This is a genomic window from Microbacterium sp. BH-3-3-3, from assembly GCF_001792815.1.
In the GTDB taxonomy this organism is placed as follows: Bacteria; Actinomycetota; Actinomycetes; order Actinomycetales; family Microbacteriaceae; genus Microbacterium.
This window is the reverse complement of sequence record NZ_CP017674.1, coordinates 1,141,911-1,199,363: the sequence shown is the minus strand read 5'-3', so window position 1 is coordinate 1,199,363 and position 57,453 is coordinate 1,141,911. Positions and strand designations below refer to the sequence as shown.

Here is a 57,453-nt window from a genome sequence, read left to right as displayed (position 1 = left end):
GGTGATGTCGCGACCGAGCAGGAGGGCTTGGACGCTCTCGGTGCCCTCGTACGTGTGGATCGCCTCGATGTCGGCCAGGTGCTGCATGACGCCGTTCTCGAGCAGGATGCCGTTGCCGCCGAGCAGATCGCGGGCGACCGAGGCGACCCGACGGGCGGCGCGGGTGTTGTGGTACTTCGCCAGCGACGCCTGCGTGGGGCGCAGGCCACCGGTGGTCTCGAGGTCGGCCAGGCGGCGGCAGTAGAGCTGCATGGCGGTGACCTCGTCGAGCATCTGCGCCAGGCGTTCCTGCACCATCTGGAACTTCGCGAGGGGCTTGCCGAACTGCATGCGCTCCGTGGCATACGTCCGTGCGATCTCGTAACAGGCGGTGGCGTGACCCAGCGCCGACCAGGCGACGCCCGAGCGGGTCGCGAAGAGCACGATCGATGCGTCCTTGAACGTGTGCGTGCCCGGGAGCACGGCATCCTCGGGCAGGCGGACGTCTTCGAGCGCGATGTGGGCCTGATGGATGCCGCGGAGCGACACCTTTCCGGTGATGACCGTGCCGGTGTATCCCGGGGTGTCCTGCTCGACGAGGAAGCAGCGCACCGCTCCGTGGTCGTCGCCGCCCTCGTTCTCGACCCGCGCCCACACGAACGTGATGCCGCCCGATGCGCCGTTGCCGATCCACTTCTTCGTGCCGCGGAGCGACCACCCCTCGGCCGTGCGGGTGGCGGTGGTCTCGAGCGAGACGGAGTCGGACCCGTGGTCGGGCTCCGTCAGCGCGAAGGCGCCCAGCACAGATCCGTCGGCGAGGGGCTGCAGCCAGCGCTGCTGCTGTTCGGGGGAGCCGAAGAGCGCCAGGGTGCGCAGCGCGAGCCCGCCCTGCACGGCGAGGGCGGTGGCCAGCGACCCGTCGTGCCGCGAGATCTCCATGTTGACCAGGCCCGCGGCCAGGGGAGAGGTCGCGGGGAGGTCGGGGTGCTCGATGCCGTCGGTGAAGAGTTCGAGTTCGCCCATGCGACGGACGAGCTCGACGGGGTAGGTCGCGGCATCCCATTCGCCCTGCATGCGCGTGCCGACCTCGTCGGCGAACTGCTTCGCGCGCTCCCAAGCAGCGCGGTCGGCCTCGGGGATGTCGGCGAAGACGGCGTAGTAATCGGTGTCGCGGCGCCCGAGCAGGTCGTAGTGGGCGATCCGCTCACCGGGGAGCGTGGGGGTCTCGGCATCGGCGTCGATGGTCATGGTTCCCAGTATCGCCCATCTTGGGACCGGGTGTCATGGTTTGCGACCACCTCGTTGAGTGTCCCCGACACGCCGCACACCCCGTGCGGGAGCGGCGTGTTCGGGACACTCGACGAGGTGGTTGCGACGCCCGCGCTCAGTCCTCGAGCGACGCGCGCAGGCGGCGCGACATCTCGGCGGTGGGCATGCGCCGGGGGAACGCGGCGACGATCACGTCGTCGCCGGCCGGGTCCTCCCCGTCGGGATGCACACCGTACCGACGCAGCACGCCGTCGAGCGCGCGGCGCAGAGTGGATGCCGGAACCCGGGCGCCGCGCATGAGTCGACGCAGCACGTGGTTGTGCACGGCGGTGACGAGGGCGGCGAAGCCGACGGCATCCAGGGGATCGAGGCCGGGGAGGGCGTCGCGCAGGTACTCGTCGAAGAGGCGCTCGTACCGGAAGACGGTGACGATCTCGCGGTCGCGCAGTCCCGGGATCTCACGCACGATCGCGTAACGCCGGCGGGCCAGCTCGGGATCGGCGGCGAAGTGGCGGAACACGCGCATCGAGGCGTCGCACACGGCCGCCCACGGGTCGGCGTGCGGCTGCGCGAGGTACGCGCGGGTCTCGCCGATCAGCACCTCGTGGTCGGCGAAGACGACGTCTTCTTTGCCGCCGAACTGGCGGAAGAACGTCGAACGCGAGACCCCGGCGGCCTGGGCGATCTGCTCCACCGACGTCTGGTCGTACCCGTGCGCGGCGAACAGGTCGATCGCGGCCGCCACGACCGCCGTGCGGCTCGAGGGGGCAGGGGTGTCGCTCACACGGGAAGCCTAACCGGGGCGCCGCTCACCGCCGCCGCGCGCGTGCCCGCACCACCAGCAGGATCACGCCGCCGATCACGACCACCCCCGCGGCGATCGCCAGGGGTACGAGGGCGGTGGCATCCATTCCCGTCGACGCGAGGCGACCCCCGTCGGGAGCGGCGGCCGGGGCCGGAGACGCGCTGGGCGAGGCGATCGGGCCCGCTGTCGCCGTCGGCGAAGGCGTCGGCGTGGGTTCCGGCGTCGGCGTCGGGTCGGGCGTCGGTGTCGGTTCGGGCGTGGGGCCGGGGCGGGGAGGCAGGGCGGCCAAGGCCGCTTCGGCGTCGATCAGGCCGGCGCCCACGATGTTCTCGGCGGGGACCGAATCCCAGGGCGAGGGAGCGCGGGTCGCCGTCGAGGTGAGCAGGGCGCGGATCTGCTCCTGGTCGGTGTCGGGGGCCAGGGAGCGGATCAGCGCGGCGACGGCGGCGGCGTTGGGGGCGGCCGCCGACGTGCCCGAGAAGATCTTGACGCCGGGTTCGTCGGTGTCGGCGCCGAGCACCGAGGTGCGAACGCCGTCGACCGAGAGCAGATCGGGCTTCGACACCACCGGACGAGGGTCGAGCACCGCCGACGGATCGGCCGCGAAGCGCGAGCCGAACGCCCAGGTGACCGGTCCGATGCTGCTGAAGTCCTCGACCTGCAGCGGGGTGGCGGCGGGAGCGGCGGCGACCGAGATGGCCGCCGGGTCGCCGTTGTGGCCCATGATCGTGCGGCCCACGGTGTCGTCGCCGCTCGAGCGCCAGTACTCGGCGGATCCGACCTGCACGCCCTGGTCGAACGAGACGAAGACCGGCGGCAGGGGCAGCGAGGTCGCGGCATCCGGGATCGCGAGGCGCGCCACGGTGATGTCGATCTCGAACGGCTTGTCGCGGGCGGGCAGGGCGACGGTGAAGCCGGGGGTGGCGTCCTGCAACGGTGTGGGGGCGGTCGTCAGGGGCTCTCCGTCGATCATGACGACGGGCACGAAGAGGCCGCTCACCCGGTCGGCCGGCTCACCCCACTGGAAGATCACCTCGCCGTCGTCCTTCACCCCGATCACGTAGTTCAGGGTCGTGTCGGTGCCCTCTGCGGGGTCGACGTCGAGGCAGTCGAGGGGAGCGGTGCGTCCCTGCGCGAGAACCGCCGCGGTCACCCCGTCGGGGCAGGCGGTCGGACGGTACGCGGTCGTCTCCCAGCCGTTGACCGGCCCCTTCGTCTGACCCGGCCGGGGGGCGACGGAGATCTTGTTGCCGTTGCCCGCGGCCGTGAAGTACGCGACGCCGGCCGCGGTCGCGCGCACGATCGCCTCGCCCGAGAGGGAGCGCTGGAAGATCGAGTCGTCTTCCATGCCGATGTCGTCGACGATGACGTCAGCGCCCGCGGCGACCAACAGGTCGATGGATTCGCGCAAGGAGGCCGCGCGATCGGCATCCACTCCCGCGAACATCAGCGTCGCGCCCGGGGCGATCCCGTGCACGAGCTGCAGCATCGCGCGTCCCTCGTCCTTGCCCCCGGTCGTCTCGTGGACGACGTCGACGGGGGTGGTGCGCCCGCAGGGGTTGCCGGGGCCCGGCAGCAGACCGTGGGCGATGTCGTCGGCCACGGTGGCGCCCTCGGCGGAGGTCAGGCCGTACGAATCCGAGAGCACGCCGACCGTGACGCCGGTGCCGTCGACGCCGAAGCGCTCCCGCGCGAGGTCGGCCTTGAGCGGCGCGTCGGCGTCGACCGGGATCGACCGGCAGGAATCCGCTGCGTCGGTGGGGACCGCCCACGCGGACGGGGCGATACCGGCGGTGACGAGGATGAAAGCGAGGGCGAAGCCCACTGAGGTCCGCACGCGAACGACTCCCAGGGTCGGTGACGCCGTCGACTGGTCAGCTCGGCGGTGGCTCAGGGAGCCGACGAGCTTCATCCTAGGGGCCGCACTCAGCGCGATCACAGCCTTCGTGGACCCTCCCACGTAGACGACGGGACCGGCGTCGGCAACCCGCTGCGCGGAGGCCGTCACCGAGAGTTCGATGGGACCATGACCTCCCCGCTGTGGACCCGAGACCGCACGCCCGCCGACACGACCTCGATCGAGCCCGGGACGCACCACGACGTGATCGTCGTCGGCGCCGGGATCACGGGCCTCTCCACCGCCGTGCTGCTCGCGGAAGCCGGCGTCGACGTCGCCGTGGTGGACTCCGGCGACGTGGGCGGGGGCGCGACCGGGGCGTCGGTCGGAATGGCGTCGCTGCTGCAGGGCACGACGCTTGCGACCCTGCGCCAGCACCACCCCGCGAGCCTCGTGCGCGCCTACGTCGAGTCGAACCGCGCCGGACAGGAGTGGCTCGCCGAGCGCGTGGGCGCCGCAGCCGACCGGCGCACGGCGTTCACCTTCGGCCGCGGTCTCGCCACCGACACCGCGCTCGACGCCGTCCGCGACGCCGCGCGCGAGGCGGGCCTCGACGTGCGCGAGGACGCCCCCGACGAGCTCGGCGGGCGCACCCCCGTGCGCGCCCTCGCCCTCGACGACCAGCTCGCCCTCGACCCCGTGCAGCTCGTCGATTCGCTGGCCCGCGCGGCCGTCGACGCCGGGGCGACTCTGCACACCGGGTCGCGCGTCACCGACGTGCACGCGCTCCCCGCCGGACGCGTCGACACCGCCCAGGGCCCGCTCCTCGGCGACACCGTCGTGCTCGCCACCGGCACCCCCATCACCCGCCGCGGGTTGTACGACCTCAAGACGCGGGCGCTGCGCTCGTGGGCGATCGCCTTCGAGCTGGAGGGGGATGCCGCGGCCCCCGGCGGCATGTGGAGCGAGGTCGGCGTCGACGGGCGCAGCGTCGTGGCGGCACCGTCGTCGCTCGGGCGTTCCGCGCTCATCGTCACCGGGGCCCGGCATCCGGTCGGCTCGGCGAGGTCGGAGGTCGCGCTCGCCGAGGAGCTGGCCGCCTGGGCTCGGCGCACCCTGCCGGTCGGGGTCGAGATCGCCCGCTGGTCGGGCCAGGATTACCAGTCGCACAACCTCGTGCCGTTCGTCGGGGGGATGCCGCGCGGCCTCGGCCGCCTGCGTTTCGCCACCGGCTACGCGGGATGGGGCCTCACGAACGCCCCCGCCGCGGCGATGCGGTTGAGCGACGAGATCCGCGGTGTCTCGCGCGGCGATCGGCCGCACTGGATGCGCACGATCGGCACGCGCATGACGGTGCCCGCCGACCTCGGTCGGGGAATCGGCGAGGCGAGCCGGCGGGTCGGCGTGGTGGCGGGGGCGCTGACCTCGGCCGTCCCCGCCCCGGCGAAGCGCCCCGCCGAAGGGGCCGGTGTCGTGGCGCGCCGGGGCCTTCGCACGGCGTCGGTGTCGACCGTCGAGGGGCGCACCCGCGCGGTCGTCGCCCCGGCTCCGTTCACCTGGAACGACGCCGAACGGTCGTGGGACAGCCCCGTCGACGGCTCGCGCTTCGCGCCGGACGGCACGCGGCTCGAGGGTGCGGCGTCGGCGGATCTCGACGTGCGGGGTGCGGTGGGCTGAGGTCGCGCGCGCCGCGCACACCGGCGCTGCACGCGAGACACCGCGGCCTCGCCGGTGCCCACGCAGGAGGAGTGCGGCGCCTCAGCTCTTCGCGCCGGTGAAGGCGAGGGCGCCGCCCAGGCCGATCATCATGACGCCACCCGTCGCCGAGAGCGTCGAGATGCGTTGCGGTGAGCGGGCGAACCATGCGCGGGCGGTGCCGGCGGCCAGGGCCCAGGCGCTGTCGCACGTGAGCGCGAGCACCTGGAAGACCAGGCCGAGCAGCAGCAGCTGCAGCCACACGGCACCGGCCTGCGGGGCGACGAACTGCGGCAGCACGGCGACGAAGAAGGCGATGGTCTTGGGGTTCGTGATCCCCACGACGAAGCCCTGGCGCAGCAGCATCCACGACGAGGCGGGGGCGCGGGACGCCCCGGCGACGTGGTCGCGGCGGTGACGGATGGCCTGGATGCCGAGCCACACGAGATAGATCGCCCCGACGACCTTGAGCACCGTGAAGGCGACCACCGACGACGCCACGATCGCGCCGACCCCGAACGACACCGCGAGCACCGCGGGCACCGTGCCGAGGGCGTTGCCGACGACGCTCAGCACGCCCGCCCGGCGACCCAGGGCGATGGAGCGGCCGATGACGAACAACACGCTCGGGCCGGGGATGACGATGATGACGACCGACGCGGCGACGAAGGCCACGAGGTTCTCGAGCGGAGGCATGAGTGAAGGGTAGTGCGGCTGCGTTACGCGCAGACGTCGCGGGCGCTCCGGGCGATCTCTTCGTGCGCGAGAGGGCGTGGAGTGGCGGGATGCCGGGGCGGCGGGCGCACTACGCCGGCACCGCCTCGCGCGCGATCAGCTCGGTGATTCGACCGACGCAGCCGCCGCAGCCGGTGCCGGCGCGGGTCGAGGCCTTCACGCACGCCACCGTCGGCTCCCCGGCCGAAACGGCGTCGCGGATGGCTCCCGCGCTCACTCCGTTGCACCAGCAGACGGTCGCGTCGGCTGCGAAGGGGTCGGCGACGACGGCCATGCCGACGTCGGGTGCATCCAGCCGCAGCAGGGAGGAGCGGTCGGCGGGCAGCTCCGAGCCCCGCTCGAACAGCAACGTGAGCTCGGCACCGGTGCGCGGCATCCCGACCGCGACGAACCCGGTGAGCACGCCTTCGACGGTGACGAGCTTCACGTAGGCCCCGCGCGCGGGGTCGGCCCAGAGGGTGACCTGGGGGCCATGGCATCCGGACGCGTGCACGGGCACGAAGGGGTCGGCGTCGACCTCGCCGCCGGCGACGACGTCGATGCCCTCGGCCTTGAGCATGACGACTCCCGGACGCTCGGCGACCGCGGGCGACGAGACGCCCGACGACAGCAGCGCTGCGAGGCGGTCGGCCTGGCGCCAGCCCGGGCCGATGAGTCCGGTCGGCCCGCCCGGCACCCGCCCGTCGGTGTCGGCGGCGGCCGGATCGGCGACGTGCGCGCAGTCGCCGATCGCGTACACGGCCGGGTCGGTCCACGAACGCGACGAGCCGTCGACGAGCACGCCCGCCGAGGTGGCGAGGCCGCTGAGCGATGCCAACTCGGTCCGCGCACCGACCCCGCACGACAGCACGAGCAGATCGCCGGCGAGCACCTTGCCGTCGGCGCAGGCCAGGCCGTCGAACCAGGCGTGGCCGTGGTCGTCGTAGCGCTGCACGATGCTCTCGGCACGGGCGTGGTGCACCATCTCGACGCCCGCCGCGTGCGCGGCGGCGGCCAGCACGCGCCCGCCGTTCTCGTCGAGCGTGCGGTTCATGGGGGCGGCCGAGTGGTACGCGACGATGACCTCGGCGCCCGCTTCGGCGGCGGCCAGGGCGAGTTCCATCCCCAGCACGCCGGCGCCCAGCACGACGATCCGCTGCCCGGCCGAGACGGCCGCGCGCACGAGTTCGGCGTCGGCGAGATCGCGCAGCGCGACGACGCCGCGGGGGAGCGGCGCCCCGCCCCGGTCGAGGTCGTCGGGCGCCCCGGGTCGGGCCGACCGGTCGCGCCGAGCCCGCTCCAGGCCGGCCAGTGTCGGGACGTTGGCGCGGGCACCGGTGGCGAGCACGAGTCGGTCGTAGTCGATCCGGATGCCATCGTGCAGGCGCACCACCCGCCGATCACGGTCAATGCCGACCACCGTCGCGCCGAGCGCGAAGCGCACGCCCGCGTCTTCGGCGACGCGGCGGTCGTCCATGTCGAGGCCCGCGCGGTCGGCGCGGCCCACGGCGTACTCGGCGAGCAGCACGCGGTTGTACACGTCGTGGGTCTCGGCCCCGACGACGGTGAGGTCGATGCGCCCCGCGCGCACGGCGGGGAGCAGCCCGTCGATCAGTCGCGCCCCCACGGGACCATAGCCCACCAGCACCACGCGCTCAGACATGCATCTCCTCCTGGGGGCGGTGATCGGAGTGGCCCGCCACCAGAACGCCGGGGCGCTCGATGACGTGGGGCGAAACGGCCCGGGCGTCGGTCGTCAGGGCACCGGTCGTGGTGGGGGCGCCGGGGGCGGCGGCATCCGGAGCCACCCGCACCCGCGTGCGTTTGAACTCGGGCATGGCCGAGGTCGGGTCGACGATGGCCTCGGTGAGGCGGTTGGCGCACTCGTCTCCCGCGTAGTGGAACGGCAGGAAGACCGTGTCGTGGCGGATGTCGGTGGTGACCGTCGCCCGCGCCCGCACGGTGCCGCGCTCGTTCGACACGGCGACGAGCGCATTCTCGCGGATGCCGAGGCGGGAAGCCGTCGCCGGATGGATTTCGAGCCGCGCCTCGGGGCGGGCGCCGTTCAGCTCGGCGACGCGTCGGGTCTGCGTGCCCGACTGGTATTGCTGCAGGTAGCGGCCGGTGACGAGGGTCAGCTCGCCTCCGCGGTCGGTGGGCGCCGGGGGAGTAGCGGACACCGGCACGAGGCGCGCGCGGCCGTCGGCGTGGGCGAAGCGTTCGGTGAAGGGTCGCGGGGTGCTCTCGGAGCGGTACGGCCAGTACGCCTCGACGCCGGTGTCGAGCAGCGCGTGCGAGAGGCCCGAGTAGTCGGCGATACCGCCCTCCGAGGCGCGGGCGAGTTCGTCGAACACCTCGGCCGGATCGGTCGACCAAGTGGATGCCGCGCCCAGGCGCCGCGCGATCTCGGACATGATCCACAGCTCGCTGCGGGCGCCGTCGGGCCCGGGCAGCGCCTGGCGACGGCGGATGACCCGGCCCTCGAGAGAGGTCATCGTGCCCTCCTCCTCGGCCCACTGCAGCACGGGCAGCACGATGTCGGCGAGCTCCGCGGTCTCGGAGAGGAAGAAGTCGCAGACGATCAGGGTGTCGAGGGCGGTGAGGTTCGCGCGAACGGCCTCGACGTCGGGGGCCGAGACGACGACGTTGGAGCCCGCGACCAGCAGCGTCTTCACCGGACCGCCGAGCTCTGCGAGCAGCGCGGTGGCAGGGATTCCGGCATCCGGAAGCGTGTCGGGATCGACGCCCCAGACCCCGGCGACGTGCCGGCGGGCTTCGGGGTCGCGGATGGAGCGGTAGCCGGGCAGTTGGTCGGCCTTCTGGCCGTGCTCGCGTCCGCCCTGGCCGTTGCCCTGGCCGGTGAGGGTGCCGTAGCCCGAGCCCTCGCGGCCGACGAGGCCGAGCACGAGGGCGAGGTTGATCGCGGCGGTCGCGGTGGCGGTGCCGTCGACGTGCTGTTCGACGCCGCGTCCGGTGAGGATGTACGCGCGTCCCGCGGCGAGGCGGCGGGCGGTCGCTCTCAGGTCGGCGACCGGGACGCCGGTCGTCGCAGAAGTCCGCTCCGGCCACCACTGCGCGACGCTGCGTCGGACCGTGTCGAACCCCGACGTGCGCTCCTCTATATAGGCCCGGTCGGCGAGCCCCTCGGCGAGGGCGATGTGGGTGAGGCCGAGGAGGAGCGGAAGGTCGGTACCGGGGGCGGCCTGCAGGTGGGTGCCGGCGCCGTCTTCGGTGAGGCGCGCCGTGGCTGAGCGGCGCGGGTCGACGACGATGAGGCCGCCGGCGGCGCGGGCTCCGGCGAGGTGCGCGAGGAACGGCGGCATGGTCGCGGCGACGTTGGAGCCGAGCAGCAGGATCGTCTCGGCGTCGTCGAGGTCGGTCACCGGGAACGGAAGGCCGCGGTCCATGCCGAACGCTCGATTGGCGGCGGCGGCCGCCGACGACATGCAGAAGCGGCCGTTGTAGTCGATGCGCGAGGTGCCGAGGGCGACGCGGGCGAACTTGCCCAGCTGGTACGCCTTCTCGTTGGTGAGTCCGCCGCCGCCGAAGATGGCGTTGGCGTCGGCGCCGTGGTTCGCTTTCGTCTCTCGGAACGCCGCCGCGACGGCATCCAGAGCCTCGTCCCAGGTGGTCTCGGCGAGGGTGCCGTCGGAGCGCCGGGTCAGTGGCATCCGGAGTCTGTGCGGGGATGCCAGGAGCTCCGCCGACGTCCAGCCCTTGGCGCAGAGTCCTCCCCGGTTGGTGGGGAAGTCGCGGCCGGTGACCGTGGTGGTGCCGTCGTGGCGCACGGTCATCGCGCATTGCAGCGCGCAGTAGGGGCAGTGGGTGTCGGCGGAGCTCATGGGCTGTCAGATCCGCACGCCGGAGCGCTTCGACATGCGCAGGTAGACGCCGGCGGTGAGGGCGAGGAAGACCACGTAGGCGCCGACGAACCAGCCGAGGGCCGGGGTGTACGAGCCGAACGTCGTCTTCGAGAAGCCGAGCAGCTGCGGGATGAAGAAGCCGCCGTACGCGCCGATCGCCGAGATGAGGCCGAGGGCCGCCGCGGCCTTGCGCTGAGCGCCGATGCCGTTGTTCGAGCGCAGGGCGAAGATCGTCGGGATCATGCGGTACGTCGAGCCGTTGCCCATGCCGGCGGCGGCGAACAGCACCAGGAAGCAGAGCAGGAACACGGCGAAGTTCTGCATCGGCAGGGTGAGGATCACACTCAGGATGCCGAGACCCATCACCGTGAAGGCGCCGATCGTGATGACGGTTCCGCCGAAGCGGTCGGCCAGCTTGCCGCCGTAGGGGCGGGCGAGGGAGCCGACCAGGGCACCGAGGAAGGCGAGGGTGACGGTGGCCGTGCCGATCGCGATGCCCTTGAAGTCGGGGAAGGTGTCGGCGAGGAGCTTCGGGAAGACACCCGTGAAGCCGATGAACGAGCCGAAGGTGCCGATGTAGAGGGTCGCGAGGATCCAGAGGTGCGGCTCTTTCAGGGCGGCGAGCGATGCCGCGACGTCGGCCTTCGCGGCGCTGAGGTTGTCCATGCGGAAGTACGCACCGACCATCGCCACGACGATGAGCGGCACCCAGATGAGGCCCGCGAGGGGGAGATTGAGGGTGGCCGCGGCGCCGATGGTGATGACGATCGGCACGACGAACTGCGCGACCGAGGCGCCGAGGTTGCCGCCCGCGGCGTTGAGTCCGAGAGCGTACCCCTTCTGCGCGGCCGGGTAGAAGAACGTGATGTTCGACATCGAGCTGGCAAAGTTGCCGCCGCCGAAGCCGGCGAGGGCGGCGATGAGCAGAAGCACGCCGAACGGAGTTGCGGGGTTCGACACCGCGATGGCCAGGCCGATGCTGGGGATGAGCAGCAGGGCGGCCGAGACGATCGTCCAATTGCGACCGCCGAAGCGCGGAACCATGAACGTGTAGGGGATGCGCAGCGTCGCGCCCACCAGGCTCGGCATCGAGATGAGCCAGAAGATCTCACCCGTCGACAGCTGGAAGCCCGCCGCCGGGAGAGAGACGACCACGACCGACCACAGCTGCCAGACCACGAAGCCCAGGAACTCGGCGAAGATCGACCACCGCAGGTTGCGGGCGGCGATGGCCTTGCCGACGCTGTTCCACTGCTCGGGGTTCTCGGGGTTCCAGTTGTCGATCCAGCGGCCGGGGCGGTGCGTGAGTTCTTGTGCTGCTGCCTCGGGCGTTGCGGGCGGCGCGGTGGCCGCTTCGGGGCGCGGGTCGGTGACGGTCACGGGGTCCTCCGGTGGACGATGCGGGGAGGTGCAGCGCCCCGCATGGGTGGGGCGTGCCGTCAGCGTAGGGAGGAGGGGTTTCCCGGGACCGCGCCGCTGGGGGCGGGGAGGTAACGGTTGGCTCACCCGGGCGGAGAGGGTGGGAGAGGGGGAGTTTACGTGGGCGTTACATGGGGTCAGTCAGAGCGACGTGGTGGAGCTCATGGCACACGTCTGACATATGATCGGTCGTCGGCGGCGGGGGCTTGATGTGCGGGGGTCTCGGCTGAGCTCGCAACTTGGCCCAGCGAAGCGCAACACACCTGATGGAGCTGAACCGCGGGCGCGGCAAGGAGGTTTCGACTCCTTCGAAAGGCGCAGCGATCAGCGGCCTCCTCGGCCACGCTGGTGGGCGTCATCACGCCTGGTCCGGCCGGCAATTCACCGATACTCGTGCTGCTGCTGGAACAGTTACGCGAGACGCTGCCGAGCGGGCGACTTCGCACCCGACCGGATGCGATCCGAGGTGACAAGGCCTACTCGTCTCTCGCGATCCGGGCGCATTTGCGTGGTCGCGGGATCAAGGCCGTCGTCCCGGAACCACGAGACCAGCAAGGCCACCGCAAACGCCGCGGCTCACGAGGCGGCCGACCCGTCGAACTCGACACCGACGACGACCGGAACCGGAACGTAATCGAGTGACGGTTCTGCTACAGCAAGCGATGGCGAGGACTCGCGACCCGATACGACAAGCACGCCATCGTTTACCGCGCCGCAATCCTCGTTCACGCGACCCTCGCCTTGGACGAAAACATGTCAGACACTCCCTAGTGCCGGAACCGGGATGCTCAGACGTGCGCGCGATCCGCGCGCGACGTTGTCCAGCCGCTACGGTCGTTCGAGGAGGATCCCATGTCTGAGCATCTCATCCAGGATGAGAACGGTCGCACGCTGTTCACCATCGAAGTGACACGCCCGGCCGAGTCACCCCTGCGGGGCGTCAGTGAGTTCGCCTCCACAACGGCTCATCACGTCCGGGAGGTCGGTGAGACCGTCGCCAAACTGTGCAATGACGTCATGATGGCCATGCGGGACGGTGTCACCGCGGCATCCCCCGATGAGCTCGAGCTCACCTTCGGCATCTCCCTTGGTGGCGAGACGAGCATCCCGCTGGTGACGAAAGCGACAAGCGAGGCTACGTTCACCGTCCGCGCCCTGTGGAATAAGCAGGATCAGATCGACTCCTGAGAAGCGACACGACGTGGTAAATCCGGGCACCGAGTTCCCGCCATTTACCACTCGCATCACTTCGGCCTGTAGCCGTGGATGCCACAGGGTGGTAAATTTTGGATGTGTCAGACAAGGCCCTGGGTCAACTCGAGCAAGCGCTCCTCGACGTTACGCGCGTTGCGCTCTCCGGTGATCTCGAAGGCGTGCGTCTGCTCGGTCGACGTGTGGTCAGGCGGGTGCCCGATGACGCACGCCACCCCCAGGCTCTGAAGCAGGCGCTCCTGGATCTTCTGGACCGTTCCCCCGCGCCGGCGGACAGCCCGCTGCGATCGGCGCCCGCCATCGAGGCGCCGGATTCCAGTTGGGTGCGTCAGCCCTCGGGCGTTCCCGCCCCTGTCCTGTCGGAGAGGCTCGCGCACACCATTCGCCTCCTCATCGCGGAGCACACCGACCCAGAGCCTCTCGCCCGCTACGGCCTGATGCCTTCCCGCGCCGTCCTCTTTACCGGTCCCCCAGGTGTGGGCAAGACCATTACCGCGGACTATGTCGCCTCCGAGTTGCGGTTGCCGCTCATCACAGTGAACCTCGCATCCCTCATCTCCAGCCTCATGGGTCGAACCGGCCAGAACTTGCAGGAAGTGCTCAACCTCGCCGCCTCACAGCCGTGTGTGGTGTTCTTCGACGAGTTCGACGCTCTCGCGAAAAGCCGCAGCGACAGTTCCGATGTGGGCGAGGTCCGCCGGCTCGTCAACGTAATCCTGCAGCAATTGGACCGTTGGCCTCCGGGCGGCTTGCTCATCGCCGCAACCAACCACGTCCAGCTGCTCGACCTTGCCGTGACCCGTCGGTTCGATACGACCGTCCAGTTCGAGCTGCCCACCGAGGTCGAGCGGCTGCAGCTCCTACGCGCGAGCGCCCCGCTGGCGAACACCCCCGCGTGGGCCGCTCAGAGCGAACTGCTGGCACTCGTGACCGATGGCTGGTCTCACGCGGACCTCCAGAACTGGGTCGCACGCTCACTGCGGCGTGCGGTGCTCGACGGCGGAGGCGGGGAGATCAACGTTCCCGGGGAGCTTCTCGACGGCGCTCGCGACGCGGCGCGCGCTTACATCACAGGCTCGGTGCCCCACCGCACCGCGCTGGCCGCATTCGCATCGAAGCACGCGAAGTGGTCCAACCGCCGCATCGCGGAATGGCTTGGTGTCTCGCATCCGACCATCAGCAGCGACCTCAGACGCGCGAAATCCGACAACTAATCGATATACCAGGGGGAAATAATGGCTGATGCCACAGGGGGCGGCAGGATCTTCGTCAACGGCGAGGACCTTGGGCAGACTATCGACAGGGTGAGCCGTGGGGGCGAAAAGTACCACCCGCAATCGCTCGAGCAGGCACGAGACCTGCTTGAGCCTCAGCTCGGTGAGCTGCAGCGGCGGATCGCGCAGATCCCGCCCGAGCTGCGCGCGAACCGGGTCGTCATCGAAGCGGAAGTGTGGGCGAACTACCTCGCGATCTCCTACTTCCCTGCCAGCCTCGTCAGCAGGCTAAAATTCAAGCCGCTCGGGTCCCGGATCGTGCAGGACGGTGTGCACCGGAGCCAGACAAAGGGCGACACTGAGTCGGTCACGAAGTCGTACTTGTTCTCCGTTGACGCTGGCGGTATCGACGAGATGGTCGAACTGCTCGACGGGACGACGACGGGTGCGCGCAGCAACAAGGCGCTCGAAGAGGTGCGGCAGTTCACCCGCATCACCGTCGCAGCCCCGTACGTGGGCGAGCCGGACGACGACGGCCTGAAAGAGCTGCTCCCGTTCGAGGCGGTGCTGCACCCGGACCCGGACACGTCCACGCTGATGGAGCGTTCGGGAGCGTCGCCGACGACGCTCGAGAAGTTCGTAAAGCTGGTAGAAGCGAACGGTGGGCGCGTCCACGCCGATTTCAACGACGTGGTCGACGGCCTGACATTCGTGGCGCTCGATCTCCCGGCGTCCGCCGTCGATGACGTGACCGCCTTTAACCCTCTCCGTTCTCTTTCTCCGACGCCTCGCATCGAGCTTGCGACCGCACCTGGGGCCGACATCGCCGACGCAGTGCTGGACCCGGCCGCGGCCCCCGTGCCTGGGCTTCCCGAGGTAGTGGTCTTCGATGGTGGGGTGCAGACAGATTCCGGGGTGTTCCACGACCATGTGGTTTACGTCGACCTCACCGGTCTGGGCTTCACACCTGGCCCCCTCGCCCACGGTTCCGCGGTAACAGCGTGTGTCCTGTTCGGGCAGCTCACTCCCGGCGAGCCCCTCCCACCGGCGGCGGCGAGCGTAAAGCACTACCAGGTGGTTGAGGGGCCCGACACCGACTCGTCCGAGTACCCGTGGCTGTTGCGCCAGATCCGCACCGTCGTGGAACGCGACAAACCCGCGCTGGTCAACCTTAGCCTCGGCCCGCGCGTGCCCATCGACGACCGCGAACCGCACCGGTGGACCGCAGTGCTCGACAAGCTGGCCCGGGAGACGGGCACCCTGTTCATTACCGCGGCCGGTAACGACGGTCACCGTGACCGCGCTGCGAACCTTCACAGGGTGCAGGTCCCCGGTGACATGGTGAACGGCCTCTGCGTCGGAGCTTTCGTCCCCACCGACGCCGGGTGGGACGCGACCGACTACTCGGGCCGCGGCCCCGGGCGCCCGGGTTCTCGGGTGCAACCGGCTGTCGTCGCGTTCGGCGGTGACGTCATCAGCCCCCGGTTCCCACGCTTGCGGGCCGACGGGCAGCTCCTCCTCGACGGGCACGGCACGAGCTATGCAGCGCCACTCGTGACGCACCTGGCCGCGGAACTCACCCGCGAGCTCGGCCCCCGAGCTGACGCGCCCACGCTGCGGGCACTGATTGTGCACTCCGCAACCAGACTGCCCGGTCACGACGTCCTGGCCGTGGGGTACGGGCGAATCGTGACCGACGTGAACAAGATCCTCCAGTGCGGCCCCGGGCAGGTGACCGCCATCTACCAGGGCAGCATCGCTCGCGACGAGGTGCGCAGCTTCGCTCTTCCGCATCCGACGGGATTGACTACCGGCAACTTCGACGTGCGGTGGACCTTGGCGTTCACCACGGGCACAGACAGCGCGGAGGCAGGCGATTACACGAACGCCGGTCTGGAGACGACCTTCCGCCCCCACGCGTTGAAGCACACGTTCGCAAACGGAAGGACCACGAAAACCCGCAATATCGAAACGCAAGCGGAGGAGATCGCAGCCTTGCTCGCCGAAGGCTACAGGCCTTCCCGGTATCCCGAGAGCTTCTCTGCCCCGTCGGATTTCGCCCCCGAGACAGCGCTTCGTGACCACGGCAAGTGGGAATCGATCTCCCGTTGGCAGTTCACGAAGCAGGGCCGAAGCCTTCACAAGCCGACCATCGACATCAGCCATGTCACCCGCGAAAACGGACGGTTGACGACAGGCACCGACGAAATCGAGTTCAGCCTCATCGTAACGATCAGCGCTCACGCGGACGTTCCGCTGTACGCCCTCGCAGAAGTGCAGTACCCCGTCCTGACCGCTCTGCCCATCCAAGTGGAGACCTCGGTCGACGTCGACGTCGACGTCGACGTCGAAATCGAGGTCTAGGTCTAGGTCCGCTGATCCCCCGTCAACGCGTTTGGCGGGGGAGGATCCGAGGTGGGTGCGTTAGTTCGCGGTTCCACCCGCGCGTCCAAGCGCAACGCTCGGGGCGCAATCAAGTTAAGCGCGACGGTGCGAGCCTCGTCGCGCGGGGCGCGCAGTTCGAAGGCCTCGGGGTCAGTGTCAGGCAGCGCCCGAGCAAATCTGCTGTGCGTCTGGATGGCGGCTTTCGCCTTCTCGATGACCGCAGCGAAGTCGGCACGGTCTGTGTGATGAAGAGGCTGACATTCGCGCCTCTGAACCTCATTGCGCCGCTCAGAGGCCCCAGCGCGTTGCGAGCGTCCGCATGTGCAAGAAGAAGTGAGGGGTTCCCCCGTTCGCGGGATGGCGAATCGCCACGGCCCTGTCCGACGCGCGGACATCGGCTGCAGCAGGGGTGGGTACCCCCAGGAGCTCACGGACGCTCTCTGCGGCCTTCTTTCCCACGCAGACGACGCGTCGGTTGTCGACGGCCAGCGCGAGTGCGTCACGCCCGGAGCGGAGCTCTGCCGGGGTGGGTGTGCGGTTCGTGCCGGGGCGCCGCACCTCGTGCGGGTGCAGCGGAAACGCATTCCACAGCAGCGCGCTGTCTTTAAGTCCCAGTTCGGCCAGGGCGCGGTGCACGGTGGTTGCCGTGGGCTCTCGTGTGCCGGGCAGGCCGACGGTCACGGCGGACGTGAATGCGACCCCCGACTGGCGTGCGCCGCGCCACCCGGCAGCTTCGCCCACAAGGACGATCCCGCCACCGCGCACCCGGTTCAGATGCGTGTCGAGTTGTGCGCGGCGCTCGGATGCGGTGGTGGGGAAGTCACCGCTGAGGTCGCTGTCATCGAGCCAGAAGTTCGTCGCGGTGTGCGTAGATGGCAGAGCCATGACCGCGTCCTGCAATGGGTTGGTCATCGCTTCGGGGAACCGAGAACCGTGCTCAGCGAGTGCACCAGGGTTTCTTCCCCGTCGGGGTCCAGGACATCCAGGTCGGCGGGCACCCGCGTGAGGGGTGAGCGGTCCCACTTGTCTGCGAACGCCTCGAACGCCTCGTGGATGGAGGAGAGGCGCCCGTGGTCGGCAGACTCCCCGTCCCGACCACGCGTCAGGACGCGTTCGACCAGCTGCTCATCGGTCATCTCGCGGTAAACGAGCAAATCTGGGATCAGGTACTGCTTCTCGATTTCGCGGGCCAGCTTCGTCAGCAGCTCGTACTCACGCTCTGAGAGGTGCCCGAGCCGGTATGCGGAGAGCACGTAGGCGCCATGGTGTTCGAAGGGCGTGCGGTCCTCGACGACGAAGTCGGTCTCCGTGGTCTCCAGCAGCGCGCGCAGTCGCGCATGCCGCTCAACGGAGGCGGCCAGGAAGTGCGCCTGACTGCTGAACGCCCATCGTTCGGGGTCGGTCTGCGCGTCCTTGAAGAACGGGTTGTTGGTCTCGATCTGGTCTTCCAGCAGAGGATCCGCGTCCCACCGACGCAGGATCACGTTCGATACGGTCGTCGCACCGGCCCCCACAGCACCCGTGACGACGACATACCGGGCGCTCAAGCGACGACCTTCCGGTGTGGCTCGATGCTTTCCGGGCGCCCAAACCACGCCGCTGGCATCCTCAGCCAGTTACGGACGGCCTCGCGGAGCTCCTGCTCGTCCGCGAAGGTGCGGACCTGGCCACCGCCATCGGCGATGAGCCCCTCGGCGAACCGGGAGCCCTTCTCGCCGGGACGCTTGATGCCGAGGACGCGTCGGCCTGAGGCGGTCGCCAGGGCCAACTCGGCGCCGACACCCGTCGAGGGCAGCCCCACGTGCGCGATGATGGCGTCGGCAGAGTTCAAAGCGGCGAGGTCTGTCGCGAAGACGACCTGTGCTGGGAGGCCTGCCGCGGCCACCGGATCGGTGGAGTGATGAGGCACGTAGGCCTCATGGCCGGCGTCGCGGATCAGCAACGCGAGTGCGTCGTAGAACCGGCGGGCCGTAGCGAGGTCGGTGGAGCCTTGCAGTGGCCCGGAAATGTAGATGCGCATGTTCCCCCTACGCGTGTGGCTCGGCGGTTCGGTAGAAGACGAAAACCCGGTCGTTCTGGCGCTCCCCGCTTCCGTGCTCGACATCCACGAGTTCGTGGCGTCCGCGGGGGAGGTGCCAGGCGACGACGTTGTCCATTCTCGCAACCCCGGGCAGGTCCGCAAGAACCTTGTCTGCATTCGCTTCACCTTCTCGGGCGGCCTCCGCCACGACGTCAGGCTGCAGTCGGGAGGAGGACAGCCCGGAGGGCAGGAACGCTCGGCCTTCGCGTGGTTGCTGGTTGGCTGTGCGCCACGCGACACCTCGGGGGTGGGTGGCGGAGAGCGACCAGAACATGACGGACCATTCTGGTTTCACTTCAGTGATGCGCCGGGCAGCCGCCTCCAGGGAGACGTGAAAGCGGGTGGCGAGCGCATCGAGAGCGCTTCGGTTCAGGGGAGCGAACTCGTCAAACGCCGCGGTGTAGGAATTCGTCGGCATCAGCACGTGAGCTGCCCCGATGTTGCATAGACGCTCGACGCGGCCGAAAAGCTGTTCGCTGCGAAGCTCACGGAGCAGGGCGGGGTACTCCGCAACCGCGGTGAACAGCAAAATGTGCCCGATCTCGTGAGCCACGGAGAACCGGCGGCGTTCGGGGCTGATCTCTTTGGGGACACGGATGTGCCAGCGTCCGTCGCGCACGGACAGCTTGCCATGGTCGGCAAGCGCACCGCCGACACCTCGGGTCCCGGGCATGACTGCAACGGTTGCGCCGAAGCGGTTGGCGACGGCGCCCGGGTCTATCGGAAGAAACCGTGCGAAGTCACCCGTCGCGTGCGCCGCTGCAGCAACCATCGCAGCCTCTGGTGTGGACGTCCCCCATCGCTGTGCGAACGCGTCCAGTGCGCCGCCGGTCACGACCCGCTGTTGTTGCGGACCTCGTCGAGGGCAGCAGCAACGTCTTGCGGGGTGAGTTCGGCCGGCGCGTCGGCGTCTCGGGAGGCGAGCTCGACGTCACGTCGGCGCAGTACTGCCTGGATCTGGCTCATTTCCTCGACGGTAATCGGCTCCTCCGACGTCGACAGTTCCCGTAAGGCTGGCCGCTTTAGCGATCGTGAGTCCTGAAGTATCGGTGGCGACAGCTCCTTGGGGGTTGATGCTGTGGGCAGGGCCTGCCGGGTTTTCTATCGGGGCCGCGCTCGGCCTGATCGCATGGGGGACGACCCGCTCTCTTATGACCCTGTCGTTTGTTCAGCACCCCGTGGCGCGTTTGGCGGTTGCCATGGTGCCCGCCGCGATTGGTGCTGCGGCGGGATACGCGAGCTTCGCGAGTGCGCGCCCCGTCGTTGCCGCTGCAACGATGATCGGAGGCGCGCTCGGCTTGCTATGCGGCGTAATGGAGGCCTCGGCCGCGGCGCGGCGCAAACCCGACTCGCCACAATAAGCGGGTCATAGATGGCCGGCCCGGGCGTCGACATCGACGCGGTGAGAGAGTGGCCGCGTCGCCGCGGAATGCCCGCGAGGGTGTTCGGCGCTCGTGGGTCTGAGACGGCGTCTCGCTATCGTGATTTGTGCTCTGAGTGGCGCACTCTGGCCTCACCGCCGACGACCGCAGCAGCCACGCGTGCTCAAGGTTGATCACGGAGAGGCGGCCCCCAGCCGCACGTATGCGGCGAACGCGGTGCATGGGGCGGGCGTCGTGATGCCCGCCCCATGCACGACTTACAGGCCGACGGCCGCGAGGCCGAAGTTCGCCTGCTCGGGGGTGAATCCCTCTCCGTATTCGCTGGTCAGCTGTTCGTACAGACCATCGCGAGAGAACCCCTGGAAGTCCAGGTACGACTTGGCTGCCTCTGCGGCCTCCTGGTTCCAATCGACGGCGCCGGTGGCCTCCAATTGCGCGATGGCGAACTCGGCGTCCTCGGGGGCGAACCCCTCTCCGTACTCGCTCGTCAGCTGCTCGCTGAGTCCGGCACGCGAGAAGCCCTTGAAGGACAGGTAGGACTTCGCTGAGCGGACCGCGCTGGATTGCGCCGTCGTCAATGCGGGCTTCTCGGGCTCAGCGGCCGCGGGTGGGGCTGACGGGGCGGCGACCTCAGGCACGGTCGAGGGCGCAGCGGCAGCCGTCTTCTCGACGTTGATCACGACGGTGTCGCCGGTCTTGGCGGCTGCCCCGGAAGCGGGCGTCGTGCTCAGGACGGTCCAGTTGTCTCGATCGATGACGAACCCCTTGTCGGCGGAGAATTCCGCTTGAAGTCCCGCGTTCTCGATCAGCGCGGCCGCTTCCTTAGCGGTCAGACCCGTTGTCTCGGGAACGGTGATCGCGGCATCCGTGTCCTCTTCGACGACCGGAGCCGCCGCCACTGCCTTCGTGTCGGCTGTTGTGGTGGCACCCTTTCCTCCACCCATTGCGCTGCCGATGCTTCCGATGACGATGAGTCCGGCCAGGACGCTGACGGGGATGACGATTGCCTTTCGCTTGTACCAGGGTGCCTTGGCGGCAGGTTCTGCGAGGGGACTGGCCCCGATCGGCACGGGGCGGGTTTCGTTCGTCCAGGCGGTGCCGTCGTAGTAGCGCTCGGTTCCGAGTGCGTTGGTGTCGGCGTACCAGCCTGCGGGGTAGGCCGGAGTGTTATCGGTCATGGAGATTCCTCGGTTCTTCGGGCATAGAACACGAGCGCACGCGCGCTCGGCTCTCTCTGTGCAGACGCGTTGCACGCGGCGTTCAGGTGCGCGACCGAGGAGCGACCACGGACACCGGTTCGGCGGCATCATCGTGAACGCGCCCCAGCGTTCGCTACGCCGCCCGCTCCCCACAGGAGAATTGGTCGAACACTAGTCCGGAGCAGAGGCGCGTCGGTCGACTCGTCAGGTTCCGAGACGCTCAGGAGGATCTATTCATCCAAATGGATGAGGGGCAGGTGATTTTGAGAGCGGAGTATCCCTGCGCCACCACGCCTAGAACCCTCGTGATGGGTTATCAGCGGCGTCACGGTTCGGTGGCCGTGTGTGGTCCTCCGCCATCCCTGGGAGCCGCCCCGCGTCCTAAACGACCCGACGGAATCTAGGCCCCGCGTACCCGTCTCGCTCGACGCTCTCGGTGAACATCTCTACCGGGCGCACCCAGAAGGAGTAGTCGTCGTACAGCTTGCGGTAATAGACGAAGAGATCCTCGGTCTCGGTGTGTCTCGCCGTGCCGAATACTTCATAGCGCTGGCCTTTGAAATGTTCGTAGATGCCCGGTTCGATTGCCACGGGAACGCCCTTCTGTGCACGAGGTGAGGATCTTGAATGGCCCCGGATCGACTCGGGCGCCGAGCGCGACCGTGAGCTGAGCGCTGCTGGCCACGAGATCGCTGACGCTATCAGCCGAGCATCTCTTTGAGCGCGAGAAGGTGAACGCGCGTCAGCGCGCCGGCGGCGGCCGTGTCCCGTGAGGCGATCGCCTCAAAGATGCGCTCGTGGATGTCGTGGTCGGCATCGTCGCCGTGATGTCCGCGAAGGCGGAGCATGTCGGCCATGGCCTGACGGCTGCGGGGTGCGAAGTTGTCGAAGAGGTCCAGAAGGATCGGGCTGTGCGCTGCCACGGTGACGAGCCGGTGGAACGCAGTATCGGTCGCGACGTGTTGGTCGATATCAGCGCGGTGCGTTTCTCGGTCGTTCAACGCCTCCCGCAGGGATTCCCGTTCGGCGGCCGTGTGACGCTCGGCGGCCAGTGCCGCCGCTTCGACTTCGATCGCGGTCCGAGCTTCGATGACCGCCGCGATGTCGGCATGCCGGAGGGCCTCCATGCTGACGGGGACGTCGGTCGCCGTTACGAAGACCCCGGATCCCTGGCGGGTGGCAAGAATCCCGCGGCCGGCGAGGATGCGAATAGCCTCCCTGGCGGTGGATCTGCCGATGCCGAGCTGCGGAGCAAGCGTCGTCTCGCCGGGCAGCTTTCCGCCGATCTCCCATTCGCCGTCGCGGATGCGGCCGAGCAGGAGTCCGGCGGCCTGCTCGGCCAGGGACTCACGGCGAACGGTTGTCATACCGTCATCCTCCCATCCCTCAGCTTGTCTACTTGTCTGAGCAGTTGTGGTAGCGTCGGCGCGTGCTTATTTCTCGGTTCCTTCTTCTTCGCTGCCACGGCGGGGCGTAGCCAGACCGGCTCCCCGACGTGGAGTCGTGACGCGCGCCGGTTGCCCCTTCTGACGATCCGGACAGGAACTGGACCATGAACAGCAGCCCCTTCACGACCCTCGCCACTCCGGCAGGCCCGATCCCGGCAGGAGCGCCGGTGTGGAACCGGCAGCGGCATTCGCAGATGCCTTCGCAGCGCTACCGGGACGTGTACTCCCGCGTGCCGGTGCCGCTCACCGCGCGTCAGTGGCCGGCCAACCGGTTGATCCAGGCTCCGTTGTGGGTGCCGGTCGACCTGCGTGACGGGAACCAGGCCCTCGCGGAGCCGATGGACCCGGAGCGAAAGCGGCGCTTCTTCGAGCTGATGGTCGCGATGGGCTACAAGGAGATCGAGGTCGGCTACCCCTCTGCTTCACAGACCGACTACGACTTCGTGCGTCTGATTGCGGAGACCGACATCGCGCCCGAGGACGTCACGGTTGTGGTTTTCACCCCCGCCCGGCGGGAACTGATCCAGCGCACAGTGAAGTCCATTCGAGGCATCCGCAACCCCGTGGTCATCCACATGTACACAGCGACCGCCCCCACGTGGCGCGAGGTCGTCCTCGGCGAGGGCCGAGAGGGTCTGAAGAGGCTGATCGTCGCCGGGGGCAGCGACGTGCTCGAGTTCGCCGGACATCTGCCGAACGTGCGGTTCGAGTTCTCGCCCGAGGTGTTCAACCTCACCGAACCCGACTACGTCCTCGACATCTGCGACACGATGACCGAGCTGTGGGATGCCACGCCCGAGCGTCCCGTGATCCTGAACCTCCCGGCGACCGTCGAGATCGCGACTCCCAACGTGTATGCAGACCAGATCGAGTACATGCATAAGAATCTCGGCCGCCGCGATGCGGTGATCCTTTCCGTGCACCCCCACAACGACCGTGGCACGGGCGTGGCGTGCGCCGAGCTTGCCGTGCTCGCCGGCGCCCAGCGCGTCGAGGGATGCATCTTCGGCAACGGAGAGCGCACCGGGAACGTCGACCTCGCGACACTCGCGCTGAACCTTCACGCGCAGGGAATCGATCCGATGATCGACTTCTCGGACATCGACGAAATCCGCCGCACCATCGAGTACTGCAACCGCATCGAGCTCCATCCCCGCCACCCCTACGTCGGAGACCTCGTCCACACGGCCTTCTCTGGAACGCACCAGGACGCGATCAAGAAGGGCTTCGCCGAACACCGGGGCCGGGCGACCGCAGAAGGCCGACCCGAGCGGGAGATCGAGTGGCGTGTGCCGTACCTGCCCATCGACCCGGCTGACATCGGACGAAGCTACGACGCCGTCATCCGCGTGAACTCCCAATCCGGCAAGGGGGGCATCGCCTACTTGCTGCAAACCGAGTACGGCATCGAACTGCCTCGCCGCCTTCAGATCGACTTTGCTCGACACGTCCAGAAGCACACAGACGAGATGGGGAGCGAAGTCACTGCTGCACAGCTCTGGGACATCTTCCGCATCGCCTACCTCACCACCCCATCCGAGGCGCCGGTAGAGCTCGTCGGCTTCGACACGACCAGTCAGAACACCACCATCACCCTTCGCGCGGGCGGCGCCGAGAACACCACTCGTCACGACGCGATTGGTCCTGTCGAGGCACTCACCGCCGCGCTCGCGCACCTCGGGTTCACCACCGACATCCTCGGTCTCCATCAGACCAGCACCAGCGCCGGAAGCGATAGCGAAGCACTCACGCTCATCGAATACCGCCACGGCCCGCGGACCGGTTGGGTCGGCGCAAAACACCGTTCGGTCCTCACCGCCTCCCTGCTCGCGGTCATCAATGCGGCGGTGATCGAGGTCGCCTCGGGACCGGCTGGGTGACCCGTCGATCCAGAGCGGCAGGCGCCCCGCGAGCGGGAGCTTCATTCCACCGGCAGCAACCCCCGCTCCGCGAAGACCTTCTTCGCGGTGAACGTGGCGTTGAGGGCGCGCGGGAAACCGCAGTACACCGCGGCGTGCAGCATGGCCTCGACGATCTGCTGCGGCGTGAGCCCGACGTTGAGCGAGGCGTTCACGTGCACCTCGAGCTGCGGCTCGGGCGGATCAGCCCCGCCCGCTCGTAGTAGCGCAGGGTGTGGGCGGTCACCCCGGTGGCCTCGGCCATCTGGGCGACGCTCAGGCCGTCTTCGTCCTTCATCACACGAGCAGGCTAGGAGTTCGAGCGCGCTCGAAGTCAAACGGGGGGGCGATCTCGACGGGCACGCCGGGGGAGTGGCGTCCAGCCCTGCCGCTCGCCCGCCCCTGGCACCCGCGCGAAAGCCGCGACCCGAGGGGAGCAACCCCGGCCCGCGGCCCCCGCACTCTCGACGGTCAGGGTCGCCCGCCACCCATGCCCCCACCTCCCATCCCGCCGGCCGCCGCGACGCCGGCTGTGACCAAGGTCGCGACCCCGTCGACGGTCACCGTGTACGACTGCCCGTCGGTGATCGCCGACGACGTGAACACGACCGATCCGAAGGTCTTCTCGGCGGTGTACTGCGCGATGACCGTGCCACTGGCATCCGTGATCTGAACCGTCGACCCCACGGAACCCGAGGCCGTCGCGGCGAGCCACCCCTGCGCCGACGATTCGTCGGGCGATTCGGCCATTCCGGTGCTGCCGAGGGCGGCGAGCGTGCCGCCCGAGACGTCGATGCCGCCGTTCGAGTCGAGCGCGCCGTTGCCCTGTTGGGTGGGGCCGTGAACGGTGACGTCTCCGCCGGTCATGGTGATGCTGCCGTTGGAGTCGAGGCCATCGCCTTGGGCGTCGACCACCAGGGTGCCGCCCGAGATGGTGAGGGTCTCGCCGGTGTCCTGCATGCCGCCGCCCATTCCGCCGCTCGAGCTCGTCGTGGTGCCGCCCGAGGCGTTCACCCCGTCATCCGACGAGATGACCGAGGTGATTCCGCCGGCAATGCGTATGTCGCCCGACTCGATGCCCTCGTACGACTGGCTGATGGTGACGTCTCCGCCCGAGATCGCCAGAGTGATTTCGGAATGGATGCCATCGTCCTCGGCCGCGATCGACACGGTGCCGCCGGTGATCAGCGCGTCCGTCCACGCGTCGATGCCGTCATCTGTCGCGGTGGCGTCGATCGTGCCGCCGGCGATCCAGACGTAGCCCTGGGTGGCGTCGTCCGTCTGGTCGCTCTTGAGGGCATCGCCCCCGGCGGTGAGGGTGAGCGTGCCGTCTTTCACGACGAGCGAGTCCTTGCCGCGCAGGGCATCGTCGGCGGCGGTCACCGTGATCGTGCCGCCGATGACCGCGAGGTCGTCGGTGGACGAGATGCCGTCGTTGCCCGTGTCGGTGACGGTGAGGGCCCCCGAGCCCGAGACGGTGAGGTCGCTGTCGGCGTAGATGGCGGCGCTCGCGTCGGCGTCGGCCGAGCTCACAGCGGTGACCGTGTTGGTGGAGCCCGCCGCGAGGTTGATCGCCACATCGTCGGCGGTCACGACCTGGATGGCCGCGCCCGAGGTGCTCTCGATGGTCGCGTCGTCGAGCACGAGGACCACCTGCGCGTCGTCGGGGGCGGCGACGACCACGTTCCCATCGAGCGTGCCGGTCAACGTGTAGACGCCGGCGGCGGTGATGGTGACGGTCGAGCCGTCGATGCGGACTCCCGCCGAGTCGCTCGACGCGGTGGAGCCCGCGAGCGTGATGGTCTCGGCATCCGCGATGCTCCACTCGTCGTCTTTCACGACGGTGCCGTCGGCGTTGGCCGCGAGCAGTTCGGCGGCGGCCGCGGGGATGGTGGAGTCGATGTCGGAGGTGGTCTGCACGCTCGACTCGACGCTGGATGCCGTGATGGCCGGCGCCGACGTCGCGGCGGGCTGAGCGGTGACGGCGCACCCGGCGAGCACGAGGCCCGCGAGAGCGAGGGGAAGGGCGAGGGGGATCAGGCGGCGCATGATGCGTCCTTTCGGGTGTTCTGGGATGAGGCGAAGGGGCCCGCGAGCACGCGGGTCCAGCGGTTGCGGGGGAGGTCGGAGCGCAGGGCTGCCATGCCGGTGGCGTACTTGCTGATGCGCTGCGGGCGGTGCCCGGCTCGCCAGAGCGCGCGGTCGAGAGCGCCCGCCTGTCCGGGCGATTTGGTCTCGACGATCGCGTAGCGGGGGAGGGTGAAGCCCGCACCGTCGGCGTCGATCCACCGCAGGTCGAGGTCGATCGTGGCGCGGGAGGGCACGTCGCCCGCGAGCAGCAGCGTCGTGCGCCGATAGAGCGTCTGCAGCCGCGCGTCGAGGTCGTCGGCGCGACCCGGCTCGACGCCGATCGCGCCCAGGGCCTCGGCGACGTCGTCGCGCGCTTCGGCGGTGAGCCGGTCGGCCGCATCGAGGTCGTAGGCATCCCTTTCTTTGCGGGTGAGACCGCGCGCTCCGCGGGTCTTCAACTCGAGGTAGGCGGCCCCCGTGTCGACGTAGGTGCGGGTGCGCAGCTTGAACCGGCGGCGGCGCCCGTGGGCAGCGAGGCGGAAGCTGAGCAGATCGGGGGTGTCGAAGTACACCGAGCGGTAGGCCAGCTCGCGCTCGCCGGCGATCTCGAGGGCGGCCGGAGCCTCGTCGGAGCGCTGCAGGGTTGCGAGCAGGGATGCCGCGGCATCCATCGGCACGACGTACTTGCGGTCGACGCGGGTGAGCAGGGCGGCCTCGGTGGTGAGAGCGTCGAGCCCGATCGCGGGGAGGGCTGCGATGGCGGTGGCCGCGCGGTCGCGGGCGGTCACCGGGTGCCACCGATCAGGTCGGCGAAGCTCGCGTCGGCGGTTCGGCGTTGGCCGGGGGTGGTGTCGAGGGCTTCGCGAGCGACATCGCGTGCAGCGGGCGTGGCCAGGACCCGGTACCGCACATCGACCAGCGTGGTGTCGTCGACCAGGTCGAGCTGCTGCACGGTGACGCCGGTCACCTCGCCGCCGAGCAGGCGTCCGAGCTCGGCCCGCAGTTCGGTCTCGTCGGCGATCGCGCGATCGAGGTGCACGGTCTGGTGGCGGGCCCGCGACAGCACCCGCGGGTGATCGGCGACGGCGAGCACGGCCACGATGAGTCCGACCAGCAGGAGGGGAACGGAGAGGTCGACGGGCGGCAGGCCGCAGATCAGGCCGATCGCCAGAGCCGCGAAGTAGTACGCCACCTCGCGCTGCGTGATCTCGCTCGAGCGGAGCCGGATGATCGACAGCACCCCGAACAGTCCGAGTCCGAGGCCCAGGGCGACTTCGGCGGTGCCGAGGACGGTCGCGACGGCGAGCACTCCGACGTTGACGCCGAGGAAGGCGACGACGAGGTCTCGCCGGCGGTGGCGGTGGAAGTAGATGGCGCTCAGCAGGACGGCGGCGACGAGGTCGGTCGCGGCCAGGATCAGGGCGGTGGTGGTCATGAGGTGCTCCTTGTGGGGATGAGGGGAGAGGTATCGGGGGATCCGGATGCCGTGTCGCGGGCGTCGGGCGCACGGGCTGTCGCACCGGGCGGCCCCGGGCGTGAGATGGGCACGCGCGCCGGGGTCTCGGCATCCGTTCGGGGGAAGACGAGCGAGCGCTGCACGCCGTAGCTGAGGACGAACAGCACGCCCTCGGTCACGACCTTCGCGGGCAGCAGGGCCAGGCCGTTGTCGGTGAGGAACGACATCCACGCGATGTTCGAGGCGAGCAGCGCGAGGGCGAGCACGCCGTAGCGGAGGGCCTGCGGAAGCATCGACCCGCCCCGCGCGCGGAAGACCACGCGGCGGTTGACGACGAAGTTCGCGGTGGCCGACAGCACGCGCGCCGCGATGATCGAGGGCACGAGCCATCCGGTTAACGCCTGCAGAACGAGCAACGCGACGGTGTCGACGACGAACGCCGCAAGAGACGACGACGCGAACAACAGCACCGGCAGCAGCACGCGCAGCGAGTCGCGCACCGGGCGGAAGTGACTCGACGAGTTGCGGTCGAGGTACACGGTGTCGACGGGCACCTCGTGCGCGGAGACCTGATCGGGGCCGAGGCGCAGCAGCATCCGCTGTTCGTACTCGAAGCCGTCCCCCGGGATGCCGAGGGCCCAGCTCAGGCGATCGGCGGGGATGCCGCGGAGCCCGGTCTGCGTGTCTGTGACCCGCCGCCCGGTGGCGAGGCGGAACAGCCCGCGCGAGGCCGCGTTGCCCAGGCGACTGCGCAGCGGCACGGCGCCGTCGAAGCCGCGGACCCCCAGTACGAGGGCGCTGCGGCCCTCGGCCGCGTCGGTGCGCAGGGCGTCGGCCACGCGGCAGACGTCGGCCGGCGTGTGCTGCCCGTCGGCGTCGGCGGTGACCACGTCGGCATCCGGGTCGTGTGCGGCGATGTGGGCGAAGCCCGTCTTCAGCGCCGCGCCCTTGCCGCGGTTGGCCGGGTGCGTGAGGACGTGGGCGCCGGCCTCGCGGGCGGCGTCGAACACCGACGCGAACGCGGGACCGCTGCCGTCGTCGACGACGAGCACGTCGCGGTCGGGGTCGGTGCGGAGCAGATCGGCGACGAGGGCCGGCATCCGCGGACCGGGCTCGAAGGCGGGGATGAGAACGAACACCGCTCAGCCCGCCACGTAGAGGATGTCGCTGGTGCCGCGCTCGCCGCCGTTCGAGGGCGAGTTGATCACCTGCCCGTTGAAGTACATCGTCGACGAGCCGCCGCCGTCGAGGTTGTAGGCGGTCGTCGCGCCGAGCGAGAGCAGGATGTCGGCGAGCCCGGGCAGCGTCACGCCCTCGCTGTAGCCCTCTTGACGGCCGTCGACCACGACGAAGACGAGGTGGTTGTCGTCGATCACGCCGACGGCGGTACGCGGCTGGTCGCCCTGGATCGAGTGGTTGCCGACGTTCGTGTCGACCTCGACGCTGTCGATGCCGTCGACGACCTGGCCGTCCTCGACGATCGCGGGACCGAAGCTGAGCGTGTTCCAGACCTCGGATGCCAGCAGCTCCGCCGCAGTGGTCTGCGTCTCGTCGTACACCTCGACGTGGCCGTCGGTGTAGAACGCGAGTCCCTGACGAGCGCCCTCGTCGCGGTAGACGACGCCGTTGCGGATCTCGATGCCCGTGGAGCGGAAGCCGTAGTAGTCGCCGTTGATGGCGAAGACCGCGTCGTTGGCGGCGGCGATCTCGCTGGTGGTCTGCGTGATGTTCTCGCCGAACTGGTTGTTCGCGAAGGCGGAACGCAGGTCGGTGGCGTCTCCGAGCACGACATCGGCGACGTAATAGGTGAGCGTGTCGGTGGTCACCGTCGAGCCGGTGACCGAGGTGGAGCCGTCGCTGAAGCTGGTGTCGGTCAGGCTCGTCTCGGTCGCTGCGGTGGCCGCGGGCTCGGCGGTGGCAGATGCCGTGGCGGATGCCGTGGCGTGCGCGGCTTCGTACGCGGCGACGTCGGTGATCTCGACGTGGGGGATGAGGAAGCGATTCGCGGCCCACGCTGCGGAGCCGCCGACGGTGAGCGCGACGGCCAAACCGCCGGCGAGGAAGGCGCGGCGGGCGACGGGCCGCTTCGGGCGGCGGGGTCCGTCGGACGGCGTCGCCCGGCCGCGGCGAGAGGCCGAGGTCGGTGCACCGTCGGGGGCGGTGTCGGGGGTGGGGGCTGCGGGGTCCATGGCACCAGGAAAGGTGCCGCGCCCTTCTCGCGCCCTAAGCCAGCCCTACGCGGAGCCAAGAAGAGCTATGGAAACGCTATGTGGACGTGTGCGGCTGCACTCGAGCTGCGGCCCGCGGCCGCCCTGCCGCGTCGAGGGCGCCGGGGGAGTCGCATCCGGAGTCTGCGTCACGCGACCGCCCGCAGAACGCCCGTGAGGATCAGCGTGATGACCGTGGTCCACAGCACGATCGCCGCGGCCTGCCAGGCGAGCACGCGCAGGGGCGAGACGCCGGTCGAGGTGAGGGCGGCAGCGGTGAACTGCGTGGGCAGCAGCAGGGGGCCGAGCAGGCTCACTCCGGGGGTCCCGTAGCGGTGGTAGGCCTTCTCGAACTTCTGGCGGCGCGCAGTCAGGGGCTTCTCGACGGCTCCGCGACGGGTGGTGACGGCCGTACGCACGCGCGAGGTCGCGAACACGACGACGGCGACGCAGATCAGGTTGCCGATCGCGCCGGCGATGGCCGCGACGGCCGGGTGGATGCCACCGACGATGCCGATCGCGGCGGCACCTTCTCCTTCGATAAACGGCACGGCGCCGGCGAGGGCGACGATCAGCGGCTGCACGAGGTCGGGCACGTCGGCGACCAGGCCCTGGAAGCCGAGGATGAGATCCGAGACGGGGTTCGACATGAGGACTCCTGGGGGATGAGTCCGCGGCGTGTTCCGCGGTGATCCCATCCCATCGGGAGCGGTGTCTCCGCGGCAGTGTCGCGGTGTCATGGCCGGGCGGGAGGATGCGCCGATCGACCCGTGACGAATGTCATGCGCCCGGCGGCGCGGCGGGAGCGCGGGCGTTGGGGCGACGGCGGAATTCTCGATACGTTCGGACAAACCCCAAGGAGAGTGCACCATGACCGACAACACCGCCGCCCCGTCCGCACCGCGTCAGTGGCTCAAGGCTTTCTACAGCGCGCTCGCCGCGGCGCTCGGATACGTGATCGTCGAACTGATCTTCCAGCACGACACGACCTACATCCTGGCCGGCGCTCTCGGCATCCTCGTCGTCCTCACACCGATCTTCTACGCGATCAACCGCCACAGCAGCCGTCGGACACCGAAAGGCTGATCGAACGGCGGGTGGGGCGCCGGACGCTCCACCCGTGACGAATGTCATGGACGTACTGTGGCCGGTGTGACGAGCCCCCTCCCCGCGCCCCCGCCCGCGTCGACGTTCGCCCGCGACGTGCGGGTCACGTGGTGGTACACCGCCGCCTCCATCGCCGGGTTCCAGGTGTTCGGGCTGTTCATCTGGACCCTGCTCATGGTGCTGAGAGCGTCGACGCCCGCCATCGTGCTCTTCGTCGCGGGCGGCCTCGGGTCGGTCGCCGTCTCGCTGCTGCTGATGGCGCGCTACCGCCGCGAACCGCTCGACATCGGCGACGTCTCGGGCCACCGGCCCGTCTGGCCGCTGGTCATCGCCGGCATCGTCGTCGGCGGTGTCACGGGAGCGGCGGCCGGGTCGCTGCTGCTCGCCGTCGTCCTCGGAGCGCAGACACTGTGTCTGGTGCGCTGGCGTGCCGGCATCCGGATGCGTCTCGTGGTGCTGCTGATCGTCGTCATCGTCGCGGCGTGGGTGATCGAGGTCACCCGCCTCAACCCCGCCGGATACGTCGCCGATGCCTTCGGCGTGGGTCTGTTCCTCGCGATGCTGCCGCCGCTCACGGCGACGTCGCTGTGGTGGTGGGACATCGTGCGCGAACTCGACCGCGCTCGTCGCGCCGAGGGGCGTCTCGCCGCCGCCCAGGAGCGCCTGCGTCTTGCCAGTGACCTGCACGACCTGCAGGGCCACCACTTGCAGGTGATCGCGCTGCAGCTCGAACTCGCCGAGAAGATGCTCGCCCGCGATCCCGCGGCCGCCGTGGAACAGGTGCGCCTCGCGCGCACCAGCGTCGACGAAGCCCGCCGCGGCACCCGCGAGCTCGCCACGCGCTTCCGGGGTGTGCCCCTGCCCGACGAACTCGCCAACGCCGCCGACCTGCTGCGCGCCGCGGGGCTGCGCGTCGAGTTGTCGGTCGCCCCCGATGCCGCCGACGCCCCGGCCGACGTGCTCGGTCCCGTGATCCGCGAGTGCACGACGAACGTGCTGAAGCACGGCGGTGGGGTCTCGGCATCCCTCGCTCTGATGCACCGCGACGGCGGCTGGGTGTTCACCATCGACAACGACGTGCGCGAGGTACGTGGCACGGGCGGCAGCGGTCTGGACGGGATCGCCGACCGCGTCGGCCGCGTGCGGGGAACAGTGGATGCCGGGCACTCCGGCGATCGATTCAGGGTCACCGTCCGGGTGCCCGAGGGGGTGCTGGCGTGATCCGCGTGCTCATCGCCGACGACGAGGACATGATCCGCACGGCGCTCGCCGCCCTGCTGCGCCTCGAGCCCGACCTCGACGTGGTCGCCGAGTGCCGCGACGGCGAGAGCGCGATCGCCGAAGCCGACCGACTGCGGCCCGACGTGTGCCTTCTCGACCTCGAGATGCCGGGACTCGACGGCGTCGACACGGCCGCGCGCATTCTGCGGCGCGTGCCCTCGCGCTGCGTGATCGTCACGCGGCACGCGCGACCCGGCGTGCTGCGGCGGGCGCTCGGTGCGGGCGTCGACGGGTTCCTGCCCAAGTCCCGCCCCGCGGATGACGTGGCCGCGGTGATCCGCGAGGTCGCGGCGGGGCGCCGATACGTCGACCCCGAGATCGCCGCCGACGCCCTGAGCGACGAACGCAGCCCCCTCACCGACCGCGAGCTCGACGTGCTGCGGGCGGGCGCCCGCGGTGAGACGATCGCCGAGATCGCGGCATCCCTGCACCTGTCGGCGGGAACGGTGCGCAATCACGTCTCGTCGGTACTGGGCAAGCTCGGGCTGGCCAGCCGGCAGCAGGCGACGATCCACGCGCGCGAGCGGGGCTGGATCTAGACGACGACCGGCGAGAGGACGCCCATCCACAGGACGGCGCGGCGCGTCAAGCACTGCCGCACGGCGATGACCGTCGGTAGCTTCGGCGCATGAGTGAGCGCGCATCGCGAGACGCGGGTCTGGCCCGCTACGTCATCATCGGAGTCGTCGTCGGCATGATCGCGGGACCGATCGTCGGCCTGCTCGTGCCCGCGGTGGGGGTCGGGTTCGGGATCTCGTTCGGCCTCGTCGTCGGAATCGTCGGGGCCGTGATCGCGTGGCTCGTGGTGCGCCCGCGAAAGTGAGGCGGGGAGCGGTCGGGTCACCTCTGCCCCCCTCCCTTCGGAGGTGCAAGGGTCGGGCTCCTTCACCCCCGTCTAGTAGGGTTGTCGACTGGCGAGATCTCTTGATATCGAGAGACTTCGTCTTCTCCCACCACCGATCGCCCAGCGAAGGATTGTCCGTGGATCTCTACGAGTACCAGGCACGTGACCTGTTCGAAAAGTACGAGGTGCCGGTACTCGCCGGCATCATCGCCGACACCCCTGAGGAGGCGAAGGCGGCTGCCGAGAAGCTCGGCGGTGTGGTCGTCGTCAAGGCTCAGGTCAAGACCGGAGGCCGCGGCAAGGCCGGCGGCGTGAAGGTCGCCAAGAACCCCGAAGAGGCATTCGAGGCGGCTCAGGCCATCCTCGGCCTCGACATCAAGGGCCACGTCGTCAAGCGCGTCATGGTCGCAGCGGGCGCCCGCATCGCCAAGGAGTTCTACTTCTCGGTGCTGCTCGACCGCTCCAACCGCTCCTACCTGTCGCTCTCGAGCGTCGAGGGTGGAATGGAGATCGAAGAGCTCGCCGTCGAGCGTCCCGAGGCGCTCGCGCGCATCGAGGTCGACCCGATCGAGGGCATCACGCCCGAGAAGGCGCTCGAGATCGCGAAGGCTGCGAAGTTCGACGACGAGCTGGCCCCCAAGGTGGCCGACGTGTTCGTCAAGCTCTTCAACGTCTACAAGGGCGAGGACGCCACGCTCGTCGAGGTGAACCCCCTGATCCAGAGCGAAGACGGCGACATCATCGCCCTCGACGGCAAGGTCTCGCTCGACGAGAACGCCGGCTTCCGCCACCCCGACCACGAGGCGCTGGAAGACAAGGACGCGGCCGACCCGCTCGAGGCCAAGGCCAAGCAGCACGACCTCAACTACGTCAAGCTCGACGGTCAGGTCGGCATCATCGGCAACGGCGCGGGCCTGGTGATGTCGACCCTCGACGTCGTCGCCTACGCCGGTGAGAACCACGGTGGCGTCAAGCCCGCCAACTTCCTCGACATCGGTGGCGGCGCCTCGGCGACCGTCATGGCCGCCGGCCTCGACGTCATCCTCGGCGACGAGCAGGTCAAGAGCGTCTTCGTCAACGTCTTCGGCGGCATCACGTCGTGCGTCGCCGTGGCCGAGGGTATCGTCAAGGCCCTCGAGATCCTGGGCGACACCGCGACCAAGCCGCTCGTCGTGCGCCTCGACGGCAACCAGGTCGAGGAGGGCCGCGAGATCCTCGCCGCCGCCAACCACCCGCTCGTCACCCTCGCCGCCGGTATGGACGAGGGCGCCGACAAGGCCGCCGAACTGGCCAACGCGTAAGGGATAGGGAAACACCAGACATGTCGATCTACCTCAACAAAGACTCCAAGGTCATCGTCCAGGGCATCACCGGCGGCGAGGGCACCAAGCACACCGCCCTCATGCTCAAGGCCGGCACCCAGGTCGTCGGCGGAGTGAACGCCCGCAAGGCCGGAACCACCGTCTCGCACAAGGACGCCGCAGGCAACGACGTCGAGCTGCCCGTCTTCGCCTCGGTCGAAGAGGCCATCCGCGAGACCGGCGCCGACGTGTCGATCGCGTTCGTGCCCCCGGCCTTCACGAAGGACGCGATGGTCGAGGCCATCGACGCCGAGATCCCGCTGCTCGTCGTGATCACCGAGGGCGTGCCCGTCGGCGACACCGCCGAGGCGTGGGCCTACGCGAAGAGCAAGGGCGAGAAGACCCGCATCATCGGGCCGAACTGCCCCGGCATCATCACGCCCGGCGAGGCGCTCGTGGGCATCACCCCCGCGAACATCACCGGCAAGGGACCCATCGGCCTCGTGTCGAAGTCGGGCACCCTGACGTACCAGATGATGTTCGAGCTGCGCGACCTCGGCTTCTCGACCGCCATCGGCATCGGCGGCGACCCGGTCATCGGCACCACGCACATCGACGCCCTCGCGGCGTTCGAGGCCGACCCCGAGACCCAGGCCATCGTCATGATCGGTGAGATCGGTGGAGACGCCGAAGAGCGCGCCGCCGCCTACATCGCCGAGAACGTCACCAAGCCCGTCGTCGGTTACGTCGCGGGCTTCACCGCCCCCGAGGGCAAGACCATGGGCCACGCCGGCGCCATCGTCTCGGGCTCGGCCGGCACGGCACAGGCGAAGAAGGAGGCCCTCGAGGCCGCCGGCGTCAAGGTCGGCAAGACGCCGTCCGAGACCGCTTCGCTGATGCGCGAGATCATCGAGAGCCTGTAAGCAGCACTCTCTCGAGGGCCCGGATGCCATGGCATCCGGGCCCTTTCGCGTGTCCGGCGGGGCCTGCCGCGGAACACGCACCTCGCGAGACCGCACGCGATTGCCGAGACCGCATCGGATGGGCGCCGAACGGGTGCGTCCTCGGCAAACGCATGCGGTTTGGATGCCGCGGATACGTCCGACGGCGCAGCGGCGACGAAAGAGGGGCCCGGATGCCGTGGCATCCGGGCCCCTCACGAGCGCGGGGCTCAGCCCAGAAGCGCTTCGACCGGGCCGCGGGCGAAGAAGACGACGAAGCCGGCGGCGACGATCCACAGCAGTGGGCTCACCCGGCGGGCACGGCCCGACAGGGCCTGGATGAGCACCCAGCTGACGAAGCCCGCGCCGATGCCGTTCGCGATCGAGTACGTCAGGGGCATGACGGTCACGGTGAGGAAGACCGGGATGAGCACCGACATGTCGCTGAGGTCGACGTGGCGGATCTGCCCCATCATGAGCGCGCCGACGATGACCAGGGCCGCGGCCGCGATCTCGGTGGGCACGATGCTCGTCAGCGGCGTGAAGAACATCGCGAGCAGGAACAGGCCGCCGGTGACGACGTTGGCCAGGCCCGTGCGCGCGCCCTCGCCGATGCCCGAGCCCGACTCGATGAACACGGTGTTCGACGACGACGAGGTCGCTCCGCCGGCGACGGCACCGATGCCCTCGATGACCAGCGCCGAACGCAGGCGCGGGAACGTGCCGTCGGGGGCCGCGAGGCCCGCCTCGCGCGACAGGCCGGTCATCGTGCCCATGGCGTCGAAGAAGTTCGTGAACACGAGGGTGAAGACCAGCATGAGGGCGGCGAGCACGCCGATGCGGCCGAAGGATCCGACCAGGTCGACTTGGCCGACGAGCGCGAGGTCGGGAAGGCTCACCCACTGCGCGGGGAGCGTCGGAACGCTCAGACCCCAGCCGCCGGGGTTGCCGTCGGCGCGCGCGCCGAGACCGAAGACGGCTTCGACGATCACCGCGATGACCGTGCCCGAGAGCAGGCCGATCAGCAGCGCGGCTTTGACCTTGCGCACGAGCAGCACGGCGGTGATGACGAGGGTCAGCACGAACAGCGCGGTGGGGACCGTGGTGATCGAGCCGCCGACACCCAGGCCCACAGGCGGCGAGCTCAGGCCGGTCGAGGTGACCAGCCCGCTGTCGACGAAGCCGATGAACGCGATGAACAGGCCGATGCCGACGGTGATCGCGGTCTTGAGCGCGAGGGGAACCGCCTCGAAGATCATGCGGCGGAGTCCGGTGACGGCCAGCAGCACGATGATCAGGCCGTTGATGACGACGAGGCCCATGGCCTCGGGCCAGGTGACCTGACCGACGATGCCGACGGCCAGGAACGAGTTGATGCCGAGCCCCGCCGCGAACGCGAACGGCAGGCGCGTGACGAGGCCGAACAGCATCGTCATGACACCGGCCGTGAGGGCGGTGACCGCGGCGACCTGCGGGAAACCGAGGGCGTTGCCGGCGACGTCGGGCGTTCCCGACAGGATGATCGGGTTCAGGATGACGATGTACGCCATCGTGACGAAGGTGACCACGCCTCCGCGGATCTCGGTGCCGACGGTCGAGCCGCGGGCGGTGATCTCGAAGAACCGGTCGAGACGGTTCTTCGGTGCGGTGGCAGCAGTGGTCTCGGGAGCGGAATCGCTCATGAAGGCTCCAGGAAAAAGGGGGAGGGACTGGACCGGAGGGGAAGACGCCGACGTATCGTGTGAGCTATGTCACTCTCAGGAGAGTATCTACCCAGCACCAGCGAATGGGCCCGCCAGCAGGCCGAGACGTTCGAGGCCTCGGGAGGCCAGGAGTCCGCCGACATGCGGGGCGTACCCATCATCGTCCTCACCACCGTCGGCGCCAAAACCGGGGGTCTGCGCAAGACCGCCCTCATGCGCGTCGAGCACGACGGCAAGTACGCGGTCGTGGCATCCAAGGGTGGGGCCCCGGAACACCCCGCGTGGTTCTACAACCTCGTGAAGAACCCCCGCGTCGCCCTGCAGGACGGCGACGTGAAGAAGGAGTACGACGCGCACCAGGCCGAGGGGACCGAGCGCGACGAGTGGTGGGGCTACGCGACCGAGGTCTGGCCCGACTACGACGAGTACCAGAAGAAGACCGAGCGGCGCATCGAGCTGTTCGTGCTGACGCCGGTCGACTGACGCCCGCTCGGGTGGCCCCCGCCGCCCCGGAACGTTCCGCCCGCGCCGCCGCCCCGGAACGGTGCGCCCGCGCCGCCGCGCCGGGACGGTGCGCCCGGCGCCGCCGCCCCGGAACGTTGAGTGTCCAAGACACGCCGCTGCGCCCCGAGGGGATGCGGCGTGTCTTGGACACTCAACGGGGGGAGGAGAGGGGGAGGGGCGACGGATGCCGGGGAGCCAAACCTCACACGAACACCGCCGCCGCGTGAGAGAAACGTTCGCCGGGGGTAACGCCCGTGCGACGGCGGGGGAAACGTCCGCTGCTTAGCGTCGGGGCATGGCCCGCTCACACACCGCAACCGGCGCGAAACACGCCGCTGACCGCCGCGCAAAGTCCGCCGCGTACGGTGACGACATGCTCCACCCCGCGACATCCGGTTCGGTCGTCGTCGTGGGGGCGGGCATGGTGGCGCACCGCTTCGTCGAGAGTCTCACCCGGCGCGACACCGACGGACGCTGGTCGGTCACCGTCCTCGGCGACGAGGCCCGCGGGCCCTACGATCGCGTGGGGTTGACCGGGTACTTCACCGGCAAGAGCCCCGAGCAGCTCTCGCTCGATCCGGCCGTGCTCGACCACGAGCGGGTCCGGGTCGACACCGACGCACGTGTCACCGCCATCGACCGTGCGAAGCGCACCGTCACCACCGCGGGCGGGTCGACCTACGACTACGACCGTCTCGTGCTCGCCACCGGCTCGTACGCCGCCCGCCTCGCGCTCGACGGCTTCGACCACCGTGGCTGCTTCGTCTACCGCACGCTCGACGACGTCGTCGCGATGCGCGACTGGGTCGCGCGGCGTTCGGCGCAGCTCGGCCGTCCCCTGCGCGGCGCCGTCGTCGGCGGCGGCCTTCTCGGCCTCGAGGCCGCCGGTGCCCTGCAGGCCGAGGGAGTGTCGCCGTTCGTGCTGCAGTCGAACGAGCGGCTCATGTCGGCGCAGCTCGACCTGGGTGGCGCGAAGGCGCTGCAGAGACTGATCGAGGCGCGCGGCATCGAGGTGCGCACGAGCTCGGTGACGACCCGGGTGGATGCCGATGCCTCCGGCGCCGTGTGCGGCGTGGAGCTGCGCGACGGATCGTGGGAGGCCGTCGACATCGTCGTGTTCACGGTCGGCGTGCGCCCGCGTGACGAACTCGCCCGCGTCGCGGAACTGCGGGTCGATGCCCGGGGCGGCGTCGTGATCGATGCGGGCTGCGACACCTCCGACCCCTCGATCCTGGCGATCGGCGAGGTCGCCAGCTTCGACGGCCAGTGCATCGGCCTCGTCGCCCCGGGTTACGCCATGGCCGAGGTCGCCGCGACCCGCCTGCTCGGTGGCGAGGCCCAGTTCGACGGCTTCGACACGTCGGCCAAGCTCAAGCTCTCGGGTGTCGAGGTCGCCAGCTTCGGCGACGCGTTCGCCGAGACGCCGAACGCCCTCGACGTCACCTACGCCGACCCGGTGTCGGGCGTGTACAAGAAGCTCGTGCTGAGCGACGACGCGCAGACGCTGCTCGGCGGCATCCTGGTCGGCGACGCCTCGGCGTACACGTCGCTGCGTCCGCTGGTCGGTCGCGCTCTGGGCGGCGATCCGGCCGCGTACCTCATGCCGTCGGATCTCGCGCCCGCCCCGCAGGGCGACCTGCCCGCCGACGCCATCGTCTGCTCGTGCAACGGCGTCACCGCCGGCACCGTGCGCGACGCCGTCACCGAGCACGACTGCGCGGATGCCGCCGAGGTCAAGGCCTGCACGAGGGCGGGGGCGGCGTGCGGCTCGTGCTTCACGCTCGTGAAGAAGCTCGTGGCGACCGAGCTGGCGGCATCCGGAAAAGAAGTGTCGACCGGCCTGTGCGAGCACTTCTCGTTCACCCGCGCGCAGCTCTTCGACGCCGTGCGGGTGTCGGAGCTGCGCACCTTCACGTCGATCGTCGAGCGCTTCGGCACCGGCCGCGGCTGCGACATCTGCAAGCCGGCGCTCGCGAGCATCCTGGCGAGTCTGTACTCCGGACACGTGCTCGACGGCGAGCTCGCGACCATGCAGGACACCAACGACCACGTGATGGCGAACATCCAGCGCGACGGCAGCTACAGCGTCGTCCCGCGGATCGCGGGGGGCGAGATCACGCCCGAGGGGCTCGTGGTGATCGGCGAGGTCGCGCGCGACTTCGGCCTGTACACGAAGATCACCGGTGGCCAGCGCATCGACATGTTCGGCGCCCGCCTCGATCAGCTGCCCGACATCTGGCGACGCCTGGTCGACGCGGGTTTCGAGTCGGGGCAGGCCTACGGCAAGTCGCTGCGCACGGTGAAGTCGTGCGTCGGACAGACGTGGTGCCGCTACGGCGTGCAGGACTCGGTCGGCATGGCCGTGCAGCTCGAGTTGCGCTACCGCGGCCTGCGCTCGCCGCACAAGATCAAGTTCGGCGTCTCGGGCTGCGCGCGCGAGTGCGCCGAGGCCCGCGGCAAGGACGTCGGGATCATCGCCACCGAGGCCGGCTGGAACATGTACGTCGGCGGCAACGGAGGCTTCACCCCGCGGCACGCGGTGCTGTTCGCCGAGGGACTCGACGACGACGCTCTGCTGCAGGCCATCGACCGGTTCCTCATGTTCTACATCCGCACGGCCGACCGGCTGCAGCGCACCGCGCCGTGGATGGAGGATTACGAGGGGGGCCTCGACGCGCTGAAGGGCGTCGTGTTCGACGACACGCTCGGCATCGGTGAAGACCTCGACCGCGCCATGGCCGCGCACATCGACAACTACGAGGACGAGTGGGCGGCGACCCTCGCCGACCCCGAGAGGCTCAAGCGGTTCCAGAGCTTCGTCAACGCCCCCGAGGTCGCCGACCCCTCGCTCGCGTACGTCGCGGAGCGCGGACAGCCCCGCCCCGCCACCGACGAGGAGCGCTCGTCGGGGGCGGTCTTCATCGGCGGGACGACGCTGGCGGTGCGCGCATGACGATCGTCGAGACCGCGGAAACGGATGCCATGACCCCGGATGCCGAGACCCCCGCCGCTGCGCTGCCCACCACTGCGCTGTCCACCACTCCGGCGCCCGCGCCCGGCTGGACGCGCATCTGCCGCGTCGATGATCTGCTCGTCGAGCGCGGTGTCGCCGCCCTCGTCGACGGCCACCAGATCGCGCTGTTCCGCACCTTCGACGGCCGCATCTACGCCACCGACCAGATCGATCCGTTCAGCGGTGCGGCCGTGTTGGCGCGCGGCATCGTCGGCGACCGCGCGGGGGTTCCCACCGTGGCATCGCCGATGTACAAGCAGGTGTTCGACCTGCGCACCGGCGCCTGCCTCGACACGCAGGGCAAAGCCCCGCTGACCGTGCGCGTGCACCCCGTCGCCGTCAGCGACGGCGACGTACTCGTCAGAATCGTCCCCGCCGTCCCCGCCGTCCCCGCCGCAGAAGGAGATTCCCGATGATCGCTCTCGCAGGACTTGACCTCACCGACCGTCTCGTGGTGTGCGTGGGGGCGGGGAGCGTCGCGGAACGGCGCATCGCCCGGCTCCGCGCCGCCGGAGCGCGGGTGCGGCTCGTCGCCCCGGTCGCCACCGAGCGGTTGAGCGCCCTCGCGGCGTCGGGTGCGATCGAGTGGCACGCGCGCCCCTTCGCGGCCTCCGACCTCGACGACGCCTGGTTCTGCCACACCGCCACCGGCGACGCGGCCATCGACGCCGTCGTCGTCGACGCCGCCGAAGAGCGACGCGTGTGGTGCGTCAACGCCGGGCACGGGGGCCGGGGCACCGCGCGCCTGGCGGCCGAGACCACCAGCGGCGACGTGATGGTCGGCGTGGTCTCGACCGCCGGCGCCGACCCGCGTCGCACCGTCGCCGTCCGCGACGCGATCGCCCAGCGCCTCGCCGAGGGCGCCCTCCCGCTCCGCCGTCGACGTCGCCCGCTCGTGGGGAGCGTGGCGCTCGTCGGCGGCGGCCCCGGCCCCATCGACCTGATGACGGTGCGCGCCCGTGCGCTGCTGGCCGAAGCCGACGTCGTCGTGCACGACCGGCTCGGGCCCACCGGCGTGCTCGCCGAGCTCGGCGACGACGTCGAGCTGGTCGACGTGGGCAAGCGCCCGCAGCATCACCCCGTGCCGCAGGACGAGATCAACGCGATCATCGTCGACCGCGCGGCGAAGGGCCTGCGGGTCGTGCGGCTCAAGGGCGGCGACCCGTTCGTCTACGGTCGCGGCGGTGAAGAGGTCATCGCGTGCCGGGCCGCCGGCATTCCGGTCGAGGTCATTCCGGGCATCTCCAGTGCCATCGCTGTTCCCGCGGCGGCGGGGGTCCCCGTGACGCACCGCGGTGTGGCCGGTACGCTTCACGTCGTGAACGGTCAGGATGCCCCGAGCGAGGCCACCCTCGCCGCGCTCCGTGACGACACCGCGACGGTCGTCGCCCTCATGGGTGTGAGCGCGCTGGCGCGCTTCGTGTCGGCGGCCCGCGCCGCCGGTGCTCCCGACACCCGCCCCGTCGCCTTCGTCGAGAACGGCCACACGCCCCAGCAGCGCACCATCCGCACGACCCTCGGCACCGCGATCCAGGATGCCGAGACCCACCGCCTCGCCAACCCCGCGGTGCTCGTGTTCGGCGAGGTCGCCCGCGCCGACCTGCTGCTGCCGGCGGCGGTGCCCGTCGCCGCGGCGCACGGCGAGGGCATCGGGTGACCACACCCGCGCGGACGATCAGCACGGTGCTCCAGGGGTGCACGGTGCTGCTTCCCGTCGACCGGCGGTCGGGGGAGCTGTCGGCCGCGCTCGAACGGCACGGGGCCCGCGTGCGCGTGGCCCCGGCGCTCACGATCGTGCCGCACGTCGACGACGACGAGCTCATCGCCCAGACGCGACAGCTGGTCGCCGACCCGCCCGACGTGGTCGTCGCCACCACGGGCGTGGGCTTCCGCGCCTGGATGGAGACCGCCGACGAGGCGGGCGTGCACGACGAGCTGGCCACGGTGCTGCACCGCGCCCGCATCGTGGCGCGCGGACCCAAGGCCCGCGGCGCCATCCAGCAGGCCGGATTCGAGGCCGACTGGGTCGCCGAGAGCGAGACGGCGGCCGAACTGCGCGACTTCCTCGTCGCCGAAGGCCTCGACGGGCTGCACATCGCCGTGCAGCACCACGGCTCCGGCGCCGACGGCCTCGACGAAGCCTTCGAGGCGGCCGGTGCCCGCGTCACGAGCCTCACCATCTACCGCTGGGGCCCACCCCCCGACCCCGAGGTCGTCGCGGCATCGACCCGCCAGGTCGCGCGCGGCGAGATCGACGCCGTGCTCTTCACCTCGGCTCCCGCGGCACGCGAGTGGCTGCTCGCCGCCGAGCGTGCCGAGGCGCTCGAGGGAGTGGCATCCCGGGCCCGCAACGGCCACGTGCTGGTGGCGGCCGTCGGACCCATCACCGCCGCCCCGCTGATCGAGGCGGGGATCGACCCCCTCGTGCCCGACCGCGGACGCCTGGGCGCCCTCGTGCGCGCCGTCGTCACGCATTACGGCGGCGCCGACGCGCGGGTCATCCCCACGACGTCGGGGCAGCTCGGCATCCGCTCGTCGGGGATCGTGGTCGACGGGGTCCTGACCCCGCTTCCGCGCACCGGCGTCGAGATCTTCCGGGCCCTGGCCCGCGTGCCGGGCGCCGTGGTGTCGCGGGCCGACCTCGTCGCCGCGCTCTCGAGCGCCGAATCCAGCGGGCACGCGGTCGAAGTCGCCGTCGCTCGCACGCGCGACGCGCTCGGCGACCTCGACCTGATCCGCACCGTCTACAAGCGCGGCTACCGCATCGACGTGATCGACGAGGAGGATCGATGACCGCCGTTCTCATCGCCTGCGCCCACGGCACCCGCTTCGACGAGGGCCGCGTCGTCGTGCGCGCCCTGCTCGACGTGCTGCGCGAGACCGCTCCCGAGGGCGTCGAGGTGCACGAGGCCTACGTCGACGTGCACGCGCCCTACGTCACCGACGTCGTCGCCGCCGCGCGCGAGCGCACCTCTGACATCGTCATCGTGCCGCTGCTGCTGTCGACGGGGTACCACACCGAGGTCGACCTCGTCGACGCCGCCGACGGCCTGCCCATCGCCCCCGCGCTCGGTCCGCACCCGGTGCTGGCCGAGATCCTCGTCGACCGCGTGCGCGCCACCGGAGCGGGCGTCGACGACACCGTCGTGCTGGCCGCGGCCGGCTCCACGCGCCCCGGGGCGGTCGTCGACGTGGAGCGCATGGCCGAGCTGATGACGCAGGCCGGTATCGCCGGGCCCGTCGTGACCGCGTACGCCGCGGCATCCGAACCCCGCATCCCGGATGCCGTGCACACGGCGCGCGCCGCCGGACGGCCGACGGTGGCGGCGAGCTACGTGCTCGCGCCGGGACACTTTTCGCGCGTGATAGAGAACGCCGGCGCCGACCTGACGAGCGCACCCATCGGAGCGGATCCGCGGCTGGCGCGGGTCGTGTGGGAGCGGTGGGCCTCGGCGCGTGCGGCGCGCGCGGGGGAGACGCTCGCCCGCGGGTGACGGCGCAGCAGGCACGCCGGTCGTGCCGTCGGTGAGCGTGCACGGGACGCCGCCGCGCCGCGGTTCCGGAATGCGTGCGGACGGTCGCCCGCGGAGGCGTCGACGCGCGACGACGCCGCGCGGAGTGCGCCCTCGCCGCCGCGCCTGAAAGGTGCGCCGAGCCGACGCGGGTACGCTCACAGTCGCCCATGCATCGCCTTCTCGTCGCCCTCCTGGCCGCTCTCGACGCCATCCTGGCCGCCGCGGGCGGTATCGCCGTGGTCCTCGCCCCCCTCGCGCTGCTGTGGGTGGTCGGCGTGGGAAGCCCCGGCTGGGGAGCCCTGTGGCCCACGACCGCAGCGGTCTGGCACCTGGGCCATCTCGTGCCGATCACGGTGACCCTGCCCGACACCTACCTCGCCGCCACCGGCATCGATCCCTCGTTCGCGAGCTTCACCCTGTCGCTCGCGCCCCTGGCGTTCGCCACGTTCACGGCCCTGTTCGCCGCCCGCTCGGGCGCCCGCGCGGGCGAGGCCGGCGCCGCGCTCAGCGGCTGGCTGTCGGGCTCCGTCGTCTTCGCCGGCATCGCGACCCTCGTCGCCCTGACCGGAAACGCCGCGCTCGTGGCATCCGAGACCTGGCTGGCCATCCTGCTGCCGTCGCTGCTGTTCCTGGTGCCGTCGTTCGTGGGTGCGATCGTCGGCGCGTGGCGGGTCGGCGACGACGGACCCATCGACGCCCTGCGGGAACGGGTCGAGCGCCTCCCCGGCGCCTGGGCTACGGTGCCCGCGCTGGCGCTGCGCGGTCTCGCGCTCACGACTCTCGGCCTCGTGGGAGTCGGCGGGATCGTCGTGGTGGCGGGACTCATCGCCCGCTCGACGCAGGTGATCGGCATCTACCAGGCCAGCAACGCGGATGCCATCGGCGCCACCGTCATCGCCCTCGGCCAGCTCATGTACCTGCCGACCCTGGTGCTGTGGGCGGTGTCGTTCGTCGCCGGCCCCGGGTTCGCGCTGGGCACCGACACCGCCATCACCCCGGCCGCCACGCAGGTCGGTGCCCTCCCCGGCATCCCCGTGCTCGGCGCGGTGCCGGACTCGACCTCGTCGTGGCTGCTGCTGCTCGTGCTACTGCCGATCGGCGTCGGAGCCCTCACCGGCTGGATCCTGCGCTCCCGGATGCCGGTGACCACCGACCCCGAACCGATCGGCCCCCGGCTGACGCTCACGGTCGTCGTCGCCGCGCTCACCGGTGGTGCGGGCGCGCTCGCCGCGATCGTCTCGGCCGGTTCGCTCGGACCCGGTCGCCTCGCCGACACGGGCCCGCAGCCCGGCCCCCTCGCCCTCGCCCTCGGTCTCGAGGTGCTGCTGGGGCTCGCCATCCTGCTGCTGAGTCCCCGCTTCGGTGCCGCCGCCGACGACCTTCCCCCGCGCGTCCGAGACGAGCGCGACGAGACCCCGGAATCGTCGTTCTCGCCCCGCGCCCACGTTCCCTTCGACCGTGACGAGCACGCGACCGGACCCGCGCCCCTCGTGTCGGCGCCCGGAACCGGCATCGCCTCCGACGTCTGGCCCAGCGCGTACCGCGGCCCCGAAGACGCCGATCACGCACCGTCGACCGCGCTCGACGACGACGAGGTACGCGCGCGCATCCGCGCCGCCTGGGCGAATCCCGACGACGGCGACAAGGGTCCCGCGGGTCGACGCTGACGGGAGCGTCCGATGCCGGTCGCCCCGCGTCGCCCGCCCCGCGGCTCCACGGGCTCCGACGCACCTGCGTAGACTGAGCGCGTGCTCACGGTCGCCGTCCTCATCTCCGGCACCGGCTCCAACCTCCGCGCCCTGCTCGAGGCGGCTGCCGCCCCCGACTTCCCGGCGCGCGTGGTCGCGGTCGGCGCTGATCGCGAGGCCGACGGCTTCGCGCACGCCGAGCACTTCGGCATCCCCACCTTCCTGGTTCCCTACAGCGCCTTCGCCTCGCGCGAGCAATGGGGCGCCGAACTCGGAGCCCAGCTCGCCGTCTGGCAGCCCGACGTCGTCGTGCTGAGCGGCATGATGCGGCTCCTGCCGGCCGACCTCGTCGCCGAGTGGGAACCCCGCATCATCAACACGCACCCCGCGTACCTGCCCGAGTTCCCCGGCGCGCACGGCGTGCGCGACGCGCTGGCCGCCGGGGTGACGCAGACCGGAGCCAGTGTCATCGTCGTCGACTCCGGCGTCGACACGGGGCCGATCCTCGCCCAGGAGCGCATCCCCGTGCTGGCCGGCGACGACGAAGACGCCCTGCACGAACGCATCAAGCCCGTCGAACGACGTCTGCTCATCGACGTCGTCCGTCGCATCGCCGAGGGCGACCTCGACCTCGCCGCCCCGGCATCCCGAACCGCCTGACCCGCCCGCCGGGCCCCGGCCCGTCGTGCACCCGAATCCGACTCGAGACACAGGAGCCGAAAGCCATGGCCGGACCCCGCCACGACCCCGCCGACTACCGTCCCCGCGACGTCGTCCCCATTCGCCGGGCGCTGGTCTCGGTGAGCGACAAGACCCACCTGCTGGTGCTGGCCGAAGCCCTCGCCGCCGCCGGCGTCGAGATCGTCTCGACCGGGTCGACCGCCTCGACCATCCGCGACGCCGGCTACGACGTCGTCGACGTCGCCGCCGTCACCGGGTTCCCCGAATCGCTCGACGGCCGCGTGAAGACGCTGCACCCCAAGGTGCACGCCGGACTGCTCGCCGACCTGCGTCTGGCCTCGCACGAGGCGCAGTTGGAAGAGCTCGACATCCGCCCGTTCGAGCTGGTCGTGGTCAACCTGTACCCGTTCGTCGAGACCGTGGCATCCGGTGCCGAGGGCGACGACGTCGTGGAGCAGATCGACATCGGCGGTCCCGCCATGGTGCGCGCCGCGGCCAAGAACCACGCCAACGTCGCCATCGTCGTCTCGCCCGAGTCGTACCCCGCGATCATCGACGCCCTGCAGTCCCAGGGCGGCACCAACCTCGTGCAGCGCCGCGAGCTCGCCGCCCGCGCGTTCTCGCACACCGCCGCGTACGACACCGCCGTGTCGACCTGGTTCGCCGAGGGCACCCTCGCCGACGACATCGACCTGCCCGCGCACCTGACCATTCAGGCCGAGCGCCTGTCGACGCTGCGCTACGGCGAGAACTCGCACCAGCGCGCCGCGATCTACTCGCGCGTCGGTGGCCACGGCATCGCCCAGGCCACGCAGCTGCAGGGCAAGGAGATGTCGTACAACAACTACGTCGACGCCGACGCGGCCCTTCGTGCCGCCTTCGACATGGTGAAGCCGGCCGTCGCGATCATCAAGCACGCCAACCCGTGCGGGATCGCCGTCGCCGCGCCCAACGCCCTCGACCCCATCGCCTCGGCGCACCTGCGCGCCCACGAGTGCGACCCGGTCTCGGCCTTCGGCGGCGTCATCGCCGCGAACCGCACGGTCACGCTGAAGATGGCCGAGAACCTGCGCGACATCTTCACCGAGGTCATCATCGCCCCCGACTTCGAACCCGAAGCGCTCGAGGTGTTCAAGCTCAAGAAGAACCTGCGCGTGCTGAGCCTGCCCGCCGACTGGCAGCAGGAGCGCATGGACGTGCGGCTCGTGTCGGGCGGCCTGCTGCTGCAGGATGCCGACCGCTTCCCCGACGACATCGAATCGGTCGCGAAGAACTGGGAGCTCGTCTCGGGCGAGCGTCCCGCCGAGGCCGACATGGAGAGCCTGATCTTCGCGTGGAAGTCGTGCCGCGCCGTCAAGTCGAACGCGATCGTGCTCGCCCAGGGGTCGGCCACCGTCGGGATCGGCATGGGCCAGGTCAACCGCGTCGACTCGTGCCGCCTCGCCGTCGAGCGCGCCGGTGACCGGGCAGCCGGTTCCATCGCGGCATCCGACGCCTTCTTCCCCTTCGCCGACGGCCCCCAGGTGCTGATCGACGCCGGCATCTCGGCGATCATCCAGCCCGGCGGCTCGGTGCGCGACGCGGAGGTCGTCGACGCCGCCCGCGCGGCCGGCGTGACGATGTTCTTCACGGGGGAGCGTCACTTCTTCCACTGAGCCCTCGCCTCACGGTCGACGCCGTCGCAGCTTCGGTTGCGGCGGCGTTGTGGTGTGTGTGGGCGGTGGCGGTGGGGCGGCGGCGCGGCTTGGGCGGGGTGGCGTGGCGTGGCGTGGGCGTGGGCGGGGTGGCGTGGGCGGCGCGGCGTGGGCGCGGCGTGGGTGTGGAGCGGCGGGTAGGCGCCCCCGACGCATAAACGCTATTCGTGCGCATAAACGCGCTGTCGCCGCGTTTATCCGCGGGAACAGCGTTTATGCGCGGGGCCGGTGTGGTGCGGGACGCGTGCCGGGCGCGCCGCGGTCGCGCACTCGGGCCGCGGTGTGAGCGTGTGCTGAGGCATAAACGCTGATTCTGCGCATAAACGCGCTGTCGCGGCGTTTATGCGGAGGAATAGCGTTTATGTGCGCGGCCGGGGTGGCGCGGATGCGCGCGGCAGACACGGGGCGGCGGACGCGCGTCAGGCGCTCATCGCGATGAGCTTCGCGACGGTGTTGGCGTTGCGCGCGGTGCCGGTGACGCCGAGGCGTTTCTCGAACCAGCCCGCCTGCAGCTTCGACCCGCCGATGCCCTCGGGGTAGCGCACGAAGACCTCGCGGCCGTCGAGCACCGCCTCCTCGGGCACGCCGTCTGGCAGCTCGAGCCGGGCGGCGGGTCTCGCGTCGAGGAACACCGTCTGCACCCAGCGGCCCTCCGGTGCATCGGCGTAGGGGTTGCGGGCGCGGCTGCCGGCCAGCTCGGCGTGCGTGCGCACGATGACCGGTAGATCGAATCCGAACGCCCCGCGCACCGCCTCGCGGACCACCGACGCGATGTCGGCGGGGGAGCGTCCGGCGTTATCGAGCACGACGTTGCCCGCGACCTGCAGCGTCTCGACCCCACCGAGACCCGCGGATGCCAACACCTCGCGCAGCGCGGCCATCTTCAGCGCCGTGGGACCGCCGACACCGCGGATGAGGGCGACGCTGCGGGACATGCAGCGACCCTAGCGCGACGCGCGTGAGCTCATCAGTGCGCGTGGAGCCCGGTGCACGCGAAGCCCGGCTCGCGGGAAGCCCGGCGCACGCGAGGCCCAGTGCACGCGAAGCCCCACCCGCGCGGGTCGGCGTCAGGCCGAGTCGCGCCCGAGCGTCTCGAGCAGCCGCAGCCAGACCTCGCTGACCGTCGGGTACGACGGCACCGCGTGCCAGAGGCGCTTCACCGGCACTTCGCCGACGATCGCGATCGTGGCGGAGTGCAGCAGCTCGGCGATGTCGGGCCCGACGAACGTGGCGCCCACGAGCACGCCCCGGTCGAGATCGACGATCGCGCGGGCCTGGCCCACGTAGGAGTCGGACTGCTCGCTCGACCCGGCGATGCTCGCGAGGTCGTAGTCGAGCACCTTCACGTTCAGGCCCTTCTGCTCGGCCTTCTTGGCGGTGAGACCGACCGAGGCGACCTCGGGGTCGGTGAAGGTCACCTGGGGGACGGCGTCGTGATCGGCCGTGGCGACGTGGGCACCCCATGGGGCGTCGTCGACCTCGCCGCCCTGCGCCCGCGCCGCGATCACGTCGCCCGCCGCCCGCGCCTGGTACTTGCCCTGGTGGGTGAGGAGAGCGCGGTGGTTGACGTCGCCCACGGCGTAGAGCCAATCGAACCCGCGTACGAGCAGGGTGTCGTCGACGTCGAGCCAGGTGTCGGCCTCGAGGCCCACGGCATCCAGTCCGAGGTCGCCGGTGCGCGGAGTGCGACCGACCGCGACGAGGACCTCGTCGGCCGTGACGGTGGTGCCGTCGGAGAGATCGAGCACCGCGCGTCCGTCGCCGTCGCGGCGGGCTGCCGTGGCATCCGCTCCGTTCTTGACGGTCACGCCGCGGTCGCGGAGCGACGATGCGACCAGCTCTCCGGCGAACGGCTCGTTGGTGCCGAGCAGGCCGGAGCGGGCGATGATCGTGACGTCGGTGCCGAGGCTCTGGAACGCGGTCGCCATCTCGGCGCCGACCACGCCTCCGCCGATGATCGCGAGCGAGCCGGGCACCTGCTGCACGGCGGTGGCTTCGCGGCTGGTCCAGGGCGAGATGTCGGCGAGGCCCGGGATGTCGGGCAGGAGTGCGGCGGTACCGGTGCAGACGGCGACGGCGTGACGCGCGACGAGATCGGTCGTGGAGCCGTCTTCGGCGGTGACGCGAACGGTCTTCTCACCCGAGAGGCGGCCGTGTCCGCGCACGAGGTCGATCCCCGCGCCCTGCAACCATTCGACCTGACCGGAGTCGTCGTATCCGCTGGTCATGGTGTCGCGGCGGCGCAGCACGGCGGCGACGTCGAGGTCGCCGGTGACGGCCTGCCGGGCTCCGTCGACGTCGCGGGCCGCGCGCAGGGCAGCGGCGCTACGGAGCAGGGCCTTCGAGGGCATGCACGCCCAGTACGAGCACTCGCCGCCGACGAGTTCGGACTCGACGATCGCGGCGGTGAGACCGGCCTGCACGGCACGGTCGGCCACGTTCTCGCCGACGGGGCCGGCACCAATGACGATGAGGTCGTATTCGCGTTCGCTCATGATCCTCACGCTATCGACGGCCACCGACATCGCGCAGGGGTTGCGCGCGGAGCGGCAGGCCTCCGCTTGCCATCGACAGGCCTCGCGCAGTGCCTCGCCAGCTCGGGCGTTCGTGCTCGTGCGGGTGCGGGGCCGGGGCAGTCGTCCTGCGCGAGACGGCGTCTCGCGACGGGGGCGCGTGTGGGGGCGGCGGGCGCGCCTCACGGCCGTGTCCGATTTCCGCCAGCCGATGTCGGAGGTCGGTGGCAGGGTGGATGCCATGACCCCCACCGTGGCCGACGCTCCGGGCTTCGCCGAGCGCTATCGCGTCATCCAGTCGCGCGACCGACGCTTCGACGGGCAGTTCGTCACGGCCGTGCGGTCCACCCGCATCTACTGCCGCCCGAGCTGCCCCGCACGCACGCCGAACGAAGAGAACGTCACCTTCTACGCCACGTCGGCCGCAGCCCACGAGGCGGGCTACCGCGCGTGCAAGAGATGTCTGCCCGAGGCCGCTCCCGGCTCGCCCCAGTGGGACGTGCGCGGAGACGTCGTGGCGCGCGCGATGCGTCTCATCGCCGACGGCGTCGTCGATCGCGAGGGTGTCCCCGGTCTGGCCCGGCGCCTCGGCTATTCGTCGCGTCATCTCACGCGCCTGCTCGCCGCGGAGCTCGGCGCCGGCCCCCTGGCCCTCGCTCGCGCGCACCGGGCACATACGGCTCGCACCCTGCTCGTGGGCACCGACCTGTCGTCGGCCGATGTCGCGTTCTCGGCGGGGTTCACGAGCATCCGGCAGTTCACCGAGACGATCGGCGAGGTGTTCGGCATGCCTCCGCGCGATCTGCGCGCTCGACGCTCGCACGCGTCCGGCATCGAGGCGTCGGCGGGTGAGATCGACCTCGCCTTGCCCGTGCGAGTACCGATCGACACGACCGGTCTCTTCGGGTGGATGAGGGCGCACGCCATCCCCGGTGTCGAGCAGGGCGACGACCGTTCGTTCGCGCGGGTCGTGCGGCTGCCCGGCGGTCCGGCCTGGTTCGAGGTGCGCCTCGCCGAAGACGGGCGGCTGCGTCTGCGAGCGCGGCTGTCGGCCCTGGCCGACCTCGGCACCCTCATCTCGCGCATTCGGCGATTGTTCGACCTTGACGCCGATCCGCTCGCGATCGATGAGGCCCTGGCCCGGCATCCCGAGCTCGCCCCCGCCGTGGCCGCCATCCCCGGTGTCCGGGTGCCCGGGGCCGTCGACGCCGACGAGATGCTGCTGCGCGCCATGATCGGGCAGCAGATCAGCGTCGCCGCCGCCCGCACGATGCAGGGCCGTCTGTCAGCCGAACTCGGCGAGCGGGTCGCCGTCGGCCCCGAGGCGATGACCCTCTTCCCGACGCCGGCGGCGATCGCGGAACGGGGTCTCGAGGTGCTGCGCGGACCCGCTGCGCGCATGCGCGCCATCGTCGAGGCCGCCGCGGCACTCAGCGACGGCACCCTCGAACTCGGTGCCGGCGATGACGCCACGGAGCAGCGCGCCAGGCTCCTCGCCCGGCGCGGGATCGGGCCGTGGACCGCCGACTACGTGCGCATGCGCGTGCTCGGCGACCCCGACGTGCTGCTCCCCGGCGACGTGGCCGCCCGGGCCGGCGCGGCGGCGCTGGGGCTGCCGTCCGACCCCGCGGGCTTCACCGCGTGGTCGGAGCGCCTGGCGCCCTGGCGCAGCTACGCGATGGCGCACTACTGGTACGCCGCCCCGGTGACCCAGGCATGGCGCTCCCCGGCCGAGACGGCCGCGGCGGCCGCCGTGACGCGCCCGCGCCGGCGGACGACGAGCACCCGCGTCGACCTCGGGGCGGTCGATGTGGTCCTTCCTTCTTCCCCTCCCGCGCCTGAAAGCGAGCGATCCGAATGAGCACCGCCACCCTCCAGTTCCTGGACACCCCCGACGGGCCGTTCGCGGTCCTCGCCGACGACGCCGATCGGGTGATCGTCTCGGGCTGGACCGCCGAGACCGACGCCGTGCTCGCGCGGCTCCGCCCCGAACGTCGTCCAGTCGACATCGTCGCCGGTGAGACCGCGGCGGCCGAGGCGGTGCGCGCGTACTACGACGGAGCCATCGCCGCCATCGACTCCGTCGCCGTCGCTCAGTGGGGCACCCCGCTGCAGCGGACCGGATGGGAGGCCCTTCGGCGCATTCCGGCCGGGACCCCGCTGACCTACACCGGCTTCGCCGCCGCCCTGGGGGCGCCGTCGGCGGTGCGCGCCGCGGCATCGATCTGCGCGCGCAACGCCGTCGCGCTCTTCGTGCCCTGTCACCGGGTGCTCCGCGGAGACGGAACGATGGGCGGCTTCGCGTGGGGCACGCCGGTGAAAGAGAGCCTGCTGGCGCGCGAGTCGGCGGCCTGACGATCGAGGCCCGGAAGACACTCTTGCCCCCGAGCTTCGCTCAGGGATACTCTGGAGGGCTGCCGTCCCCCCGCGGTGGCTCACGCCGATCTAGGAGGATGCCATGTACCGAATCGACGCCCCCGTCGCCCCGGTTGCCGCGCCCTTCGTCGTCGCGCGCCCCGGCCGACCCGCCTAGGGCCCCGCGTTCCGCGCTTCGGCGCGTCCGTTCCGCCCTGCCCGACGATCTTCGTCGCGCCGCTTCACGGCTTCCCCCTCCGCGCCCGATCCCGGCGCCCGCTTCGACTCCTCGAGGATCATGACCACCTCCACGCCCCGCCCGCACCTCTCCACGCCGCGCGCCCTCGCGCGCCTTCTTCCCATCGCTCGCCCGGTGCTGCCGCGCCTCATCGCCGGTGCCGGCACCGCGCTCGTCGCGAGCCTGCTGGCCCTGGCGATCCCCCTCGTTCTCGAACAGATCGTCGCCGGTCCCATCGCCTCGCTCGACCCGACCGCGCTCGTGTGGGGCTCGCTGGCCGTGCTCGGCCTCGGCCTCGCCGAAGCCGCGATGGTGTGGCTGCGTCGCTGGTTCGTGCTCGGGCCGGCCACCAAGGTCGAGTACGACCTGCGCCAATCGTTCTACTCGCGGCTGCAGCGTCTTCCGGTGGCGTTCCACGACCGGTGGCAGTCGGGCCAGCTGCTCTCGCGCATGATGCAGGACATCAGCATGCTGCGCCGCTGGCTCGCCTTCGGCGTCATCCTGCTCGTGGTCAACATGCTGACCATCGTCATCGGCGCCGTCCTGCTGTTCCGGTGGCACTGGCTGCTCGGCGCGCTGTTCCTCGTCACCTCCGCGCCCGTCATCTACGTCGGGTTCCGATTCGAGAAGCGGTACGGCGCGCTGACCCGTCAGAGCCAGGATCAGGCCGGCGACCTCGCCACCGCCGTGGAAGAGAGCGTCCACGGGATCCGGGTCCTCAAGGCCTTCGGCCGGGGCCGGCACGCCCTGCAGAAGTTCACCCGCCAGGCCGAGTCGCTGCGCGAGACCGAGATCGACAAGGCGCGCGCCGTCGGCTGGATCTGGTTCTTCCTGGTGCTGCTGCCCGACATCGCCTTCGCCGTGTGCCTGGGCGCCGGCATCGTACTGACGCAGCTCGGGCAGCTGCAGGTCGCCGAGCTCGTTGCGTTCTTCGCGATGGCGACCGTGCTGCGGTGGCCGATGGAGTCCATCGGCTTCCTCTTCTCGTTCCTGCTCGATGCCCGCACGGCGACCGACCGCATCTTCGAGGTGTTCGACGAGCAGAACACCATCGTCGATCCCGAGAACCCGCGCACCCTGACCGCACCCCGCGGAGAACTCACGTTCGAGGACGTGCACTTCCGTTACCAGGATGCGGCGGCCACCGAACCCGATCTTCTCGACGGCATCGACCTGGTGCTGCGGCCCGGCGAGACCATGGCCCTGGTCGGACTCACCGGTTCGGGCAAGACCACGCTGACCACCCTGCCGGGGCGCCTGTACGACGTCACCGGCGGCCGCGTGCTGATCGACGGCGTCGACGTGCGCGACCTGACGCTCGCCGAGCTGCGCCGTCACGTGGGCATGGCCTTCGAAGACGCGACGCTGTTCTCGCAGACCGTGCGCGACAACATCCTGCTCGGCCGAGAAGACCTCACTCCGGGGTCCGACGAGGCCGAGGAGGTCCTGCGCGAAGCCCTGCAGGTCGCCCAGGCGCACTTCGTCTACGAGCTGCCCGACGGCCTCGACACCGTGATCGGCGAAGAGGGCCTCAGCCTGTCGGGCGGCCAGCGGCAGCGTCTGGCCCTCGCCCGCGCGGTCGCGGCGCGGCCCGCCGTGCTCGTGCTCGACGACCCGCTGTCGGCGCTCGACGTCGACACCGAGGCGCTCGTCGAAGACGCGCTCCGCGAGGTGCTCAGCTCCACGACCGCCCTGGTGGTGGCTCACCGCCCGTCGACCGTGACGCTCGCCGATCGCGTGGCATTGCTCGAAGACGGCCGCGTCACCGCCGTCGGAGTGCACTCCGATCTGCTGCGCGAGAGCGACCACTACCGGTACGTCATCTCGAGCCTCGAAGAGGCCGAACGCGAAGCCCGCACCGGCGCCATTCCCGTCATCACCACCTCCGACGACGATGCCCTCACCGAGAAGGAGGCGACCCGATGAGCACCGCTACCGTCTCCGGCACCAGCGGCGAAGACCGCTCCGACTACACGAGCGCCGAGAGCCGCTCGATCCGGCAGCGCTCGCTCCGCCTGCTGGGCTCTCTCGTGTCGCCCCTGCGCGGGCAGCTGATCCTCGCCGCGGCGGTGCTCGTCGTGTCGACGGCGCTGCGCGTCGCCGGCCCCGCGCTCATCGCCTACGGCATCGACAACGCTCTGCCCGCCGTCATCGAGCAGAGCGATTGGATGCCGACCATCGGCGTCGTCGGGGTGTACCTGCTCGCCGGTATCGGCGGGGCCGTGCTGATCGGGTGGTACGTCGTCGTCGCCGCACGCCTCACCCAGGCGGTGATGCTGGATCTGCGCAAACGCATCTTCCTGCACACGCAGAAGCTGAGCCTCGAGTTCCACGAGTCGTACACGTCGGGCCGCATCATCTCGCGTCAGACGAGCGATCTCGACACGATCCGCGAGCTGCTCGACGGCGGTCTGAACGAGCTGGTGTCGGGGGTGCTGTACGGGTTGTTCACGCTCGCGGCGCTCTTCCTCATCGATTGGCAGTCGGGCGTGATCCTGACCGTCATGGGCATTCCGATGTACCTGCTCATGCGGTGGTTCTACCGGCGGTCGCAGGTGATCTACCGCGAGTCGCGCGTCATCAGCGCCCAGGTCATCGTGAAGTTCGTCGAGACCATGACCGGCATCCGCGCCGTGAAGGCCTTCCGGAAGGAACCCCGCAACGACGAGGACTTCGGCGCCCTGTCCGGCGCGTACCGCGACGTCAACATGCGCTCGATCCGCCTCTTCGGCACCTTCGAGCCCGGCATCATGGCCGTGGCCGCGGTGTCGGTCGCCCTGGTGCTGCTCTGGGGCGGCGGCCGTGTCATCGCGGGTCCGCTCGAGATCGGCGCGCTGACGGCGGCGGTGCTGTACGTGCGCAACTTCTTCTCGCCGCTGCAAGAGGTCGCGTTCTTCTTGAACTCCTACCAGTCGGCCACGGCCGCCCTCGAGAAGGTGTCGGGCGTGCTCGAGGAGGAGCCGACGGTTCCCGACCCCAGCGACCCGGTCGACCTGTGGAACGCCCGGGGGCACGTGCGCTTCGACGAGGTCACCTTCGGCTACGCCGAAGGTCGCGTCATCCTGCCGAACTTCTCGCTCGACATCCCCGCGGGGCAGACGATCGCCCTGGTCGGCACCACGGGCGCCGGCAAGACGACGCTCGCGAAGCTCATCTCGCGTTTCTACGACCCCTCGCAGGGGGCGGTCACCCTCGACGACGTCGACCTGCGTCGGTTGCACCCGAAGGACCTCCGCCGCGCGATCGTCATGGTCACGCAAGAGGCCTATCTGTTCAGCGGGACCGTGGCCGACAACATCGCACTGGGTAAGCCCGACGCCACGATGGACGAGATCCGCGCGGCGGCGCGCGCCGTGGGCGCCGACGGCTTCATCGAGAAGCTGCCCGACGGCTACGAGACCGACGTGAACAAGCGCGGTGGGCGTGTCTCGGCGGGTCAGCGTCAGCTGATCTCGTTCGCGCGCGCGTTCCTCGCCGATCCCGCGGTGCTGATCCTCGACGAGGCGACGGCGTCGCTCGACATTCCGAGCGAACGTCAGATCCAGGACGCGCTGCAGACCCTGCTCGCCGACCGCACCGCGATCATCATCGCCCACCGCCTCTCGACGGTCGCGATCGCCGATCGCGTGCTGGTCATGGAGCACGGCCGCATCATCGAAGACGACGCCCCCGCGGCCCTCATCGCGGGCACGGGCAAGTTCGCCCAGCTGCACGCCGCCTGGCGCCAGTCGCTGGTGTGAGGCAGAGCCCTCGGGGCACGTTGAAATGACGGATGCCACGCCTCCCGCGTCGCGGGGAGCGTGGCATCCGTGGTTCGAGGTGCAGGCGGTGCCGCGGGCGTCAGACGCTGGTGCGTGCGATGACCTCGCCGTACTCGGTCTCGCCGACCGCCTCGAAGCCGACGCGCTCGAAGAAGGCCTCGGGGCCGCCGACGCCGGGTTCG

51 protein-coding genes and 1 pseudogene (2 of these 52 running past the window's edge) are annotated in these 57,453 nt (G+C 70.6%); 25 read left to right on the top strand and 27 right to left on the bottom strand.

The genetic code is table 11. The features are described from left to right. From BJP65_RS05510 to BJP65_RS05500, 3 genes are all read right to left on the bottom strand, one after another. Positions 1-1,227, bottom strand: partial view of an acyl-CoA dehydrogenase family protein gene (locus BJP65_RS05510; RefSeq protein ID WP_070408486.1) — the 5' portion only. It extends 21 nt beyond the left edge of the window; only the first 1,227 of its 1,248 coding nucleotides appear in the window; the start codon lies at positions 1,225-1,227; the stop codon falls past the left edge of the window. A gap of 136 nt (positions 1,228-1,363) precedes the next feature. Beyond that, on the bottom strand, positions 1,364-2,032 hold the full coding sequence (locus BJP65_RS05505) for a TetR/AcrR family transcriptional regulator (RefSeq protein ID WP_070408485.1): 669 nt from the start codon (positions 2,030-2,032) through the stop codon (positions 1,364-1,366). A 25-nt stretch (positions 2,033-2,057) separates the two neighbouring features. Beyond that, complete coding sequence (locus BJP65_RS05500; RefSeq protein WP_156784821.1) at positions 2,058-3,890, bottom strand: S8 family serine peptidase; 1,833 nt, start codon at positions 3,888-3,890, stop codon at positions 2,058-2,060. 189 nt (positions 3,891-4,079) lie between these two features. On the opposite strand from BJP65_RS05500, the gene BJP65_RS05495 reads away from it, so the two are divergent. Further along, positions 4,080-5,567 carry an FAD-dependent oxidoreductase gene (locus BJP65_RS05495; RefSeq protein WP_070408483.1) on the top strand — a complete coding sequence of 496 codons (1,488 nt, stop codon included), beginning with the start codon at positions 4,080-4,082 and terminating at the stop codon, positions 5,565-5,567. An 81-nt stretch (positions 5,568-5,648) separates the two neighbouring features. On the opposite strand, the gene BJP65_RS05490 is transcribed toward BJP65_RS05495, so the two are convergent. The 4 genes from BJP65_RS05490 to BJP65_RS05475 form a co-directional block, all read right to left on the bottom strand. After that, entirely contained in the window at positions 5,649-6,281 is a 633-nt protein-coding gene (locus tag BJP65_RS05490) for a LysE family translocator (protein WP_055834121.1), read from the bottom strand. Between the two features lie 109 nt (positions 6,282-6,390). Continuing rightward, on the bottom strand, positions 6,391-7,962 hold the full coding sequence (locus BJP65_RS05485) for an FAD-dependent oxidoreductase (protein ID WP_070408482.1): 1,572 nt from the start codon (positions 7,960-7,962) through the stop codon (positions 6,391-6,393). Continuing rightward, positions 7,955-10,141: a molybdopterin oxidoreductase family protein gene (locus BJP65_RS05480; protein WP_258027531.1), complete on the bottom strand. Its 2,187-nt coding sequence runs from the start codon at positions 10,139-10,141 to the stop codon at positions 7,955-7,957. Before BJP65_RS05480 ends, BJP65_RS05485 begins: the two co-directional genes overlap by 8 nt. A 6-nt stretch (positions 10,142-10,147) precedes the next feature. Continuing rightward, complete coding sequence (locus BJP65_RS05475; RefSeq protein WP_070408481.1) at positions 10,148-11,542, bottom strand: MFS transporter; 1,395 nt, start codon at positions 11,540-11,542, stop codon at positions 10,148-10,150. 384 nt (positions 11,543-11,926) lie between these two features. Between BJP65_RS05475 and BJP65_RS16240 the strand changes: the two are divergent. The 4 genes and pseudogenes from BJP65_RS16240 to BJP65_RS05455 all read left to right on the top strand — a co-directional run. Continuing rightward, positions 11,927-12,352: pseudogene (locus BJP65_RS16240) on the top strand (transposase); the annotation flags it as partial. 81 nt (positions 12,353-12,433) lie between these two features. Further along, on the top strand, positions 12,434-12,769 hold the full coding sequence (locus tag BJP65_RS05470; RefSeq protein WP_070408480.1) for a CU044_2847 family protein: 336 nt from the start codon (positions 12,434-12,436) through the stop codon (positions 12,767-12,769). Positions 12,770-12,873: 104 nt separating this feature from the next. Next, entirely contained in the window at positions 12,874-14,007 is a 1,134-nt protein-coding gene (locus BJP65_RS05460; protein ID WP_156784820.1) for an AAA family ATPase, read from the top strand. Positions 14,008-14,028: 21 nt separating this feature from the next. Continuing rightward, positions 14,029-16,371: a S8 family peptidase gene (locus BJP65_RS05455; RefSeq protein WP_070408477.1), complete on the top strand. Its 2,343-nt coding sequence runs from the start codon at positions 14,029-14,031 to the stop codon at positions 16,369-16,371. A 309-nt stretch (positions 16,372-16,680) separates the two neighbouring features. Here the strand turns inward: BJP65_RS05455 and BJP65_RS05450 are convergent, their stop codons facing one another. The 8 genes from BJP65_RS05450 to BJP65_RS05420 form a co-directional block, all read right to left on the bottom strand. Continuing rightward, positions 16,681-17,277, bottom strand: coding sequence for a uracil-DNA glycosylase (locus BJP65_RS05450; RefSeq protein WP_181015989.1), 597 nt, complete (start codon positions 17,275-17,277; stop codon positions 16,681-16,683). A gap of 23 nt (positions 17,278-17,300) precedes the next feature. Continuing rightward, positions 17,301-17,939, bottom strand: coding sequence for a deoxynucleoside kinase (locus tag BJP65_RS05445; RefSeq protein ID WP_181015988.1), 639 nt, complete (start codon positions 17,937-17,939; stop codon positions 17,301-17,303). Then, positions 17,936-18,412, bottom strand: coding sequence for a nucleoside 2-deoxyribosyltransferase (locus BJP65_RS05440; protein ID WP_070408474.1), 477 nt, complete (start codon positions 18,410-18,412; stop codon positions 17,936-17,938). The genes BJP65_RS05445 and BJP65_RS05440 overlap by 4 nt, the downstream gene beginning before the upstream one ends. Positions 18,413-18,419: 7 nt before the next feature. Next, complete coding sequence (locus tag BJP65_RS05435) at positions 18,420-19,307, bottom strand: ImmA/IrrE family metallo-endopeptidase (protein ID WP_156784818.1); 888 nt, start codon at positions 19,305-19,307, stop codon at positions 18,420-18,422. Beyond that, positions 19,304-19,438 (bottom strand): hypothetical protein, encoded by a 135-nt coding sequence (locus BJP65_RS16935; protein ID WP_258027530.1) that lies wholly within the window; start codon positions 19,436-19,438, stop codon positions 19,304-19,306. Before BJP65_RS16935 ends, BJP65_RS05435 begins: the two co-directional genes overlap by 4 nt. 673 nt (positions 19,439-20,111) lie before the next feature. Beyond that, the gene (locus BJP65_RS16855) at positions 20,112-21,032 is read right to left on the bottom strand and encodes an Ltp family lipoprotein (protein ID WP_070408472.1); all 921 of its coding nucleotides are present in this window, start codon (positions 21,030-21,032) and stop codon (positions 20,112-20,114) included. A 402-nt stretch (positions 21,033-21,434) separates the two neighbouring features. Next, on the bottom strand, positions 21,435-21,644 hold the full coding sequence (locus tag BJP65_RS05425; RefSeq protein WP_070408471.1) for a DUF1653 domain-containing protein: 210 nt from the start codon (positions 21,642-21,644) through the stop codon (positions 21,435-21,437). 110 nt (positions 21,645-21,754) lie between these two features. Further along, on the bottom strand, positions 21,755-22,420 hold the full coding sequence (locus tag BJP65_RS05420; protein ID WP_070408470.1) for a FadR/GntR family transcriptional regulator: 666 nt from the start codon (positions 22,418-22,420) through the stop codon (positions 21,755-21,757). A gap of 185 nt (positions 22,421-22,605) precedes the next feature. Here BJP65_RS05420 and BJP65_RS05415 point away from each other — a divergent pair, with 185 nt between their 5' ends. Continuing rightward, positions 22,606-24,381: a 2-isopropylmalate synthase gene (locus tag BJP65_RS05415; RefSeq protein ID WP_070408469.1), complete on the top strand. Its 1,776-nt coding sequence runs from the start codon at positions 22,606-22,608 to the stop codon at positions 24,379-24,381. Between the two features lie 41 nt (positions 24,382-24,422). Here BJP65_RS05415 and BJP65_RS05410 read toward each other — a convergent pair whose 3' ends face one another. The 8 genes from BJP65_RS05410 to BJP65_RS05380 all read right to left on the bottom strand — a co-directional run bounded on the left by BJP65_RS05410 (position 24,423) and on the right by BJP65_RS05380 (position 30,782). After that, entirely contained in the window at positions 24,423-24,575 is a 153-nt protein-coding gene (locus BJP65_RS05410; protein WP_258027529.1) for a carboxymuconolactone decarboxylase family protein, read from the bottom strand. Beyond that, positions 24,572-24,697 (bottom strand): MerR family DNA-binding transcriptional regulator, encoded by a 126-nt coding sequence (locus tag BJP65_RS16235; protein ID WP_258027544.1) that lies wholly within the window; start codon positions 24,695-24,697, stop codon positions 24,572-24,574. The genes BJP65_RS05410 and BJP65_RS16235 overlap by 4 nt, the downstream gene beginning before the upstream one ends. 173 nt (positions 24,698-24,870) lie before the next feature. Beyond that, positions 24,871-26,448, bottom strand: coding sequence for a carbohydrate-binding domain-containing protein (locus BJP65_RS05405; protein WP_070408468.1), 1,578 nt, complete (start codon positions 26,446-26,448; stop codon positions 24,871-24,873). After that, positions 26,436-27,257, bottom strand: coding sequence for a polyphosphate polymerase domain-containing protein (locus tag BJP65_RS05400; protein WP_070408467.1), 822 nt, complete (start codon positions 27,255-27,257; stop codon positions 26,436-26,438). The genes BJP65_RS05405 and BJP65_RS05400 overlap by 13 nt, the downstream gene beginning before the upstream one ends. Beyond that, entirely contained in the window at positions 27,254-27,904 is a 651-nt protein-coding gene (locus BJP65_RS05395) for a DUF4956 domain-containing protein (RefSeq protein ID WP_083285718.1), read from the bottom strand. Before BJP65_RS05395 ends, BJP65_RS05400 begins: the two co-directional genes overlap by 4 nt. Continuing rightward, positions 27,901-29,064, bottom strand: a complete 1,164-nt coding sequence (locus BJP65_RS05390) for a bifunctional glycosyltransferase family 2/GtrA family protein (protein ID WP_070408466.1) — start codon at positions 29,062-29,064, stop codon at positions 27,901-27,903. Before BJP65_RS05390 ends, BJP65_RS05395 begins: the two co-directional genes overlap by 4 nt. Positions 29,065-29,067: 3 nt before the next feature. After that, positions 29,068-30,114, bottom strand: a complete 1,047-nt coding sequence (locus BJP65_RS05385; RefSeq protein WP_083285717.1) for a phosphodiester glycosidase family protein — start codon at positions 30,112-30,114, stop codon at positions 29,068-29,070. Between the two features lie 167 nt (positions 30,115-30,281). Then, entirely contained in the window at positions 30,282-30,782 is a 501-nt protein-coding gene (locus BJP65_RS05380) for a hypothetical protein (protein WP_055834165.1), read from the bottom strand. Between the two features lie 220 nt (positions 30,783-31,002). Here BJP65_RS05380 and BJP65_RS05375 point away from each other — a divergent pair, with 220 nt between their 5' ends. From BJP65_RS05375 to sucD, 6 genes are all read left to right on the top strand, one after another. Continuing rightward, positions 31,003-31,218 (top strand): hypothetical protein, encoded by a 216-nt coding sequence (locus tag BJP65_RS05375; RefSeq protein WP_055834168.1) that lies wholly within the window; start codon positions 31,003-31,005, stop codon positions 31,216-31,218. A gap of 66 nt (positions 31,219-31,284) precedes the next feature. Then, entirely contained in the window at positions 31,285-32,460 is a 1,176-nt protein-coding gene (locus tag BJP65_RS05370) for a sensor histidine kinase (RefSeq protein WP_070409863.1), read from the top strand. Then, positions 32,457-33,059 carry a DNA-binding response regulator gene (locus BJP65_RS05365; RefSeq protein ID WP_055936389.1) on the top strand — a complete coding sequence of 201 codons (603 nt, stop codon included), beginning with the start codon at positions 32,457-32,459 and terminating at the stop codon, positions 33,057-33,059. Before BJP65_RS05370 ends, BJP65_RS05365 begins: the two co-directional genes overlap by 4 nt. An 89-nt stretch (positions 33,060-33,148) precedes the next feature. Next, entirely contained in the window at positions 33,149-33,343 is a 195-nt protein-coding gene (locus tag BJP65_RS05360) for a hypothetical protein (RefSeq protein WP_070408465.1), read from the top strand. 158 nt (positions 33,344-33,501) lie between these two features. Further along, on the top strand, positions 33,502-34,665 hold the full coding sequence (gene sucC, locus BJP65_RS05355) for an ADP-forming succinate--CoA ligase subunit beta (RefSeq protein ID WP_055834177.1): 1,164 nt from the start codon (positions 33,502-33,504) through the stop codon (positions 34,663-34,665). A 20-nt stretch (positions 34,666-34,685) separates the two neighbouring features. Continuing rightward, positions 34,686-35,588: a succinate--CoA ligase subunit alpha gene (gene sucD, locus BJP65_RS05350; protein WP_070408464.1), complete on the top strand. Its 903-nt coding sequence runs from the start codon at positions 34,686-34,688 to the stop codon at positions 35,586-35,588. A gap of 248 nt (positions 35,589-35,836) precedes the next feature. Here sucD and BJP65_RS05345 read toward each other — a convergent pair whose 3' ends face one another. Next, positions 35,837-37,288 carry an NCS2 family permease gene (locus BJP65_RS05345; RefSeq protein ID WP_055834182.1) on the bottom strand — a complete coding sequence of 484 codons (1,452 nt, stop codon included), beginning with the start codon at positions 37,286-37,288 and terminating at the stop codon, positions 35,837-35,839. A gap of 66 nt (positions 37,289-37,354) precedes the next feature. On the opposite strand from BJP65_RS05345, the gene BJP65_RS05340 reads away from it, so the two are divergent. The 9 genes from BJP65_RS05340 (at position 37,355) to purH (ending at position 48,365) form a co-directional block, all read left to right on the top strand. Continuing rightward, positions 37,355-37,792, top strand: coding sequence for a nitroreductase family deazaflavin-dependent oxidoreductase (locus tag BJP65_RS05340; RefSeq protein WP_070408463.1), 438 nt, complete (start codon positions 37,355-37,357; stop codon positions 37,790-37,792). A gap of 394 nt (positions 37,793-38,186) precedes the next feature. After that, on the top strand, positions 38,187-40,766 hold the full coding sequence (gene nirB / locus BJP65_RS05335) for a nitrite reductase large subunit NirB (RefSeq protein ID WP_070408462.1): 2,580 nt from the start codon (positions 38,187-38,189) through the stop codon (positions 40,764-40,766). Next, the gene (nirD, locus tag BJP65_RS05330) at positions 40,763-41,242 is read left to right on the top strand and encodes a nitrite reductase small subunit NirD (protein ID WP_083285716.1); all 480 of its coding nucleotides are present in this window, start codon (positions 40,763-40,765) and stop codon (positions 41,240-41,242) included. Before nirB ends, nirD begins: the two co-directional genes overlap by 4 nt. Further along, complete coding sequence (gene cobA, locus BJP65_RS05325; RefSeq protein WP_070408461.1) at positions 41,239-42,483, top strand: uroporphyrinogen-III C-methyltransferase; 1,245 nt, start codon at positions 41,239-41,241, stop codon at positions 42,481-42,483. The genes nirD and cobA overlap by 4 nt, the downstream gene beginning before the upstream one ends. After that, a complete protein-coding gene (locus BJP65_RS05320; RefSeq protein WP_070408460.1) occupies positions 42,480-43,619 on the top strand; it encodes a uroporphyrinogen-III synthase in 1,140 nt (379 codons plus the stop codon). The genes cobA and BJP65_RS05320 overlap by 4 nt, the downstream gene beginning before the upstream one ends. After that, on the top strand, positions 43,616-44,320 hold the full coding sequence (locus tag BJP65_RS05315; protein ID WP_070408459.1) for a sirohydrochlorin chelatase: 705 nt from the start codon (positions 43,616-43,618) through the stop codon (positions 44,318-44,320). Before BJP65_RS05320 ends, BJP65_RS05315 begins: the two co-directional genes overlap by 4 nt. 188 nt (positions 44,321-44,508) lie before the next feature. Beyond that, on the top strand, positions 44,509-46,008 hold the full coding sequence (locus BJP65_RS05310; protein WP_070408458.1) for a DUF6350 family protein: 1,500 nt from the start codon (positions 44,509-44,511) through the stop codon (positions 46,006-46,008). Between the two features lie 81 nt (positions 46,009-46,089). After that, positions 46,090-46,689 (top strand): phosphoribosylglycinamide formyltransferase, encoded by a 600-nt coding sequence (gene purN, locus BJP65_RS05305; protein WP_070408457.1) that lies wholly within the window; start codon positions 46,090-46,092, stop codon positions 46,687-46,689. Positions 46,690-46,754: 65 nt separating this feature from the next. Continuing rightward, positions 46,755-48,365 carry a bifunctional phosphoribosylaminoimidazolecarboxamide formyltransferase/IMP cyclohydrolase gene (gene purH / locus BJP65_RS05300; protein WP_055834207.1) on the top strand — a complete coding sequence of 537 codons (1,611 nt, stop codon included), beginning with the start codon at positions 46,755-46,757 and terminating at the stop codon, positions 48,363-48,365. 458 nt (positions 48,366-48,823) lie between these two features. Here the strand turns inward: purH and BJP65_RS05295 are convergent, their stop codons facing one another. Beyond that, complete coding sequence (locus tag BJP65_RS05295; protein WP_070408456.1) at positions 48,824-49,339, bottom strand: DUF1697 domain-containing protein; 516 nt, start codon at positions 49,337-49,339, stop codon at positions 48,824-48,826. Positions 49,340-49,471: 132 nt separating this feature from the next. Beyond that, positions 49,472-50,899, bottom strand: coding sequence for an NAD(P)/FAD-dependent oxidoreductase (locus BJP65_RS05290; protein WP_070408455.1), 1,428 nt, complete (start codon positions 50,897-50,899; stop codon positions 49,472-49,474). 259 nt (positions 50,900-51,158) lie between these two features. Between BJP65_RS05290 and BJP65_RS05285 the strand changes: the two genes are divergently transcribed. The 4 genes from BJP65_RS05285 to BJP65_RS05270 all read left to right on the top strand — a co-directional run bounded on the left by BJP65_RS05285 (position 51,159) and on the right by BJP65_RS05270 (position 57,250). Next, positions 51,159-52,778 carry an AlkA N-terminal domain-containing protein gene (locus BJP65_RS05285; protein ID WP_070408454.1) on the top strand — a complete coding sequence of 540 codons (1,620 nt, stop codon included), beginning with the start codon at positions 51,159-51,161 and terminating at the stop codon, positions 52,776-52,778. After that, positions 52,775-53,272, top strand: coding sequence for a methylated-DNA--[protein]-cysteine S-methyltransferase (locus BJP65_RS05280; protein WP_070408453.1), 498 nt, complete (start codon positions 52,775-52,777; stop codon positions 53,270-53,272). The genes BJP65_RS05285 and BJP65_RS05280 overlap by 4 nt, the downstream gene beginning before the upstream one ends. Before the next feature lie 298 nt (positions 53,273-53,570). After that, complete coding sequence (locus tag BJP65_RS05275; protein ID WP_055834222.1) at positions 53,571-55,436, top strand: ABC transporter ATP-binding protein; 1,866 nt, start codon at positions 53,571-53,573, stop codon at positions 55,434-55,436. Further along, positions 55,433-57,250, top strand: coding sequence for an ABC transporter ATP-binding protein (locus BJP65_RS05270; RefSeq protein WP_070408452.1), 1,818 nt, complete (start codon positions 55,433-55,435; stop codon positions 57,248-57,250). Before BJP65_RS05275 ends, BJP65_RS05270 begins: the two co-directional genes overlap by 4 nt. Positions 57,251-57,350: 100 nt before the next feature. Here BJP65_RS05270 and BJP65_RS05265 read toward each other — a convergent pair whose 3' ends face one another. Next, a protein-coding gene (locus BJP65_RS05265; RefSeq protein WP_070408451.1) for a GNAT family N-acetyltransferase crosses the window boundary here: on the bottom strand, positions 57,351-57,453 show its 3' portion. It continues 350 nt past the right edge of the window; 103 of the gene's 453 nt are visible here — the last part of the coding sequence; its start codon lies off the right edge, out of view — the gene reads right to left on this strand; it ends in the stop codon at positions 57,351-57,353.

Coding starts and splice junctions, on each gene's coding strand:
- BJP65_RS05420 (WP_070408470.1), bottom strand. CDS start 22,420: ATGACAACCGTTCGCCGTGAGTCCCTGGCCGAGCAGGCCGCCGGACTC.
- purH (WP_055834207.1), top strand. CDS start 46,755: ATGGCCGGACCCCGCCACGACCCCGCCGACTACCGTCCCCGCGACGTC.
- BJP65_RS16235 (WP_258027544.1), bottom strand. CDS start 24,697: ATGAAGGACGAAGACGGCCTGAGCGTCGCCCAGATGGCCGAGGCCACC.
- BJP65_RS05345 (WP_055834182.1), bottom strand. CDS start 37,288: ATGAGCGATTCCGCTCCCGAGACCACTGCTGCCACCGCACCGAAGAAC.
- BJP65_RS05395 (WP_083285718.1), bottom strand. CDS start 27,904: ATGACCACCACCGCCCTGATCCTGGCCGCGACCGACCTCGTCGCCGCC.
- BJP65_RS05385 (WP_083285717.1), bottom strand. CDS start 30,114: ATGGACCCCGCAGCCCCCACCCCCGACACCGCCCCCGACGGTGCACCG.
- BJP65_RS05360 (WP_070408465.1), top strand. CDS start 33,149: ATGAGTGAGCGCGCATCGCGAGACGCGGGTCTGGCCCGCTACGTCATC.
- nirB (WP_070408462.1), top strand. CDS start 38,187: ATGCTCCACCCCGCGACATCCGGTTCGGTCGTCGTCGTGGGGGCGGGC.
- BJP65_RS05340 (WP_070408463.1), top strand. CDS start 37,355: ATGTCACTCTCAGGAGAGTATCTACCCAGCACCAGCGAATGGGCCCGC.
- BJP65_RS05275 (WP_055834222.1), top strand. CDS start 53,571: ATGACCACCTCCACGCCCCGCCCGCACCTCTCCACGCCGCGCGCCCTC.
- BJP65_RS05480 (WP_258027531.1), bottom strand. CDS start 10,141: ATGAGCTCCGCCGACACCCACTGCCCCTACTGCGCGCTGCAATGCGCG.
- BJP65_RS05380 (WP_055834165.1), bottom strand. CDS start 30,782: ATGTCGAACCCCGTCTCGGATCTCATCCTCGGCTTCCAGGGCCTGGTC.
- BJP65_RS05295 (WP_070408456.1), bottom strand. CDS start 49,339: ATGTCCCGCAGCGTCGCCCTCATCCGCGGTGTCGGCGGTCCCACGGCG.
- BJP65_RS05310 (WP_070408458.1), top strand. CDS start 44,509: ATGCATCGCCTTCTCGTCGCCCTCCTGGCCGCTCTCGACGCCATCCTG.
- BJP65_RS05495 (WP_070408483.1), top strand. CDS start 4,080: ATGACCTCCCCGCTGTGGACCCGAGACCGCACGCCCGCCGACACGACC.
- BJP65_RS05450 (WP_181015989.1), bottom strand. CDS start 17,277: ATGGCTCTGCCATCTACGCACACCGCGACGAACTTCTGGCTCGATGAC.
- BJP65_RS05290 (WP_070408455.1), bottom strand. CDS start 50,899: ATGAGCGAACGCGAATACGACCTCATCGTCATTGGTGCCGGCCCCGTC.
- BJP65_RS05280 (WP_070408453.1), top strand. CDS start 52,775: ATGAGCACCGCCACCCTCCAGTTCCTGGACACCCCCGACGGGCCGTTC.
- BJP65_RS05375 (WP_055834168.1), top strand. CDS start 31,003: ATGACCGACAACACCGCCGCCCCGTCCGCACCGCGTCAGTGGCTCAAG.
- BJP65_RS05285 (WP_070408454.1), top strand. CDS start 51,159: ATGACCCCCACCGTGGCCGACGCTCCGGGCTTCGCCGAGCGCTATCGC.
- BJP65_RS05440 (WP_070408474.1), bottom strand. CDS start 18,412: ATGCGCATCTACATTTCCGGGCCACTGCAAGGCTCCACCGACCTCGCT.
- BJP65_RS05455 (WP_070408477.1), top strand. CDS start 14,029: ATGGCTGATGCCACAGGGGGCGGCAGGATCTTCGTCAACGGCGAGGAC.
- BJP65_RS16935 (WP_258027530.1), bottom strand. CDS start 19,438: ATGAGCCAGATCCAGGCAGTACTGCGCCGACGTGACGTCGAGCTCGCC.
- BJP65_RS05490 (WP_055834121.1), bottom strand. CDS start 6,281: ATGCCTCCGCTCGAGAACCTCGTGGCCTTCGTCGCCGCGTCGGTCGTC.
- sucD (WP_070408464.1), top strand. CDS start 34,686: ATGTCGATCTACCTCAACAAAGACTCCAAGGTCATCGTCCAGGGCATC.
- BJP65_RS05405 (WP_070408468.1), bottom strand. CDS start 26,448: ATGCGCCGCCTGATCCCCCTCGCCCTTCCCCTCGCTCTCGCGGGCCTC.
- BJP65_RS05415 (WP_070408469.1), top strand. CDS start 22,606: ATGAACAGCAGCCCCTTCACGACCCTCGCCACTCCGGCAGGCCCGATC.
- BJP65_RS05470 (WP_070408480.1), top strand. CDS start 12,434: ATGTCTGAGCATCTCATCCAGGATGAGAACGGTCGCACGCTGTTCACC.
- BJP65_RS16855 (WP_070408472.1), bottom strand. CDS start 21,032: ATGACCGATAACACTCCGGCCTACCCCGCAGGCTGGTACGCCGACACC.
- BJP65_RS05485 (WP_070408482.1), bottom strand. CDS start 7,962: ATGTCTGAGCGCGTGGTGCTGGTGGGCTATGGTCCCGTGGGGGCGCGA.
- BJP65_RS05270 (WP_070408452.1), top strand. CDS start 55,433: ATGAGCACCGCTACCGTCTCCGGCACCAGCGGCGAAGACCGCTCCGAC.
- BJP65_RS05315 (WP_070408459.1), top strand. CDS start 43,616: ATGACCGCCGTTCTCATCGCCTGCGCCCACGGCACCCGCTTCGACGAG.
- nirD (WP_083285716.1), top strand. CDS start 40,763: ATGACGATCGTCGAGACCGCGGAAACGGATGCCATGACCCCGGATGCC.
- cobA (WP_070408461.1), top strand. CDS start 41,239: ATGATCGCTCTCGCAGGACTTGACCTCACCGACCGTCTCGTGGTGTGC.